Source organism: Aidingimonas halophila, from assembly GCF_900106955.1.
GTDB lineage: Bacteria > Pseudomonadota > Gammaproteobacteria > Pseudomonadales > Halomonadaceae > Aidingimonas > Aidingimonas halophila.
Window position 1 is genome coordinate 230,687 of record NZ_FNNI01000003.1, and the last position, 57,671, is coordinate 288,357.

Below are 57,671 nucleotides of genomic sequence, written 5' to 3' on the forward strand. Positions count from 1 at the left end.
GTAACAATGCCGGCAGCAGGGCCCGGGTCGCCTCTTTTCCTTCACGATGGCGAATCAGGAAGAAATTGGCCTGGCTCGGTACCACCTCGAGGCCCAGCGATTCGAGACCCGCATGCAGTCGTGGTCGTTCAGTCATCAGCCACTCATGGGTACGAGTCAGAAAGTCGTGGTCCTCCAATAGATCAGGGACCAATCCGGCCGCCAGGCTGTTCACGCTCCAGGCAGGCTGGAGCGTACTGGCGTGCTGTACGATCCGGGGATCAGCCAACAGATAGCCGATCCGCAGGCCCGGCAGGCTGTGGAGTTTGGTCAGGGAGCGTAGCAGGATCAGATGATCGAACCGTGCCAGTAGCGGGGTCAGCGCTTCATTCGGATCATCGACGAAATCGATGAAGGCTTCGTCCACGACCAGACGACAGCCGCGTTCTGCGGTCAGCGCCAGGAGACGCTCCATGGCCCGACGCGGTACCAACTTGCCGGTCGGGTTATGCGGACGGCACAGAAACAGCAGCCGACAACCGTCCGAGGCGCGAAACGCGCTCTCGGGCTCAAGGCAAAATTCAGGAGGTGCAAGAGGAATATCGAGCGTCGACAAGCCATGGGCCGCACAAGCCCGACGATATTCGGCAAACCCCGGCTGGACGATGGCAGCGGATTCTCCTGCGTGCAGGGCAGCGGCCAGAAAAATGGCTTCCGCCCCGCCGTTCGTCAACAGGACGTGATCGGTATCAACGCCTTCCTTGTCGGCGATGGCAGTCCTGGCCTCGGTATAATCGGGATCAGGATAACGGGAGAGCGTCGTCATGCGTTCCGCCAGCCAGTCGGCCAACCATGTCGGCGGCCCAAGCGGGTTGAGATTGGCGCTGACGTCCAGTACAGGCAATGTTTCCGGCAAGCCGAAACGGGCCAGCAATGGGTTGGCTTGACCGCCGTGAAGGGGCCAGTTGTCAGGTATCATGACACCTCCTTGAGCAGAATCACCACCGCCATGAGAATCAGGAAGCCTGTCCAGCCGACATGCATCAGGCGAATGGCGCCATCGATATGCCCAACCGTCAGCGTCTCCCGCGGTGTACCGAGCCTTGCTCGCTCGGAGATTTCTCCCCGATAGATATTCGTTCCACCGAGTTGCACACCCAGTAGATTCGCTACCATCGACTCCGGCCACCCCGCATTGGGACTGGGATGATGACCCGCCTCTCGACGGGTGGCGGCCCAGGCATCATGTGTGCGCATGCCACCCAGCAAACGGCTGCCCAACCAGAGCGTGATCGCTGTCAATCGTGCCGGTAGCCAGTTGGCGATATCGTCCAGGCGGGCCGATGCTCGACCGAAATCTCGATAGCGTTCGCTGCGGTAGCCGACCATGGAGTCCAGCGTGTTGATGGCCTTGTAAGCCAGGGCCAGGGGAGCACCGCCGATCAGCGCAAAGAAAAGCGGCGCAGTAATACCATCCACCGTATTCTCGGCCACCGTTTCCACCGTACCGCGGGCGATTTCCGCCTCATCCAGGAACTCGGTATCACGGCCCACGATCATCCCCAATTGCTCTCGCGCCAGCACCAGATTGCCCTCGCTCAAGGGCCTCGCCACGGCCAGGGCGGCGTCCTTGAGCCCCTTGATGGCCAGACAGCTGGCCAACAGCCATATCTCGACCATTACCCCCAGCCACGGGTTGAATCGCGCCATCAACCATAGTAATACCCAGGCCAGGCTATAGGTGCCCACCACGATCAAGGCAGTCATCAATGCCCCCTTGAGACGCCGTGCATGCGGCAAGCCATGATTACCTACCCGTTCCAGGCGGCCAATCAGCGACCCGATGCCGACCACCGGGTGCGGAATGCCCCTGGGATCGCCGAGGACCAGATCCAGCAACACGGCAACCGACACTAGAGCGAGTAGCCCCAGAGACAACGGCTCGATCATCGTCTCGTCCCCGGATACGGACAGTAATGCCACATTACCGACACCGTCATGAAGTGACGGCGCCGTCGATACCGGCGTCGGAGAAGGTCGCCATCTCGCTGAGCATTCGGCAGGCCGAGTCAAGTAACGGGAAGGCCAGGGCGGCACCGCTACCCTCACCCAGTCGCATTTCAAGATCCAGCAATGGATGAGCATTCAGCGCCGCCAGCGCTGCGCCATGGCCCGGCTCGCTGGAATGATGGCCGAATATCAGATAATCACGCAGCGACGGACACAACCGGCACGCCACCAACGCCGCCACCGTCGCAATGAACCCGTCCACCAGCAGCGGGAGACGGTGTGCAGCTCCCCCCAGAAAGGCGCCGACCATCGCCGCTATCTCCAGCCCACCCAGCGCCACCAGAGCGCCCAGCGGATCCGAGGAATCGACACATCGGGCATCGATAGCACGCCGGATCACCGACCGTTTGTGAGCCAGGCACGTGTCATCGATGCCCGTTCCAATCCCCACCACACTCTCTAGCGATACATCATGCAGTACCGCCAGCAGGGCACTGCTCGCCGTGGTATTGGCGATACCCATCTCACCGACGATGAGGCTGCGATAACCCGACGCGACCGCCTGTTCGGCAGCGCGGAAGCCGACGCCAATAGCCTGTTCGGTTTCCTCAGGGCTCATGGCATCAGTCTTCACCATATTGGCCGTACCGGGACGAACCTTGTCGTCCACCAGTTGTGGATGACCGATCAACTCGGGAGATAGTGGCGTGGCGACACCCACGTCAATCACCTCCAGACCGGCACCATGCTGACGGGCAAACACATTGACGGCGGCGCCGCCGGTAACGAAGTTGGCTACCATCTGGGCGGTCACTGACTGCGGAAAGGCCGACACCCCTTCCACTGCCACGCCGTGATCGGCAGCAAACACCAGTATCTTGGGAGGCGTTACTCGAGGCAGTGCCTCGCCCTGGATTGCCGCCAGGTCGATGGCCAGCCGCTCCAGGCGCCCCAGACTACCCGGCGGTTTGGTGAGGTTGTCGAGACGACGGGCGGCACGCTCGGCGGCAGCCCGGTCGAGAGAAGGAAGACGATCGGGGATGACGCTCACATGAACCTCTTCTGACAGGGTTCCAGAAAGACGTCATGGTAACGTCCCCCGCTCGTCACGGCTAATCCAATGCCTCACTCTCTCATTCGACGGTAACCGACTTGGCCAGGTTGCGGGGTTGGTCGACATCGGTGCCCTTGAGAACTGCCACATGGTAGGAAAGCAATTGCAGCGGCAAGGTATAAATGATCGGCGCCAGTGCTTCATCCACATGGGGCAGTCGCAGCACGCGTACCCCTTCCGTGGACTCAATGCCCACATTTTCGTCGGCGAAGACGAACAGTTCGCCGCCCCGAGCACGGACTTCCTGAAGATTGGATTTCAGCTTGTCGAGCAACTCATCATTGGGTGCAACCGAGATGACAGGCATTTCACTGTCGACCAGCGCCAGTGGTCCATGCTTGAGTTCACCCGCCGGGTACGCCTCGGCGTGGATATAGGAAATTTCCTTGAGCTTGAGCGCCCCTTCCAACGCAATGGGAAAGTGGGCGCCACGCCCCAGGAACAGGGCATGATGTTTCTCGGCAAAGGCCGTCGACAAGGCCTCGATATCCTTGTCCAGATCGAGAACGCGCCTGGCCACTTCCGGCAATGCACGCAATGCCGAGGCGATTTCGGCCTGTCGTTCGGGTTCCTCACCACGCACCTTGGCCAGCGATAGTGTCAGCAGCATCAACGCCACGAGCTGACTGGTGAAGGCCTTGGTCGATGCCACACCAATCTCCGGACCGGCATGCATCATCAGGGTGAGATCGGATTCGCGGACCAGCGAACTCCCTGGAACGTTACATATCGCCAGGCTTCCCATGTAACCCAGATCACGGGAAAAACGTAACGCCGCCAACGTATCAGCCGTCTCACCGGACTGAGACAATGTCACGAACAGGGTATTCTCGGGTACCACGACGCGACGATAACGATACTCCGAAGCGACCTCGACCTGAGTGGGAATCCCCGCCACTCTCTCGAGCCAATAGCGCGCCACCATACCGGCATGGTAACTGGTGCCGCAGGCCACGATATGTATCTGCTCGGCCTTGGCGAAAAGGGCTTCGGCATCGGTACCGAAACTCTCGATCAGAACACCTCGTTCGCTCAAACGACCTTCCATCGCTGCCGTCATGACTTGCGGCTGCTCGTGGATTTCCTTGAGCATGAAATGGCGATAATCGCCCTTGCTGGCCGCCCCATCACTATGTTCGAACGTCTGTATCGGCCGCTCGACGGCATCGCCATTGCGGTCGAATATCTCGATCCTGCCTCCCTTGGAGAGCCGAACCACATCCTCTTCCTGGAGGTAGATGAAACGATCGGTAACCTGCAGCAATGCCAGTGGATCGGAGGCCAGAAACGCTTCCTCGATACCGACACCGACGACCAATGGACTTCCCTTGCGGGCACCGATGATCACACCCGGTTCATCACGGTGTACGACACCCATGGCATACGCCCCGTCGAACACGAGCAGCGCGTCACGCACCGCGGAAAGCAGGTCACCGCCGCGGTCGAATTCACGCGCGATCAGATGGGCGACAACCTCGGTATCGGTTTCGGACGTGAAGGTATAGCCCTGCTGTTGTAACTCCGATCTCAAGCGCTCATGGTTCTCGATGATGCCATTGTGCACGACGGCAACATTGTCGCCCGACTGATGAGGATGGGCATTGTCCTCGCTAGGCTTGCCATGAGTGGCCCAACGGGTATGGGCAATACCGATGTTACCGGTCAATGGCGTCTGTTCCAGACGCGACTCGAGGGCACCCACTTTACCCAGTGCCCGTACCCGGTCGAGTCGATTGTCATCGGAGAGAATGGCCATGCCGGCAGAGTCATAACCGCGATACTCGAGCCGTTTCAACCCTTCCAGCAGGATTCCCTGAACATTACGCGTGACCACGGCACCCACGATTCCACACATGCCGTTCTCTCCTATTGATCCTCGGGTTGAGATTTTCCGGGACGCTGCCACTCGGCCTTGTTGACCTGGCGTCCGCGGGCTACCGCAAGTGTTCCATCGGCAATATCCTTGCTGATCGTCGAGCCAGCGCCGATGGTCGCACCATTACCGACAGTCACCGGTGCCACCAGAGCGGTATTGGAACCGATGAAGGCCTCGTTACCGATCTCCGTACGATGTTTATTGGTTCCGTCATAATTGCAGGTGATGGTACCGGCGCCGACATTGACATCATGCCCGAGGGTGGCATCGCCGATATAACTCAAGTGATTGATCTTGCTCGCTTCACCGACATTGACATTCTTGGTTTCGACGAAATTGCCCACTTTGGCACGTAAGGAGAGATGCGTACCGGGACGTAACCGGGCAAAGGGACCGATACGATTGAAACCGGACGCAACGGCCCCTTCGATGACGCTATGCGAGGCAATCTCACTCTCGGCACCGATATGACTGTCCCGAATCACGCAATATGGCCCGATGGAGACGCCCTCTCCCAGCACGACATCGCCTTCAAAAACACACCCCACATCGATTTCCACATCATGGCCGCAGGTCAGATTGCCGCGGACGTCGATGCGCTCGGGATCGCTCAGTGCCACCCCTTCAGCCATCAGTCGGCTCGCTGTACGGCGCTGATAGGCACGTTCCAACCTCGCCAGCTGGGAGCGATCATTGACCCCTGCGACTTCCAGGGGATCGCCAGGCTCGGCAGTGGCGATCTCCACTCCCTCGGCAGAGGCCAGGGCAATCACGTCGGTCAGGTAATATTCTCCCTGCGCATTGTCGGCCGATAGCTGCGGTAGCCAGCGCTTCAGCTGACGACGTGTCATGGCCATGATACCGGTGTTGCATTCACGGACACGGCGTTCCGTATCGGTCGCGTCCTTATGCTCGACGATGGCGGTAACACGCTCTTCCGCATTGCGCAGAATACGCCCGTAGCCGGTCGGGTCATCGAGTGTGACGGTCAATAGCCCCATGTGTTGTTCATCGACATGGCCGAGCAACGACGCCAGCGTTTCCGCACGTATCAAAGGGACATCACCGTACAGCACCAGCACTTTGTCATGGTGTATCTGGTCGATGACCTGAGCGACGGCATGGCCGGTCCCCTTCTGATCATGTTGGACGGTAAAGTGGACGGGGCAATCTCCCAGTGTCTGCCGCAATTGATCGCCACCATGACCAATCACGACATGGATCCGGTCACTGTCAAGGTTCGTTGCAGTATCGATGACATGGCGTACCATCGGCTTGCCGGCCAGGCGGTGCAACACCTTGGGATGCTTGGACCGCATTCGCGTGCCCTGTCCAGCGGCCAGAATCACAACATCGAGCGCCATCTCGTCTCCTTGATCGCCTGTTCACGAGCTAATTCATTCTAGTTCCGGGAGCCATCATCGTCAGGCGGTGCCAAGCCCATTTCTTCGATATGATCGATCCCCATATGATCGACGAATGCCTGACTCACATGGCTTTCCCATTCGTCGTCATCCTCACTACCTACCAGAGTGAGGACAGCCAGATCCTCCCGTTGAGCCAGGGCCAAAGCGTCTTCCGGTCCCAATACCATCAATGCGGTCGCCCAGGCATCGGCCCAGGCACTGGATTCGTGAAGAACGGTAACCGATGCCAAGTGATGGCGTACCGGTCTGCCATCACGGGGATCCAGTGTGTGGGAGTACCGCTTTCCGTCCGTTTCAAAATATTGCCGATAATCCCCGGAGGTGGCTACCGAAATATCATGGAGCGGCAGAATATGCTGAGCGACATCGCCCCCACCCTCGGGATCGGGTACTTCGACACCGATACGCCAGGGAGCGTCATTGCCATCACGATAGCCTTTGGCGGTCAATTCCCCGCCAATGTTGACCAGGTAATGATCGATACCCTGTTCATCGAGGTAAGTGGCCACCCGGTCGACCCCGTACCCTTTGGCGACGGCCGAAAGATCAATGAAATTGTCACTCAGGCGGCGGGCCCGACCGCGTTCACTATCCACTTCCAGGGTATCGGGCCCTGCCTCGGCGAGACGGGATTTCAGTTCCTGCTCGTCGGGTATCTCCTCGGGACGTGCCTCGGGCCCAAAACTCCATAGATTGACCAGATCGCCGATAGTAACATCGAAAGCGCCATCACTGGCCTTGGCTACTGTCTGACTGATCGTGAGTACATTGATCAATTCGTTCGAGAGAGATTGCCATTCGCCCGGCTCACTCCCGTTGAATTTCATGAGCTCGGCGTCATCCCGATAGGTCGACATGGAGGCATCGACGGCCTCGAGCTCATCCATGAACCCTGCCTGCAGTCGATCGACCTCATCCTCCTCCAGATCCTGAACAACCGTGACCTGATAGAACGTGCCGAAGATCTCTCCCTCCAACTGGACCCGTTCCTGCTCCGGGGCAGAATCGGTACACGCCGACGTCGCTACTACTGTGGCAACGAGAATACCTAGCCACAGGGAAGAGCTGTACACGCGTCCAAGCATCGTTGTTACCTCTAAGCGAAAAACCACAACAGCCAGATACCGAAAATGACCCGATAAATCACGAAGGGCTGCATACCGATCCGGCGGATGAATGCGAGAAAGTAGTGGATACATAGATAGGCACTCACACCCGACAACACAGTGCCACCGAGCAATGCCGGCCAATCAACGGATACTGGCGAGAGTATGAGTTCACGCGTTTCCAACCCCCCTGCCAGGATGATGACAGGGATCGACAGCAGGAAAGAGAAGCGAGCACCGCCTTCACGACTCAATCCGAGCAGCAAGGCAGCCGTCATGGTAATACCGGAACGCGAGGTCCCGGGAATCAGCGCCAGTGCCTGAGCGATACCGATCCAGGCAATATCCTGCCAGCGAAGTTGGTATTCACTTCGCTTTCCCGGCCTGCGCCAATCGGCATAGCCGAGCAGCAGCCCGAAGCCGATCAAACTGACTGCCAGCACGGTGGCCGAACGCATCTGGGTTTCGATGAGATCCTTGAAAGCCAGGCCAGCCAAACCAACCGGAATCGTCGCAAGAATTACCCCCCAGGCAAGACGCGCGTCCTCATCCATAGCACCGCGCCATGATCGCAACCAGGAGACAGTCATCCTTATCAGTTCAATACGAAAATAGATGATGACTGCCAGCAGGCTCCCCACATGGAGAGCGACATCAAATGCCAAGCCCTGATCGGACCAATCCGTCAGTTCCGGAACCAGAACCAGGTGGGCAGAGCTAGAGATGGGGAGGAATTCCGTGATGCCCTGCACCAGGGCCAGTACGATAACTTGAAACCAATCCATTCGGATGTCCTGTCAACCATCCCTGCTCAATGTTGGGTACACAATAAATCGCAGCCAAGCATACACGCCAAGCTACCGCTTGTCCTCCATGTCATCCCATGAGAATGGCGGTGGCGATCGTGAAGTAAATGACGACACCGCATGCGTCGATCATGGTGGTCACCAGGGGAGCGGATGCTGTCGCCGGATCCCATCCCAGTCGATCGAGTAGAAAAGGAAGACACATGCCCAACAGGCTGCCGAACAACACGATCGAGATCATGCTCGTGGCTACGACCAGCGCCAACATCTCGCCGCCACGGATGATACCGATCGGGGCTACCGCCAACGCCATGGTCAATCCCAGGGCACCGGCAACCAGGAGCTCTCGCCCCATGAGTTTTCCCCAATCCTTGACACCGATATCCCCCGTTGCCATACCGCGGACCGTCAATGTAGCGGCTTGAGCCCCTGCATTACCGCCACTGCCAATCAACAAGGGAAGGAAGAATACCAGCGCAACCTGGGCAGCGATCGTGTTCTCGAAGTAGGCAATACCCGCTCCGGAAAAGAGATTGCCGAATACCAGTAATACGAGCCAGACGATCCGCTTACGATACAGACTCCACAGGCGCACCCGACTGACACCTCCCTCGAGCTGCCCCACCGAGGCCCCCTTGTGGATATCTTCGGTCGCTTCCGCTTCGACCACATCCATGGCATCGTCGTGGGTCACGATGCCGACAAGATGTTCCTCTTCATCAACGACCGGTACCGCCAGCAGGTCGTAATGAGCGACCAACCTCGCCACCTCTTCCTGAGGCGCATCAACACCGAGCTGGATCACGTCCTTGATCATCAGATCCTCGACCTTGGCTCCTGGACGCGCCACGATCAGCTGACGCAAGGACATCGTTCCGGCGAGTCGGCCCTGTTCGTCGATCATATAGATCTGATAAACCGTCTCGGCATCCGGGGCGGTCTGTCGAACACGCATCAACGCTTGGGATACCGTCAAGTCACTGGGAATCGCCACATAATCCGAGGTCATTACCGCCCCGGCCGTTCCCTCTTCATAACTGGCCAGCCGCTTGAGATCCTCTCGCTCACGGTGTGCCATCCGGCGAAGCAACCCTTCGCGTCGATCCTCTCCCAGGACATTGAAAAGGTCAGCCCGTTCGTCACCACTCATCTCCTCAAGCAACAACAGCAGACGATCATCGGGCATCAACTCCGCCAACTCAGCCTGCAGATCACTCGAGAGATAGCCGAATACATTGGCACGTCGTTCCAGAGACAGGCTTTCAAGCAACGCAAATACCGTTGGCTGATCCTCGTCCTCCTCGGCGATATCGGACAATATCGCAGCAATGTCAGCGGATCGCAGTTCCGGGAGTAGTCCTTCCAGCATCCGGTTATCATCCTGGGCCAGGGCATCCAGGATCGATTCCTTGCTTTCCTGCAGCGCTTCTTCCAGTGACATTGCAAGCCTCCTTTACGCCTCACGGCGTGTCCTTGAACGACGACGCCCCCTGGCCATTACAACCAGAGGGCGCCAATATAACAAGGTCGATCGCCCTGTTATCCTTTACCTGCCTTCTTGCGCAACTGCTGAATGGTTCGCAGTTGAGCAACCGCTTCGGCCAACTCCGCGGCGGCACGCGTATAATCGATCTCGGCTGCCGTCTCGTTGAATTCCTTCAGCGCCTGCTGCCGTGCCTCTTCAGCTGCCGCTTCATCAAGGTCACTGGCACGCACGGCCGTATCGGCAAGAACCGACACAACTTCCGGCTGGACTTCGAGGAAACCACCGGTGATGTAGTAGTTTTCCTCTTCACCGCCATCGTGAATGACTCGAACCGGGCCGGGAGACAACTCGGTCAAGAGCGGCGCGTGGCCGGGGAGGATACCCAGATCCCCCATGACGCCGGTGGCGATGACCTGCTCGACATCGCCGGAGAAAATCGACGCTTCGGCACTGACGATCTCGCACTTTAGGCTTTTCGCCATAGTCTTGTCCTCCTGCTGGACGACCTTACTTCATGTCCTTGGCTTTATCGACCGCTTCATCGATCGTGCCAACCATGTAGAAGGCCTGCTCCGGCAGTTCGTCATATTCACCGTCAAGAATACCTTGGAAACCACGGATAGTCTCTTTCAGCGATACGTACTTGCCGGGGGAACCGGTAAAGACTTCGGCAACGAAGAACGGTTGTGACAGGAAACGCTGAATCTTGCGCGCCCGTGCCACGATCTGCTTGTCCTCATCGGAAAGTTCATCCATCCCCAGAATGGCAATGATATCCTGCAGTTCCTTGTAACGCTGCAAGACCCGCTGTACGCGACGTGCCGTATCGTAATGTTCCTCACCGATCACCTGAGGATCAAGTTGGCGGGACGTGGAATCGAGCGGGTCAATGGCCGGATAAATCCCTAGCTCGGCGATGGAACGTGCCAATACGACAGTGGCATCGAGGTGCGAGAACGTCGTGGCTGGTGAAGGGTCGGTCAGGTCATCCGCCGGTACGTAAACGGCCTGTACGGAGGTGATCGACCCTGTCTTGGTCGAGGTAATGCGTTCCTGAAGAACGCCCATCTCCTCAGCCAGGGTCGGCTGATAGCCTACCGCCGACGGCATCCGGCCCAGCAATGCCGATACTTCGGTTCCAGCAAGGGTATAACGATAAATGTTGTCGATGAACAACAGAACGTCACGGCCTTCGTCACGGAACTTCTCAGCGACAGTCAGACCCGTCAGTGCCACACGCAGACGGTTACCGGGGGGTTCGTTCATCTGACCGTAGACCAACGATACCTTGTCCAGAACGTTGGATTCGGTCATCTCATGATAGAAGTCGTTCCCCTCACGGGTACGCTCACCAACACCGGCGAACACCGAGTAACCACTATGCTCGGTCGCGATGTTGCGGATCAGTTCCATCATGTTGACCGTCTTGCCGACACCGGCACCACCGAACAAGCCGACCTTACCGCCTTTGGCGAAGGGACAGATGAGATCGATCACCTTGATACCGGTCTCGAGCAATTCACTGGATACCGACTGCTCTGCATAACTCGGTGCCTTGCGGTGAATCGGGAGACGTTCCTGTTCACCGATCTCTCCAGCTTCATCGATTGGTTGTCCAAGTACGTTCATGATCCGGCCGAGCGTTTCCTTTCCAACCGGAACAGAGATGGCAGCACCGGTGCCTTCGACCTCGATACCACGCTTGAGTCCTTCGGTGGAACCCATTGCGATGGTCCGAACGACACCATCACCCAGCTGTTGCTGCACTTCGAGAATGGTCTCACTATTGGAGACCGTCAGCGCGTCGTAGACCTTGGGAATACTGTCCCGCGGAAACTCTACGTCAATCACCGCGCCGATGATTTGTACGATACGTCCGCTCATCTTGATTCCTCTTAGATACCTGCAAATGAAATCTGCACAACCCGGGAAGGAGAACTGTCTCTTCCTCCCCTGGCGCTATACGGCAGCGGCGCCACCGACGATCTCGGAAATCTCCTGGGTGATGGCAGCTTGGCGGGCCTTGTTATACACCAACTCCAGTTCATCGATCAGGTTACCGGCATTGTCGGTAGCGCTCTTCATGGCAATCATTCGCGCCGCTTGTTCACAGGCCACGTTCTCGACAACGGCCTGATAGACTTGCGATTCAATGAAACGTACCAACAGCCGATCCAGCAGCACCTTGGCATCCGGTTCATACAGGTAATCCCAGCTTCCGGGACGGCTGTTTTCATTGTCACCCGTCTCTTCATCGCCCATCTCGGTCGACAGGGGTAACAACTGCCGTACCACCGGTTTCTGAGTCATGGTGTTGACGAACTCGTTATGCACCACAAAGAGACGATCCAGACGACCTTCGTCATACGCCTCCAACAGAATCTTGATACTACCGATCAGATCCTCGACTTCCGGTGCTTCGCCCAACCCGTTATGAGCCGCTACCAGTTGACCACCGTACTTCCGGAAGAATGCACTGGCCTTGCTCCCGAGAGCGCAGAACTCCAGTTCTGCTCCCTCATCACGCCAGGCTTGTGACTCTTTCAATACCTGTTTGAACAGGTTGGTGTTCAGACCACCGCACAATCCACGATCGGAAGACACCACGATGAATCCGACGCGTTTGGCCTCGCGTTCGATCATATAGTCGTGCTGATATTCCGGGTTGGCATCGGCGACATGAGCAACAACATTACGGATCTGGCGGGCATAAGGCTGGCTCGCTTTCATACGATCCTGAGCCTTGCGCATTTTCGACGCAGCCACCATCTCCATGGCGCTGGTGATCTTCTGCGTGTTCTTGATGCTCCCGATCTGAGAGCGTATTTCCTTAGCAGCTGCCATAGCGACCTACCTCTGGTTCATAGCCATCAGAGACTGTCCGTCCGGGACAGGATGTCTTCCTGTCCCGGACACCCCGATTACCAGCTCTGAGTGGCCTTGAACTTCTCGAGACCGGCCTTCAGGCCGCTCTGAATTTCATCGTCGAAATCACCGCTCTGATTGATCTTGTCGAGCAGTTCGCCGTGCTCTGCCTGCATGTAAGCATGCAGTGACTGCTCGAAATCCAGGACCTTGTCGACCTCGACATCGTCCAGGAATCCTTCATTGGCGGCATACAGAGATAGCGCCATTTCGGCCACGGACATTGGTGCATACTGATTCTGTTTCATCAGTTCGGTAACACGCTGGCCGTGCTCGAGTTGTTTGCGAGTCGCTTCATCCAGATCGGAAGCGAACTGGGAAAATGCCGCCAGTTCGCGGTACTGAGCCAATGCCAGTCGCACGGTACCGCCGAGCTTCTTGATGATCTTGGTCTGAGCCGAGCCCCCCACGCGAGATACCGATAGCCCCGCATTGATGGCCGGACGAACCCCGGAGTTGAACAGGTTGGTCTCCAGGAAGATCTGACCATCGGTGATCGAGATGACGTTGGTCGGTACGAAGGCCGATACGTCACCCCCTTGCGTTTCGATGATCGGCAAGGCCGTCAAGGAACCTGTCTTACCCTTGACTTTCCCATTGGTGAACTTTTCCACGTAGTCGGCATTGACGCGTGCAGCGCGCTCCAGGAGACGGGAGTGCAGATAGAAAACATCACCAGGGAATGCTTCACGACCCGGCGGGCGACGCAGCAGGAGCGACGTTTGACGATATGCGACGGCCTGCTTGGAGAGATCGTCATAGACGATCAGGGCATCCTCGCCGCGGTCACGAAAATACTCACCCATCGTGCAACCGGCATAGGCGGCCAGGAACTGCATCGGTGCCGGATCGGACGCTCCGGCAGATACAACGATGGTATGATCCATCGCGCCATGCTCTTCAAGCTTGTTCACCACCTGAGCAATGGTCGACTGCTTCTGGCCGATGGCCACATAGACACAGGTAATGTCCTTGCCTTTCTGGTTGATGATGGTGTCGACGGCAATAGCGGACTTGCCGATCTGACGGTCACCGATGATCAACTCACGCTGACCGCGGCCGATCGGCACCATGGAGTCGATCGACTTGAGACCGGTCTGAACCGGTTCATCGACGGATTGACGGGTGATGACACCGGGGGCGACCTTTTCTACGGCATCGGTCTCCTTGGTGTCGATATCGCCTTTCCCATCGATGGGATTTCCCAGCGCATCGACCACACGACCGATCAGTTCAGGACCGACCGGCACCTCGAGAACGCGACCGGTACACTGGGCGGTCATCCCCTCTTCGAGCTTCAGATAGTCACCCAGTACCACAGCACCCACGGAATCACGCTCCAGATTGAGCGTCATGCCGTAGATGCCACCGGGAAACTCGATCATTTCTCCGAACATGGCGTCTTCGAGGCCATGGATTCGTACGATACCATCGAAAACGCTGACGATAGTTCCCTGATTGCGGGCTTCGGATGCGACATCAAGCTTTTCGATACGCTGCTTGATCATGTCGCTGATCTCGGACGGATTCAGTTGCTGCATGCCATGTCCCTCATGGCTCAGACGGAAAGCGCTTCGCGGAGGCGGTTCAATCGACCACGAACCGACCCGTCAATGACGGTATCACCGGCCCGCAGGATCACTCCCCCCAACAAGGACTTATCCACCTGAGTAGTAATGGAGATTTCGCGATTGAGACGTTTCTTGAGAGCGGTACCAAGCTTGTCCTGCTGCTCAGCCTCCAACTCGAATGCCGATACGATGGTGACATCGGTACGCTGCTCGAAATCGGCACGGAAGTGTTCGAATTGCGTTGCAATCGCTCCTAATGCCAATAACCGATCTTTTTCTCCCAATATATCGAGAAAGCGTCGAGCCGATTCGTCGATCTCGATACCAGCAATCTCGACCAGCAGTTCCACCTTACGGGCAGAACTCAGCTTGGGATGAGCAATCACCTTCTGCATCTCGCGGTCGGCTACGACTCGGCCCAATGCATCAAGCCACTCTGACCACGCTAAAAGCGCATCGTTACCGCGTGCGTATTCGAAAGCCGCCTTGGCATAGGGTCGAGCGACGGTAGATGTTTCCGCCATGAGTCACCTCCTCACAATTCGGCGGCAAGCTTATCCAACATCTTGCGGTGAGCCTGCTCGTCGATGGAGGATTCCAGGATGCGTTCCGCCCCCGTGACGGCCAACGTGGCCACCTGAGTGCGCAACTCCTCCTTGGCGCGATTGACTTCCTGCTCGACCTCGGCCCTGGCGCCAGCGACGATGCGATCACTTTCGGCGCGCGCTTGTTCACGAGCCTCTTCGATCATCTGATTGGCACGCTTGTTGGCTTGCTCGAGAATTTCGGAAGCCTGCTCCTTGCTTTCCCGCAGCGTCTGATCCGCTCTTTCCTGGGCGAGCTCAAGGTCGCGTGTCGCACGGCTGGCCGCATCCAGGCCTTCGGCGATCTTCTTCTGACGCTCGTGGAGCGCTTGGCTGATCGGCGGCCACACATACTTTATGCAAAACCAGACAAAGATCGCGAAGGCGATCGACTGTCCGATAAGCGTCATGTTGATATTCACAGGACTGTACCTCTGACGGTTTCGTGGCGACCGGAAACTAACGAACCGAGCGCGAGGCGCCCGGTCAGTGAACTGTTACCCGGCTACGACGAAGATCAGATACATCGCGATACCGACACCGATCATCGGTACGGCATCCAGCAGACCTGCCATGATGAAAGTCTTGGTTTGCAACTGATCACCAAGCTCCGGTTGGCGAGCTGTAGATTCAAGCAACTTACCGCCCAGCAGAGCGAAGCCGATACCAGTAGCCAAAGCGCCCAGACCAATGATGATGGCAGCAGCAAGATAGACCATTTCCATGATAGAACTCCTGATTTCAATTTTAAGTTCAAGGGATTACGAAAGTTGCAAGCGTTGCTCGGACTCTCAGTGATGCTCGTGCGCGGCACTCAAGTACACGACGGACAGCACCGTAAAGATGAATGCCTGAAGGGTGACGACCAGGATATGGAATATCGCCCACGGAACATCCAGCAACCAGATGGCCCAGACAGGCAACAGGGCAATCAGGATGAATATCACCTCGCCGGCGAACATGTTGCCGAATAGACGCAGCCCCAGGCTGAGCGGTTTCACCAGCAGGCTGATCAGTTCCAATATGAGGTTGAAGGGAACCAGCAGCCAGGTGTTGAAGGGGGTGAACGAGAGCTCCTTGGCGAAGCCGCCGATCCCTTTGACCTTCAGGTTGTAATAGATGATCAGACAGAATACCCCGATCGCCATCCCCATGGTGGCATTGGGATCCGTGGTCGGGACGATCTTCATGTATTCGACGCCCAGGCGAGCGAACAGCTCGGGGAAGTAATCCACCGGAATGACCTTGAGACTGTTCATCAATAGAATCCAGACGAACAGTGTCAATGCCAGTGGCGGAATGATGGGATTCTTGCCGTGGAACGTCGAGCGCGTCAGATTCTCGATGAACTCGAACACCATCTCGACCATATTCTGCAGTGTGCCGGGGACGCCGGTAGTTGCCGCCTTGCCGGCCTTACGGAACAACCAGATGAAAATTGTCCCCATGGCAATCGACCACCCCATGGTATCGAGGTGGATGGCCCAGAACCCCATTTCGCGAGCTTCCTCGGCGGAATGTGCCAGCGACCAGCCATTTTCGGGGTGATGTCCCAGAGTCAGATTCTGTAGATGGTGTTGTATATACTCGGTCGGCGTCGGATTATCGGCAGCCATGAAGTCGCCTCGCGTTGTGTTGGGGTCATCCACGCATGAGCCAGGGAGCCAGCCAGTGCATGAGAAGAACCGCCAAATATGCGCTAAAGAAAAAAGCCAGGTTTGAGGGAGGCACTGCCGCAAATACCAGGGCGAACAGTGCCACCGTCAAACCGAGCTTTCCCGCCTCTGCCTGATAGAGGTTGGTTACGATCCGCTGTGCCTGGCTTCCTCCGCGCGTCAAGCGCCATCGCCAAATGAAATAGGCACTGGGCAACCAACCAACCACCCCACCCTTCAAGGTGGATAATGTGGTTTCCATCCCACCTGACAGAGTCGCGACGCCTGTCAGAAAACCAATGGCAACGGCTTGCCACCAGAGAATTCGTACGAAACGCGTTTGACGGCGAGATGCCGGTGATGGTTGTCGCATCAATCACCCATGCCGAGACGCGTCAAACGACCAAGTACCGCTATCATCAGACAAACACCCGCGGATTATAGGGAAGCGGTACAGAGCGTTCAACCGAAGGCAACGCAATTTTGCGCGATATTGCACTAGTTTACGACCAAAAGGCGAGGAAACGTCGATAAAAAGTTAGCTTGCTAAAAAAATAATACGTTTCACCGAATGTGCGCAAGAATCCCGTCAAGCTCATCCAGACTGCTGTAACGGATCGTCAAACGTCCCTTGCCACTTCGACCATGATGAATCTTGACCGGCGCACCCAGCAATTCGCCAAGTTGCGTTTCCAGACGATCCACATCGGCCGGGGGGGACTCCGAGGTCGTCGTCGCTTTCGTGGACGTATCCTCTTCGGAAAGACGCTTTACCAGAGCTTCGGTCGCGCGAACCGTCAGGTCCTTGTTGACGACTTCATGAGCTGCCTGACGCTGCTTGGCACCGGCGAGTGCCAACAATGCCCGCGCATGCCCCATATCGAGATCACCACGTTCCAGAAGTGTCTGAACTTCCGGATCGAGGGCCAACAAGCGAAGCAGATTGGCAACCTGAGCCCGCGAACGCCCCACTGTGTCGGCCACCTGCTTCTGTGTCAGGTCGAAATCATCCATCAATCGCTTGAGAGCCATGGATTCTTCAATCGGATTCAGGTTCTCGCGTTGAATATTTTCTATCAACGCAAGCGCCAGAGCGGCCTGATCGCTGACTTCGCGGATGACGGCCGGAATCACATCGAGTTCGGCAAGCTGCGCGGCCCGCCAGCGGCGTTCGCCGGCAATGATTTCATAGCGATCCCGGCCAACGGGACGCACCACGATGGGCTGCATGACCCCTTGCGAACGAATCGAATCCGCCAGTTCTTCCAGGGCTTCCGGCTGGATGTCCCGACGTGGCTGATACTGCCCTCGAGACAACTGTCCAAGCGGGAGACGCTCAAGACGATCACCGACCAGAGCGGGTGCCTCCGTAGTCAGATCAACCTCACCATCCTGCGTTTCGAGGGAATGTTCACTCTCTCCTTCCACGAATTCACGTTGGCGGGCACCAGAGCCGATCAGGGCATCCAGGCCACGACCCAGGGGGCGTTTACGCGTCATTGGTTTTCCCTCGACTCATGTTACCGAGACTCATAGTGACAAGCGACGAATCAATTCCTTGGCCAGTACACGGTGCGCCTGACTGCCACGCGAAAAGCGGGCGTACTTGGTCACCGGCAACCCATGACTAGGAGCTTCTGCGACCCTGACATTACGAGGAATCGTTGTCTTGAGCAGTGTATCCCCGAAGTAATCACGCAGTTGCTTGCTGACATCACGCGTCAAGCTGTTGCGTGAATCATACATCGTCCTGACGATGCCATGGATTGCCAGATTGGGATTCACGCTGTCGCGAATCTGATCGATCGTATCGAGTAGTGCAGACAACCCTTCCAGAGCGTAGAACTCGCATTGCAGGGGAATCAGGACGCCATGGGCGGCGGTCAGACCGTTGACAGTGAGCATGTTCAGCGACGGGGGGCAATCGATCAGCACGACATCATACTCACTGGCGACACTATTCAGTGCGTCCGCAAGAAAACGCTCACGTCCTTCATCACGATTCAGGAGATCGACTTCCGCCGCCGTCAGATCGCCATTGCTGGGTAACAAGGCATACCCGGTGTCCGGACAATCGAGTATCACCTCCGGGGCACGGCTATCTCCCATCAAGACATCCAGAATACTGCCATCGAGTTCGTGTTTATCGATGCCACTGCCCATGGTGGCATGCCCCTGGGGATCGAGGTCGACCAGCAATACGCGACGGTCAAGCGCTGACAGACTGGCAGCCAGGTTGACGGCGGTCGTGGTCTTGCCCACGCCGCCCTTTTGATTGGTCAAGGCGATGATCTTGGTCACAAGTGACTCCCTTGCAGGTTCCAGCCAATATTGAGCTTACGCCCCATAGTCTCCATGGCGGCTCAAGGTCATCAGGACGCGCTGACCCTGTTCACCTGGGATGTCGAGTTGTCTGACTTCCTCGACCTGCACACCAGAAGGCAATCCGTCGCACTCCGATTCTGCCGACGGTCCTTTCATCGCCATCCACTTGCCTCGAGGAGCCAGCAGATGGTCACTGAGTGTCACGAAATCACCCAGACTGGCAAACGCACGTGACACGATCTGTTCGAAAGGCTCGGACTGAAACGATTCGACCCTGGCCTGCACGGGCGTGACATTGGTCAACCCCAATTCCAGCATAACTTGGCGTTGAAAACGTACTTTCTTTCCGTTGCTGTCAAGCAGCGTGACTGCCACATCCGGCCTCAGAATCGCGATGACGAGGCCGGGAAATCCCGCACCGGAACCGACATCGAGGATCCGCGGCCCATACATGGTGTCAACGATAGCGGCACTATCGAGCAGATGTCTGGTGACCATGTCAGCCGACGATCGTATCGCGGTGAGGTTATAGGCACGATTCCACTTGTGCAACAGGGACACCGTCGTCAACAGTTGCCGGCGCTGACGATCATCCGGATGCCAGCCCAGCTCGGAGAGTCCCTCGTTCAACTGTCGTTCGATGGTTGTTTCCCTTGAGTCACTCATCCAGCGGCTACCTGACTGGTGTCCAGCAAACGACGCTTCTTGAGGTGAACCAATAGAATCGATACTGCCGCCGGCGTCACGCCGGAAATACGACTGGCCTGACCGAGTGTCTCTGGTTGAGCGGCCTGAAGTTTCTGGCGAATCTCGTTGGAAAGACCATCGACCCTGTCGTAATCCAGATCGGCAGGCAGGGGGGTCGCCTCATGTCGTTTTAGCTTGTCGATCTCCTCCTGCTGGCGATCGATGTAGCCCTTGTACTTGGCCTGGATCTGCACTTGCTCGGCAACCGTGGCATCCACATCCACTTCATCGTCCAGCGACGCCAGATCTCGATATTCGAGTTCAGGACGCTTGAGCAGATCGAGCAGATTGTACTCGCGACTCAACGCCTTTCCGGTTTTTTTCTCGATCACGCCTGCCGCCGCCGTTCCTGGCTGAATCCAGGTACGCTCGAGGCGAGCCTGTTCCCGTTCGATGGCCTCTCGCTTGCCATCGAACGCCATCCAGCGGGCATCGTCGACCAATCCCAGTTCACGTCCGGTCTCGGTCAGACGCAGATCGGCATTGTCCTCACGCAACAGCAGCCGGTACTCGGCGCGCGATGTAAACATCCTGTACGGCTCCTGGGTACCCAGGGTAATCAAGTCATCGACCAGAACTCCCAGATAGGCCTCGTCGCGCCGAGGTGTCCAGGCAGCTTCCCCCCGAGCCCGGCGAGCCGCGTTCACGCCGGCCAGCAACCCTTGTGCGCCGGCTTCTTCATACCCCGTCGTCCCATTGATCTGTCCGGCAAAATACAGGTTGTGGATAAATCTGGTTTCCAGAGAGTGATGAAGATCACGTGGATCAAAGAAATCGTATTCGATCGCGTACCCCGGGCGTGTGATATGCGCCTGCTCGAGACCATCGATCGACCGGACGACCTGTAACTGGATGTCGAAGGGCAGTGAGGTCGATATGCCATTGGGATATAGCTCATGAGTCTCGAGTCCCTCGGGTTCAACGAAAATCTGGTGACTCGACTTGTCGGCGAATCGATGCACCTTGTCCTCAATCGAGGGGCAGTAACGTGGACCGACGCCTTCAATGGTTCCCGAGTACATGGGGGAACGATCCAGATTGGCCAGGATGATCTCGTGAGTTGTCTCGTTGGTGTGTGCGATATGGCAGCTCACTTGGCGTGGATGCCACTCACGTTCGCCCATGTATGACATGACTGGTGTCGGCGTATCGCCGGGCTGCTCCTCCAGGCGGGAGAAGTCGATGCTCTTGGCGTCCAGCCGTGGTGGAGTTCCTGTCTTGAGCCTGTCGACACGGAATGGCAGTTCGCGTAGCCGAGATGACAGTGCATTCGAAGGGGGGTCACCGGCGCGTCCACCACGACTGTTGTCGAGCCCGATATGAATGACTCCGCCCAGGAAAGTTCCGGTACACAGGACCACAGTGTCGCTATGAAAACGGATGCCCGTTTCGGTAATGACGCCACGCACGGTATCGCCTTCAACGATCAGGTCGCCGGCGGCTTGCTGGAAGATCGTCAAATTCGGCTGGGTTTCGAGACGGCGTCGAATGGCAGCCTTGTAAAGAACACGATCAGCTTGTGCTCGAGTGGCACGAACTGCGGGTCCTTTGCGGGCATTGAGAATGCGGAACTGGATGCCGGCTTCATCCGTGGCTTCCGCCATGGCGCCTCCCAGGGCGTCGATCTCCTTGATCAGGTGACTCTTGCCGATTCCCCCCATGGCAGGATTACAGGACATCTGACCGAGTGTCTCGATGTTGTGTGTCAGCAACAGGGTTCGGCTGCCTGAACGGGCAGCGGCCAGCGCAGCCTCTGTTCCTGCATGGCCACCACCGATGACGATGACTTCATAACGGTCGGGATAATCCACGTTGCACCTCGAGGGATGCCAGGTCGGGCATCGTTGCTAAAGGATGTATAGCGAAATCAGCCAGCCAGTATAAACCTCTTGTGGGTAACCGTCAGGGGTTTTCCACACCTCGTTCGTTTCTGCCTGCCTGTCCATCCTTTCAGTAATCATTATTGGTTATTAAATAAAGAAGTTCTGTTGTGGTTGTTATTACTGGTGTGGATCATTTTTGTGGAAAAGAAGATTTTTCATTTTAAAAACAATAAGATATTGTGTTCATAAGAATAAGGAATCCACGGGTAAAAGCAGCGCACGAACGGCGATGAAGCTGTGGATGAAATTGCTGTCTATCCACAGCCCGGTCCATTCAGCAGCTATACACCGATCTGTACCGGATCTGTCACCGTAGCTGTGAACAAGTTGGTTCTTTATCAGAGAAGCCTCTGTGATAAGGGTTGTAAGCGGATAAGACTACTGGAAGGAGGAAAATTGTCCACAAGGACGAAAACGGGCCTGTGATGAATCACAGACCCGTCAATGGCAGCTATCGATGAAAATCCGTCAGGCAGGATTAGTGTTGGAGCACTCGAGAAAGAAAATTTTGGGTCCTTTCATTCCGGGGATTATCGAAGACCTCATGAGGCGGCCCCTGTTCGACGATTTCCCCTTGATGGATATAGATCACCCGATCGGCGACTTCGCGGGCAAAGCCCATCTCGTGGGTCACGACCATCATGGTCATGCCTTCGCGAGCCAGTTCCCGCATGACATCCAGTACTTCACCGATCATCTCCGGATCGAGAGCCGAGGTCGGTTCATCGAACAGCATCAGTCGTGGATCCATTGCCAGAGCCCGGGCAATGGCAACGCGCTGTTGCTGCCCCCCGGAGAGTTGTGTCGGGTATTTGTCGGCTTGATCAGCAATCCCGACTCGTTCGAGAAGCCGTTCGGCGGTCGTGTCCGCTTCCTGTGAGGTCATCCCCCTGACCTTGAGCGGTGCCAGTGTCACATTGGCCTTGACCGTCAAATGGGGGAACAGATTGAACTGTTGGAAAACCATACCCACTTCGGTTCGGATGGCCTGCAGGGATTGACCGCTTTTGCCATAGGGCAGGAGTTCCTTGCCGTCGACATGCAGCCGTCCTTTTTGATACTCCTCCAGACCATTGACGCAGCGTATCAAGGTGGATTTGCCTGAACCGCTTGCCCCGATGATCACCAGTACTTCGCCGGGCGTGACGTCCAGATCGATGTCCTTCAGGACGTGCAGGCTGCCGAAGTGTTTGTTCAGCTTCTCAAGAGAGACAATGGAATGCTCTGGCGAGGAAGGGGTCTGTGAATGTTCATCATTCATCGCAATGTTGTCCCTTATTGTCCGACCAGGCCCTTGCGCTCGAGCATGCGCAAGGCCAGAGAAAGGCTCAAGGTGATGACCAGATAGAGGATCGCTACCATGAAATAGACTTCAAGGGCGTTGAAGGTGGTCGCAATGTAGACCTGTCCCTGGCGAACCAACTCGCCGACACCAATGACCGAAAAGAGCGAGGTATCCTTGATACTGATGATGCCTTGGTTGCCAAGGGCCGGGATCATGCGTCGAAATGCTTGCGGCCAGATGACATAGCGGAAGGATTGTGTACGCGAAAGGCCAAGCGACAGGCTGGCCTCACGTTGTCCACGTTCGATCGATTGTACGCCGCCACGCACGATTTCCGAGATGTAGGCACCGGAATTGACGGCAATGGCAGCAATGCCGGCGACAACGGCATTGATTGGGCCTCCTAGCAGTTGGGGTAGGCCATAGAAAATGAACAGGACCTGGACCAGCACGGGTGTGCCGCGAAAGACTTCAATGTAGGTGGTTGCCAGCCAGCGCAGCCAACTGATGGGGCTGATACGCAACAGGCCGAAAATGATCCCGATGATGAAGCCGATGGCCAGGCCACCGAAGGAGATCAACAGGGTCCAGGGAATCCCTGTCAGCAGGTGGGGTATGGAGGCGAAGGCCGCCTGCCAATCGAATACGAATTCCACGTGGCTCCTCCTGCCAGTGAACCGCCTGGCACCAGAGGATTTCTGCCAGGCGGGGAATGGTTCTGGATGATGAAATACAACGGGGTCGAGCTTGGCCCGACCCCGCAAGGTTAGTGCATGGTACGATTACTCATCATCGTCCGGCGCACTTCCAAACCACTCTTCATAGATTTCATCATAAGTCCCGTCTTCCTTCATGGAAGCCAGTGCTTCGTTGACGGGTTCGACCCATTCACTGTCCTTGACCAGAGCGATGCCGTACTGCTGCCCTTCATAGAGCGGTCCAACCGCCTTGACCTGGCCTTCGCCCCGGGTGTTGGCGAAGTATTCGACATTGGGAGCATCGTAGAACACAGCATCGACGCTGCCTCCCATCAATGCCATGTACATGTCGGAACTGCCTGGATAGGGAGTGATATCGGCATCGTCGCCGAGATTCTCTTCCAGATAGTCATAGCTGGTGGAACCGACCTTGGTGCCGATCTTCATGCCTTCCAGATCATCGAATTCCTCGACGCTGTCGTTATCGGCACTGACGAGAATGCGGAGACCACTATCGTAATAGGGGTCGGAGAAGTCGACGATTTCAGCGCGTTCGTCAGTGATGGTGATACCGGCAATGGCGATATCCACGTTGCCGGTCTGAACGGCGGGAATGATACCGTTGAAATCCATGGTTTCGAGGTCGATTTCGAAACCGGCTCGCTCACCCACTTCACGGATGATGTCCATGTCGAAGCCGACCATTTCTCCGGAGTCCTCATCCATCATTTCGAAGGGGACGAAGCTGGGGTCGGTCACGACTTCCAGTGTGTCCTGAGCCAGGGCCGTGGAGGATGTTGCAAGGCCAAGCATCAGGCTGGAAAGTGCGGACACCTTATAGATTTGTCGTTTCATGGAGTTCCCCATTGGCTATGATTGTTGGCGGAATACGTCATCTACCATGGCGAGTTCCGGGGGAAGCGTCAAGCTGGGGGAGGAAACGCTATTTACACCATGAAGGAAGCACCACAGCCGCATGTGGTGGTGGCATTCGGATTCTGTACCAGGAACCTGGCACCGGCCAGCCCCTCTTCGTAATCCACGGTGGAGCCGACCAGGTACTGATACGAAAGCGGATCGACCACCAGGGCGACATCGTCATATTCGATCAAGGTGTCCTCGTCGCTGACGTCATCCGCGAAATCGAAACCATACTGGAACCCTGAACAGCCGCCGCCGGTGACGTAGACGCGTAACTTCAGCCCATTGTTGCCTTCTTCAGCGATTAATGTGCGCAGACGGTTCTGAGCCCCATCGGATAACAATAGAGGCTTGAAAGCGCTGGGATCGAAGGATTCAGTGTCGCTCATCGATGCGCTCTCCTCGTGCGAAAAATGAAGCGTGACTGCCCATTATCAGCAATCCTTAGCAAAAGGGTCAACTTTGGTTATTCAATATGCATTACGGCATCAGCGCCGGCGCATAGAGTCCCTCCATCTCGTCGAAGCCGAACATCAGGTTGAGATTCTGAATGGCCTGGCCTGAGGCGCCCTTGACCAGGTTGTCGATGACGGCCAATACGACGACGGTATCCCCACCGCCAGGCCGATGCACGGCAATACGACACATGTCGGTGCCCTTGACGCTGCGGGTTTCCGGATGACTGCCCGGTGGCATGACATCGACGGCCGGTTCATCCTTGAAACGTTGCTCGAACAAGGCCTGTAGATCGCCTGGTTCATGAGTCAGCCGACCGTATAGAGTGGCATGGATGCCCCGGATCATGGGGGTCAGATGAGGGACAAAGGTCAAGCCGACCGACTTGCCGGCAGCACGTGTCAGACCTTGGCGAATTTCCGGCAAATGGCGGTGACCGCTGGCACCGTAGGCTTTCATGGATTCGCTGGCCTCGGCCAGCAGCGAACCGATCTTGGCTCCCCGGCCGGCCCCGGTCACGCCGGACTTGCAGTCGGCGATGACATGATCGGTATCGATCAATGCCCGTTCCAGCAATGGCAGAGCGGCAAGTTGCACGGCCGTGGGATAACATCCGGGAACAGCGATCAATCGCGCCTGGCAGATGGCGTCACGATTGACTTCGGGGAGTCCGTATACTGCATCTTCGAGGAGATCCGGTGCCCCGTGCGACTGGCCGTACCAATGCGCCCATTCATCGGCATCGGCGAGACGAAAATCGGCGGATAAATCGATCACCCGGGCTCCACGGCCGATCAACTCACCGGCCATGGCATGCGCCACACCGTGTGGCGTGGCGAAGAACACGGCGTCACAATCGCCGAGCCGTTCGGGATCGGGTTCAGAAAAGGCCAGGCCGGGAAAATGACCGCGCAGATTGGGATAGAGTTCGTCAACCGCCAATCCCGCTTCGGAACGCGAGGTAATGGCGTCCACTTCGACATCGGGATGCTGCGATAACAACCGCAATAATTCGACTCCGGTATAGCCCGTGCCGCCGACGATACCCACCTTGATCACGAGTGCCTCCTCATCCTATCCGCCACAAGCGTAGCATGTCCGTTTATGATACACCTGATAGCGGATTCATGTGATCCATATCCATGTGAAAGTCATGCGATCCGTCAGGGAGTCCCGTGAAACCGTTTCCGCGGCTTGATTTCAGTTTAAGGCGATTCCGGCGTCAGCTGGCCAGTGTCGATGCCTTGCCTCAGCTCTGTCTGCTGGGGTTGGTGGCAGGCATCGTCACCGGTGGATTGATGGTAGCGTTTCGCCTGACTCTGGATCTGGGTGGGATGATGTTGATGCCGGATGGAGATTCCGAAGCCTTTGAAACATTGTCTCCCGTCTCGCGCTCCCTGTTGCCATTCATTGCGGTGTTGCTGATCGGTCTTGGTTTATGGCGACAGCCTGCAGGTGCCCGCAAGATGGGTGTGGCTCATGTTATCGAGCGGCTGGCATATCATCAGGGCCGTTTCCCGTTGCGTAATTGGATCAATCAGTGCTGGGTGGGTGTCGTTACAGTGATCGGAGGCTTGTCGGCCGGTCGCGAAGGACCGGCGATCCATCTCGGTGCCGCAGCTGCCAGTGGTCTCGGTGAGAAATTTCGGTTACCCCACAATAGTTTGCGGGTACTGGTGGCTTGTGGCACGGCAGCGGGTATCTCGGCATCGTTCAATACCCCTATCGCCGGGGTCATCTTTGCCATGGAAGTGGTCATGATGGAATACACGATCGCCGGTTTCATGCCGGTGATCCTGGCCTCGACGATAGGGGCTGTGGTGGCCCAGTTCGTTTATGGCAGTGAGCCGGCATTCCAGGTGCCGAGTGTCAGTCTGGGGTCGCTCTCCAATCTTCCCTGGATCGTGGTATCCGCTCTGTGCATCGGTATGCTGGCGGGTGTATTCGTGCATATCGCCAAAGGTGATTCGCGTTTATCGGCCTGGCCGGCTTGGTTGAAGCTTGGATTGGTCGGATTGGTGACGGGCGCCTTGGCTTGGTGGTATCCCGAGGTTCAGGGGATCGGTTATGACAGTCTGGCTCTTTCCCTGAATGGACAACAGGCCCTGGACGTTCTGGTGGCGCTGGCGATTGCCAAGCTGATGCTGTCGGCACTGACCGTGGCCTGTGGCGTCCCGATAGGAATCATTGGTCCGGTACTGGTGGCAGGAGCGGCGGCCGGTACGTTGAGCGGGCTGTTCGGTGGATGGCTCTGGCCAGCCATGGCTGCCGATCCCTCTCTATATGCCATGCTGGGAATGGCGGCGATGCTCGGTGCCGTACTTCAAGCGCCTCTGGCAGCCCTCATGGCGCTGCTGGAACTGACTCACAATCCCAATATCATTCTTCCGGGCATGCTGTCGGTTGTCATATCCGGACTGACAGCGCGACAACTGCATTGTCAGGGGTTCTACATGAGTATGCTTCAGCAGGGATTGCATCCCCTCCAGCAACCCCTCATGCAGGCATTGTCACGTGTTTCCGTTCCGGCAGTCATGGAACGTCGGCTGGTATGTACGCAACGCATGGTGGCGCTTGATGAAGCCAAGTCACTACTGGAGGACAAGCCGTCCTGGATCGTGATATTACGTTCCACCGATGACAAACCGACACTCGCACTCAAGGCTGCGGATCTGGCGAGGGCCTTGCTTGATCACACCCTGGAGCCTCATGCTAACGGGCGTCTGGATCTGCTGGAAGTGCCGGGGGTGCGGCTCGATATGGCACCTATTCATGCCGAAGCCACCTTGACTGAGGCCTTGGCCCGTCTCGACAAGGAGGCAGTGAACGCGCTTTATGTGGCTGACTGGCAGGCACCCAAGACGCAGCGTATTTCCGGTATCGTCACTCGTGACGCCATCGAGCATTACTATCGCGATACACTCTGATTCCCCCGCTGAAAGGAGCTTGCATGTATCTCTGGATCAAAGCCCTGCATCTCGTGAGTGTTGTGACCTGGTTTGCAGCCATGTTCTATCTTCCTCGGCTTTTCGTCTATCATGCCATGGCGCGTGACAATGACGACCGCGAAGCGATCGATTACTTCCAGATCATGGAGCGCAAGCTGTATCGGGGTATCATGGTACCGTCAATGCTGGCTGTGATCGGGCTGGGAATTTGGCTCATGTACCTGATACCGGGATACATGAGTCAGGGATGGCTCCATGCCAAGCTGGCACTGGTGGTACTTTTGGTTGGCTATCATCACATGTGTCTGGCTCATATGAAGAAGCTGGCTGCCGGAACCAATGCCAAGAACCATGTCTATTTTCGCTGGTTCAATGAAGTGCCTGTGATCTTCCTTCTGGCGATCGTCATTCTGGCCGTTGTCAAGCCGTTCTGAGAGGTGGTATGCCGCCTTCTACCCAACAGTTGCCCGTTGTACTTGTATTGGCGGGTCATGATCCTAGCGGTGGAGCGGGTCTGATCGCTGATAGTGAAACCATTGCCGCCAGCGGTGGTTGGGCCGTGACGGTTCCAACCGCTCTGACGGCGCAGAATACACGGGATGTCGAGCGTGTTTTTCCTTGCCGCGGCGAGGACATGCGGGCCATGGCGCTGGCACTGGATGAGTTTCCGGTGGCGGCGATCAAGATAGGTTTGATTGCCAGTCTCGATTCGCTGGATGCAGTAGTGGATATCGTGCGTCGCTATCCCGGGGTACCACTCGTCCTCGATCCGGTCCTCAAGAGTGGTGGAGGAACGGAGTTATACACAACCGAATTGATCGATGCCTGCCGTGAGCGCTTGCTACCGCTTGTGGATATCTTGACGCCCAATCGTTATGAATTGGCTCATCTTGCCGATGAGACACTGGATAACGACACCGACCGGGCGATCTCGTTATTATCTCTCGGCTGCCAGGCCGTTCTGGTGACGGGAACCGATGACCCGTTACCGGTGACCTCGACCGAAACCGTGATGCATACACTGCATACACCGGACAACGGTCGACAGTGGCACTGGCCGCGACTTCCCGATCACTACCATGGCTCCGGTTGTACTCTGGCTTCTTCGCTGGCTGCTCGCCTGGCGTGTGGTGAGAGCCTGATCCGGGCTTGCGAACAGGCTCAATCCTTTACCTGGCAAGCACTACGCCATGGCTGGAGTCCCGGTGACGGTCAGTGGTTACCGAGACGTTTCTGGAACGAGACAATTCGGTCGTTTTCCTCGGAGTAACGGTGATGGGATTTCGTTGGACGCAAGGGCTCTATGCGATCACCGATGAGACATTGCTACCGGACGACCCGACCTTGCTGTCGGCTTGTGAACAGGCATTGCAAGGCGGGTTGGCGTTACTGCAATACCGTGACAAATCAGCGGATGGCCCCAAGCGTTGGCGTCAGGCCCAGGCCTTGGCGGCACTGTGTCGCGGTTACGGTGTGCCATTGATCATCAACGATGATCTTGAGCTGACATGTCGGCTGCAGCAGAAAGGCCATCGCCATGTCGGTCTACATCTGGGGCAGGAGGATGGTGCCTTGAGTGATGCTCGCAAGCGACTTGGAGAGCAGGTCATCATCGGAGCCACTTGCCATGACCGGTTGGATCTGGCTGAACAGGCGGCTCGCGAGGGAGCCAGTTATCTGGCGTTTGGCCGCTTTTTCACCTCGTCCACCAAACCCGGGGCGCCACCGGCGGATCCGTGTTGTCTCCGGAAAGCGGCGCGTTTCGGATTGCCCCGGGTCGCGATCGGCGGAATCAACGGCGAGAATATGTCGGTCGTCAAGGAAGCGGGCGCTGATCTCATTGCCATGGTCAGTGGTATTTTTGGTCAGGAAAACCTGAAATCGTGCGTCGAGCGATTGAATCGACGGCTAGACAATCGAACATTCGCCAATGACCATGGATGACTTGACTGATGTCATCCGTGGTGGGGTTATCCATAAACTTATCCACAACCCGACATCCTTGTTGTTATCTTGACCCGAGAGGCTTTCATGACCACATCCGCTGAGTTGTTTGAGCAGGCATGTCGCTATATCCCCGGTGGCGTCAATTCGCCAGTACGTGCTTTCAAGGGTATGGATCGTGCCCCCCGTTTCATCGAGCGTGCTCAGGGCGCTTACCTGTTCGATGTGGAAGATAATCGCTATGTCGACTATGTCGGTTCCTGGGGGCCGATGATTACCGGTCATGCCGATCCCGAGGTCCTCGATGCCGTGCGCAAGCGTCTTGATGACGGCCTGTCATTCGGAACGCCAACTGCCATCGAAACCACCATGGCCGAACTCATCTGCGAATTGCTTCCTACTATCGAAATGGTTCGCATGGTCAATTCCGGTACGGAAGCCACCATGTCGGCCGTGCGACTGGCACGTGGATATACCGGTCGGGACAAGATCGTCAAGTTCGAGGGCAATTACCATGGTCATACCGATTCATTGTTGGTCAAGGCCGGCTCCGGGGCGCTGACTCATGGCGAGCCAAGTTCGCCCGGCATTCCGGCATCGCTGGCCGAACATACCGTAACGCTCTCGTATAATGATCTCGAGGCGGTGGAAGCCTGTTTCGAGGAAATCGGTGATCAGATTGCCGGGATCATTGTCGAACCGGTGGCGGGGAATATGAATTGTATTCCACCGGCGCCTGACTTCTTGAAGGGGCTACGTCGGATCTGCAATGAATACGGCAGCGTATTGATCTTTGATGAAGTGATGACCGGATTCCGGGTGGCGCTCGGTGGTGCACAGGCCCATTACGGCGTGATGCCGGATTTGACCTGCCTGGGCAAGATTGTCGGCGGTGGAATGCCGGTTGGCGCCTTTGGCGGAAGCCGGGAAATCATGTCGTGGATATCGCCACTGGGGCCGGTTTACCAGGCGGGTACCCTGGCCGGTAATCCGTTGGCCATGGCGGCAGGGGTGACGCTGCTGAACAAACTTCGTGAGCCCGGTTTTCATGATGCCCTGGCCCAGCGTGTGGATACTCTATGTGCAGGACTCGAAGCACGTGCCGAAGCGGCGGGTGTGGACATGATCACGCAGCGCGTCGGGGGAATGTTCGGGCTGTTCTTCACTCACCAGACTCGGGTGGACAATTTCGCCCAGGTGACAGCCTGTGATGCCGAGATGTTCCGTCGTTTCTTCTCGAGGATGCTCGATCAAGGAGTCTATCTTGCCCCATCACCCTTCGAGGCCGGTTTCATGTCCAGCGCGCATTCGCCGGAAGATATCCAGAAAACCCTCGATGGTGCCGAGAAGGCATTCGATACCCTTGGTCGAACCTGACAGAAGGGGTGATGGTCAACCGAGGGGGCAGGAGGGAAGCGGTGAGTGAGGCGTTGATTCGGTCAATGAGTCGACCGACAAGTTATGCACACCCGGTAGATGAGATTGAATGCCATGAAACGCCCATGGTCTGGATACTATTGACCGGGAACGCCGCCTATAAAGTGAGGAAACCCCTGGCTTTCGGCAATGTGCTCGATAGCACGACGCTGGAGCAGCGTCGTCGGCTTTGTGAAAATGAAGTTCGCTTCAATCGACGGTTGTCGCCTCATCACTGTTTGAGTGTCGTGCCTATCTCCGGGTCGCCGGAATCGCCGCGACTTGGCGACGCGGATGCACCGTTCGAGTATGCGGTCAAGATGCGCCGATTGAGTCATCGGCACTTGTCCAAACAGCCGGATGTCGAGGGTGGCCTCTCTCGGGAATGGGTCGATGATGTCATCATGCAAGTGGTCGCATGCCATGAGGACGCCCAATCCATGGGGTCATCAGGCGACTCGGAGGGTGTCTTGTCGCTTCGTGATGCCATCGAAGACGAATTCGAATGGCTCATGAAGCGACTGGATGAGTCTGGTGATCTACGTCGTTTGACATATTTGCGAACCTGGATGGCCGAGGCGTTCGTTCGATTACAGAAAGTGCTGTCGAAACGCCAACGGCAAGGATACGTTCGCGATCTCCATTCGTCGCTGCGCGTGGATGTTGTCAATCGACAGGGAGCATGCCAGTGGCAAGCAAACCGGGTTCCTTCCCACGATGCTACCTGTTATCAGGACGTCTGCAGTGATCTGGCGGGACTACTGGTGGATTTGGAGGTACGTAACGAGCGTCATATGGCGCGTCATGCGCTCAATCGATATCTTGAACTCTCCGGCGATCATGAGTTGGCTCGCGTACTTACCTTCTTCAAGGTTTATCGTGCCCTGGAACGCGCCAGGCACGCTTGTCAGCATGAACTCGAGAACGATGCAAATGAAACTTGTCGTGCCTTTCTCGAACTGGCGGAAGATGATTGTGAATTTCAATTTCCCTACCTGTTGATCGGTGTCGGTGTGTCAGGCAGTGGCAAAAGTCGTTTTACCGGCGAAACGATCCGTCGAGTGGGTGGCATTCGTCTGCGTTCGGCGGTGGAGCGTCAACGTTTGATCGAGGAAGAGCGACGAGGCGACCAAGAACGTTACATTCCTGAAGTTACCGAGCGTACATATCGGCGATTGGCAAGCCTGAGCGGGATCCTGCTCGAATCGGGGTTACCGGTCTGCATCGATGCCACTTGCCTGAAGCGCCGACAACGCGATTTGCTCGCTTGGCAGGCCGAGGGGAGGGGGTTGCCGGTTATACTTGTCAGCTTCGAAGCCGATACAACGACGTTACGGGCCCGAATCGCAAAACGTGTCGGCCCCGGAGATGATGCCCGGGTGGCAGGGCTATCGGTTCTGGACAGACAACTCGCTGATATGGATGCCTTCGATGACGATGAGCGTCGTCGTCTCATTCATCTGGATACGACCGCTGATGATGCCACCGATACCCTGGTGGGGTTGATCCAGGGACATATGCGGTTGGATTGATTTCCGCGCTCGAGTGACTTTATGTAACATAAAGGAAACCGGGAAAAATCCTGTACCTTCCTGTTAAATAAAGATAAACAACAATGGTGGTCTAAAGTCGCCAGCATTTATGTATCTTTATTGAAACATCGGCTCGGTACTTCCTGAAAAAGCGCTGTCAAACGGTCATTTCCTCTCACTTTTTCTATTCGCCAACCCATTGATGGAAAGGCCTTTTTTCTCCCTTACGTGCCTTATGGCACATAACCTGCCCCATACCTTTCGACCATGAAGATGGCACTGACTACCAACGGGGATCGTGTCCCGTTGGCAAGCATGGTTTCCCGACATTGTCAGGGAACTGCCGTTTTATCGGTCGTAAGAATGAATCAATCATGCATGATAAGGGAGATTCACCATGAAGAAGTACGTACTGGCGGGAACGACAATGTTGGCTTTGGTCATGGCGATTTCCACCGCCAGCGCCAACCCTTTCAACAAGCAGATCGGTACCGATGACAGTGGCGATCAATCGAATGAACTGACATCGAATGCGACAGCCACAGGCGGAGACAGTGGTTATTCCAGCGGTGGTAATGGCGGCAACGGCAGCAGCGATGCGTCCGCGAAAGCCAAGAACTACCTCGACGAAGTCGATGATGATGACAATTCCGGCACACAGGACGCCGCGAGTACGGCGGGCAGTGGAACCGGTACCGGTGGTGCGGGAGGGGCCGGCGGCGCGACCGGACGCGGTGGCGATGCCTGGGCCATGAGTGAATCCTACAACACCATTACTGAAGTTATTGCCTATCAGGATCTGGAGTCTCAAGTGACCGGCTCCAGGGTCTATATCAATGCCGGTGACGGTGCCACGGGCGGAGCAGGAGCCGATGGTGGCGATGCCGTTGCTGCTTCCGTGGGCGTGGGTGTTGGCGGTGAAGGCGGTACAGGCGAAGGCGGAGATGGTGGCAAGTCCTACGCCAAGGCAGGCGATGGCGATGATGGCGGTGATGGCGCTGGTCTGGGGCTAGGCCTTGGAGCCGGTGAAGGCGGAGACGCTGATGCCGAGAATGACGATACCTACGCCAGCAACGCAACTTTGGGTGGTCTGGCAGCCGTTGTCGAGGACGATGACAACGATGCGACCGGTGGCGATGCGACCGGTGGTGATGCGACTGCCTCGTCAGCTGCCGCCGGCGGTACCGGTGGTGCCGGCAGTGGTACCGGAAGTGGTAGTGGAACGGGTACGGCCGGAGATGGAGGTAATGGTGGTAATGCAACGGCCGGCACGGGTGGAAGTGCCAATGGTAACGGTGGTGGCGGTGGTGGTGGTACCGGCACCAGCGGTGATGCCATGGCGGCTGCCGGTAATGGAGGTAACGGTGGCAATGGCGGAAATGGCGGGAATGCCACTCTGGCAACCGGGGCCGCGACGATGTCAGCCGGTGCCGGTACCTTCGGTGGTATTGCCAACATGAACCTGTCCACGGGGATCTACAACTCCCAGTTGGCTGCCAGCAACGTCGCTGCACATAGCAACGTGAACATCGGCAACTGATGGACGTTGGTCAATGGTGGTAACGCGGTAATACGGGTTGGCGGCGTTCAGTCGCCAACCCTTGTGCGATCGGTTTTCACGCGTCGACGTTCAGGAGCAGGTCATCATGAGACGATTCAGCCGTATCTCGCTGCAATTGATAGGAAGTATCGTGCTTTCCACCCTGGTTGCGGCTTCCATGGCAGCGGAATCCGACTCATCCCGGGGGTTTGCCGCTGCCGAGAGACTGGAGGGCGCTGAACTCGATTCCTTACGTGGAAGAGAGGGATTCGCCGACATAACGAATGTCCAGAGCATTCAGAATCTCGATGCCTCTGTCAGTCACAGCAGCTTCCATGCCGACACCATCCGGAGCGGTGCAATCACCATCGAAGCTCAGGCATTGGAAAATTTCGGGGGAATCGGATTGTTCAATCTGGTGACCGGGAATAACAATGCCGTGAACAGTGGTGTTGGCGTCAGTATCTACATGGCCGAGTAATAGACGATGAAAAGGCTGATAACCGGTGCTGCGGCATCACTGCTTGCCATCACGATGCTGGTGGAAGGAACGCCGGCACAAGCCGGTCCAGTTAATATTGCCGGTTCATTCGGTTCGTTCAAGGTGCCCAGCAAGAGTCTGGTGGAAATGCGTTGGGATCGGGTCATTCCCCAGCAATACGACTATAGCTGTGGCTCGGCCGCCGTCGCTACCCTGCTGACCTATCACTATGATCGTCCCACCTCGGAAGCCGAGGTGTTCGACAGCATGTTCGCAAGTGGCGATCAGGAGAAGATCCAGCAGCATGGATTTTCCATGCTCGACATGAAGCGGTATCTGGATGAAGAGAACCTGGATTCGGATGGATTTCGTATCGAATTGGATGATTTCATCCGGGTCGGTGTTCCTGCCATCACGCTGATCAATACCGGTGGCTATAAGCACTTTGTCGTCATTAAAGGCATGGATGACGATCGTGTTCTGGTGGGGGATCCGGCGGTAGGTACGGTTGTCGTGCCGAAAGCCCATTTCCAAACATTGTGGGGCGGTACGGTGCTGGGAGCCAGGCGAGACATGGAAATTGCGCAACATAACTTCAATCATGGCGATGATTGGCGTATACGTCCGGATTCCCCGCTGAAGCAAGGCATGAGGCGTTCGGGGATCGGGACCACGGTCCTCAACTTGCCCGGTCCCAATGAAATGGGCAAATAGGGGTCTCTATGGGAGACAAGTGACAATGAACGATTCATCGAATGTCAGAAACGCAGAGATGGGTCATAAATCGAGGTCTCGCGCCCGTTTGGCTTGTTGGCCGCTGGCCGGATTGTGCCTGATCGTTTCTTCCATGACACCAGCCGGTTTCCTGGAAGAAGTGGTGGACAACGGTGACTATTATTCGCCGAGCGTGACCGCTTTCTCCGAACCCTTGGCGTTTGCGCGTCAATCGGTCATTGACGAATCGCAGCTCGAGGAGATGCGGGGAGGTTTCAGTATCGCCGGCCTGGATATCAATTTCGGTGCCACGCTGAAGACACAAATCGACAATATCCACTATGAAACGATCTTGAGCATTTCCCAGACCGGGACACGGGTCATCTCGGAAACCTTGCGTGATATGGGCTTGGCTTCCAACCAGCAGTTGACACAGGTAGGGCGCAATGGCCAGCCGCTGACGGATACACTGCCTGCCAACATCTCGCTGCCGGGGATGAAGGAGTTCAGTGGTGTCACCCTCAATGATCCGAAAGGGTTTTCTGCGGCACTGCATAGCGTGACTCGCGATGCAATCATGAGTTCGGTCGTCAGTCATGCCTCCAATCGGGACATCCGTCAGAACGTGAATCTCGATATCCAACTCAATAACGTGAAATCCATTCGGGAAGCCCAGCAGCGTTCGGTGATCATGAACTCGCTGTTCTGAACGTCAGTGGCCACAAGCAAGAAACAGGGCAAGCGGAAGCTTGCCCTGATGGTTAATAGCGGGATTTACCCTCAAAAGACATTCATTCCAAAGGGAATCCTGAGAGTCAACAAGGTATCGGGCGCATCGTCCGTGACCCCCAATTCCAGCCCCAGATTGACCGAGGTATCCGGTGACAGTTGATAGGACCAACCCAAGAGCAAAGACCCGATGTTCAGTGATGTGGATCGAGTACTGACACTATCCCCGTCGTCATCGGTAAAACGGGTTGTAGTCTTGTCGATGAAATCGTTCTTGTAGCCGAGCGTGAACGAGGATCGTTCGTTGATGGAATAGGCCATACCGAAACTGACACGTACGGCATCGCCTGGATCGACTTCATCGACGAAGACATCACCGACAGACTCATCGATATCATCCTCCATGTTGTAGAGATAACCGATGTTGGCAAAATAAACGGCGGGATCGGAAGGAAACAGCATGGTCAGGCTCGGTTCCAGGGAGTGAAAACCGGATCCCGTCGCCAATTCCTGCTCGATACCGTCACTGTCACGTCGGATATCGAAAGGGCCCTCGCCGGTCGTGGATTTGTAGCGCAGATTGCCGATGAAGTAGGGCCAGCCATCCTGCCCCCGGTTCAATTGATAGTGGGCGGCGACTTCGATATCGCCCAAGCCGTTACCGCTCAAGCCTCTGTCCGTACTGAAACCCTGGACATCGGGGACGGTGGCGTAGAGTGTGTCGTCACGGTAGACATACGGGACTTTCAGCTCCAGTTCCAGGCGATCGGTCACACCCAATCGGCCGGTTACAGCAGCCGTCCAGGTGTCGCGATCCGCATCTTCGGCCTCGAAGACACCGATCAGGAAGGTACTGAGTATCTCGACGCCACGAAAGGTGAGTCGATTGACGCTTGCATGGGAATATTGCAATTCCGGTTCAATGACCAGGCGTCCCTTGGGTGTCAGTACGCCGCCGATATCGGGAATCGCCTGGATCTCGGGTTGCTCCTGTTCAATATCGGGCGCCTGACCAACCGGTTGTTGGCCGACCGCCTCCTGATTGTTGATATCTTGAGCCGATACATGACTGGCGACAAACAGGAAAGCCAGGCCTGCTACGCGCGTTAGGGTTATTGGTATCATATCGTTATCTCCCGGAGATCCCTCGATACTTGTTTAATGTCATCGTTTATCACCAGATGGAAGTGGGATAACCGATAACAGTCTGTTTTTCTAGAATATTTTCGAGCCATTCACTGGTTTTCTGCATAAATCAACACGGTGCTTATCCAGCAACCTGTAGAGAGTGACTCGAGAAACATTCAGCTCCTTTGCCGTTGCTGATATATTACTTTTATTTCGTTCCAACGATTTTTTTATGACCTCGATTTCAGCTTGGTCCCGTACAGCATCTAGCGTCGTATTGGGAATTTCGTCGTTTATATTTTCATATGTCAGTCCTAAATCTTCAGGTTGAATGAGTTCACCTTCACACATCACCAGAGCACGACGGACTCGATTGATAAGTTCGCGGATATTTCCAGGCCAGTCATGCTGTAAAATAGAGAGTAAGGCTTCACTACTGAATCCTTTGACACATGGCGCCGCCTCTTTGGAGAAATCATTAAAAAAAGTGGTTACCAGAGTTTCAATATCGTCTTTTCTCTCTCTTAAAGGAGGTATATCAAGCTGAATGACATTGAGACGATGATAAAGATCTTCTCGGAATTTCTTGTCGTATATGGCATCCATCATATCGATGTGAGTGGCTGAAATAATTCTGACATCGACTCTTATTTCATTGACACCACCCAGACGGCAAATTTTTTGATCTTCCAGAAAGCGGAGTAAGTTGACTTGCAGGTTATGGGGAAGGTCACCGATTTCATCGAGAAACAAGGTTCCTTCATGTGCTGACTCGATACGTCCAGGCTTACTGGTGTGTGCGTCGGTGAAGGCACCCTTTTCATGCCCGAACAGTTCGTCCTGTATCAAATCCGAAGGAAGCGAACCGCAGTTGATGGCGATGAAAGGCCCATGACGTCGCGCTGACATGTCATGGATAGTCCGTGCTATCAGCTCCTTTCCGGTACCTGACTCGCCGAGCAGCATGATCGGGGCCTGAATCATCGCCACCTTACGTATACTGCGTACCAGGTGTTGCATTCTGGGTACCAGACTGTTGATCAGCAGTCTGTCAGAGGGTAAGCATTTCAGTGGCAAGTCCGATGTTTGAGGGTTTTGTACATATTTTATCGTGGCAGCATGCCTGAGTAGTATATGCAACTTATCAGATGAACCTGGCAATAAATGATATGCATAGAACAGTGATCTTATCGCCAATCGATTTATCTTTTTATCAAGATACTCTTGATTGGCTAATGCAATCCATTCGATATGGCTTTTATCAATCAGTGTTTCAAGAAAAGGATGAAATGATGGACGAAGTGATGTTAAATCAACGATGCCAATATCAAATTTATCAGGTTGAATGTTTTCAGAAGCTGGCACTAAATGACGGTGATGTATTACATCAAATGTATTCAGGATATTTTTACTCATTACAAGCCGATTCGACTCTGCGCTATCGCCAATATAAAGAAGCCTCTTCAATGCATACATTGGGCGTCTCCCTGAGCATTGAAAAAGTACCTTCTTCTCTGTGCCAAAATATTAATGACATGACTTGCGGCAAGAGTTAGGCACGGGTACGAGGTTAATATTGGTAATATGATACTGTTTTGTAAAGTTTTGTTTTTTACTGATCAGGTATGATTTATTCTTCGCTAAATCTTCCGATAAAAAAATACCGCCTAAAATAATTAAAAAGGTAGTGATAAAGATTGGTGACCTTGAAACCATGCATCATCATTGTTGCGTATTCCTCCTACGTCTTTACTGAGGTACAAGACAAGGCTCTACACATTGACAAAGCCATACGATTTTCTGTTTTTCCTTTTAAAATAGAGAATTAGCAATTTTCACCGCTTCTTGGCCCTCCTCCTGTAACAGCAATGTGTCACTCGGTATAGGGTGATGCTCGATGCCCGCCCTGGCGCGGGATTCGACCTCTTTTTGTCGTTTACATTTCATGACATTGATGTGTTTTGTTTCACTGAGTTAACACTCACTCACTCCGGGAATTGTGGGTTAATTATTTAAAATCAATAACTTATAAGTTGGCACAGAGATTGCTCAGTATTATGTGACGACACTGAGGATAGAGACCATGAACGGCGTGACATACTCCACATCGGTTTTACCACCCAGGCCAATCGCAACGCGCTGCCGGTATGTCGCGACGGTATTGATCCTGGCGTGTGGACCGGCTGTCAGCTGGGCAGGGGAGCTGCAGGGAGATAACGACACCATAGCCGTTGCCTATACCACGGTCTCTCATCAGTCATCGTCATATAGCAATAACGACCACCATGGTTTGGCCGATCGTGTCGCTTTCGATAGTGGCAATGACTTCGGGGGTAACAGCGGGGAAGAACGCTTGCCTGACACATTCAGGTCGCTGGAGATGAATACAAGCATTGATAGCGGCACCTTGAGCCAGGTTCGCGGCCGTTACACCCCATCTTCCGAACTCGAAAGTGGCTCGGCTGACGGTGTCATTCTCTGGGATGAAGGTCATACCGGACAACAGGGTGGATCGAGCAAGGGGTCCAATCACTCCATGGGTCAGGGAAATATCCAGAAAAACTCCATTACGACCCAGAGTCAAAGGTGAACGTCATGGCCGGAAACACGAGCTTTGATCGCGAAACATCGAAAAAAACTGGCCGTTTGCGGAGCATGTTACTGGCGATGTCACCGCTGGTGTTCATGACGTTCGTGATGAATGAAGCCGTTGGGGACGACGGGGTTTTCAGGCATCTACCTCAGGCGAACAGCAGTGTCATCAGTGGTGATGCGTTGAGCGGTGTGCGGGGCGTAGTCGCCACCAATAGCGCAGCGGGAACCAACAATCTTCAGAGTAATTCGGGTGCGATTGCCATCGGTGATACCGCTTCCGTGAATAACCATGTCATTCAGCAATCCACACTGGACAAAGGCTCCGTTCCTGGCCGAGACAACGTCTCGATCGAGGGTCGAGCATTCAGCCACGCCAAAGGCTGGATTTCGACCAACCAGGCGGCGGGGCGAGCGAATGTGCAGGGCAATGCAGTCAGCATGGCTCTGGGCATCAAGGGCAGTGCACTGAGCGAGAGCAGTATGGGTCAGGTGCTGTCCGATCAGCAGGGACTGACGGCCGATCTGGCTAGTTCCGATGCCTCGAAGCGCAAGGTCACGATCGACAAGACGGCCTTCTCGGGGGCAGCAGGAATTATCCAGACGAACCAGTCAGCCGGAAACGGCAATACCACCAGTAACAGCTTCAGTCTCCGTGTGGGGCCTGGGGGCGGTGAGTAGTCTGCCGGAATAAACAACGTTGAACCAAGGTTCATTCAGGAGAAAGATCATGAAAACATTGACGAAAACTCCGCTGGCACTGGCTATCGCTACCTTGATGATGGCTCCCTATGCGATGGCGGATGAGTATACCGGTGGTTTCGATACCGATAGCGAGATCGACTCTGAGTTCGAAAATGAAGTCGAAGTCGAAATCGAGCATGATGCCGAGACCAATAAGGATATCAAGGTCTGGGGCGGCGCCCTGATACTGGATCCCAACTATGCGGGTGCCACGGTCGATAGCAAGCAATTGTCGGAAGACAATTTCGTGCTCAACGATCTGGTGGAAAACGATGCGCGAGTAGGCGGTGATGCCGGTCGAAATGCCAGTGGCAATATCGGCATCAACAGTGCGGCCGGCGATAACAACCAACAGGCCAATGATGCGGCCTTGGCGGCATCCGACGCGAATACGGTCTTCGCACAGTCGGCCGCATTCTCGGTACAGTCCTCTGACGACAACACGGTGGTCAACAAGGGCACCGATAACGATGCCGGCGCAGGTGGCAATGCGCTGCGCGGCGCCACAGGCAATATCGGTCTCAATAGTGCGGCCGGTGTCGGTAATGCCCAGCAGAACAGCCTGTCGGCGTCCGTCAATACCAGCAATGGATCAGCCGATGCCACCTCGGCCGGCGTGCAATCGAACAGCGATAATGCCAGCTTCAATGGAACTGGGAAGACCAAGACAACAAAAACGTCCCAGGTTAATGGTGTAGCTGCGGTTTCGGGGGCATCTGCCGGTGCTGAAGCAGGCGCTAGCGCAGGCACTTACTACAAACACGCTAGTGCAGGTGCCGGTGCGGAAGCCAGCGCCGGTGCGCTTGCGGCTGCCTACTCCGGCAGTGAAACCGTGACGACGACCAAGAACCAGATGCAGACCAATGACGCCAACCTGAGCGGTAATGCACTCCGCGATGCGTCAGGCAATCTCGGGGTGAACGTTGCTGCGGGTAACAACAATCAGCAGCGTAACTCGCTCTCCATTGCCGCAGGGACGGGTGGTGGATCTGAGTAACCACGGCTAGTCAGTGATGTGAACCGGCCCCGGATGGGGCCGGTTTTCCACTCCAACGAGCCTGTGGGAGAGCACTGATGTTTCCTTCGATAATGACTCGCATGTTGTCTGTTCTGGTTGGCGCTGGCTGCCTGCTGGCAGCGGGAATATCCGATGTCCAGGCGGCCAACGTGCGTCTGGGCAATGTGGTATCGGGTACCGTGATCAACAAGGATGTGCAGTCGATGCGTGAGCGGAAGTTCGACACCCTGGTGGAACAGGAAACGGATTTTTCCTGCGGTGCCGCCTCGTTGGCAACGTTGCTGCGCTATGCCTACAACCAGCCGGAGATCACGGAAGAGGACGTGCTCGAAGGCATGCTCGAGGTCGCCGATCCTGACGTGGTGATGGAGCGCGGCTTTTCCCTGCTCGACCTCAAGAATTATGTCGATCGCCTGGGGTATCGCGGTCGAGGTTATGAAGTCGACACCGAGACACTGGACGAGGTGGCGATTCCCGTCATCGTGCTGCTCGATATCGATGGCTACAAGCACTTCGTTGTCATGAAAAAGGCCAGTGATGATCGGGTCTATGTCGGTGATCCAGCGTTGGGTAACCGGGTCATGGAGCGGGATGAATTTCTCGCCGCCTGGAACAACATCATCTTCGCCGTGGTAGGCGAAGGGTTCGATACGCAAACCCCATTACTCGATCCCGATCAACCGCTGACAGCGCGGCGGCTGACCGATGTGTTTGCACCGGTACCCGAACAGGATCTTCTCGATTTCGGATTTCGCCATGCTGACTTCTTCTGAGCGAGATGCCTACGGATAACGGCATCAGCAAGGGCGCATTCAAGGGGGTAAATATGATCAGGCACTGGGTGGATAAACGTTGGTACGGTGCACTGGGAGTCGTCGTTGTATTAGGGGGCATTGGACAGCCAACAGAAGGACGGGCCGCGACGACCGATGTATCGGCGTTGGCCGATTCCCGTCAACTCAGCGATGACGAATTGGCCGGTATGCGCGGCCGTTTCATCGATGGCAAAAGTGTCATGTTCTTCGGCGTCAGTATGGAGAGTGAATTTCGCACCGCTGGCGGTGATAGTCTGAAAGCGGGCGCCAATCTCCATGCCGATATGATCAAAGGCAAAGCCAGTTTCAAACCGCATATTACAGCCACGTCCATCGATAGCGACAAGATGCGGTCGAAAGGGAATGATAATGCGAATCTGAGCTATAACGACCTCGGTAGTGGCAATGCGCGTGGGGTCGTACAAACCATACAGGCGGCTGGTGATGGCAACGCTGCTGCCAACGAATTCGAACTCGATATCCAGACATTTGCGAATGCGTCGCGTGGCGCACGGGTTTCCGGCAATGGTGAAACGTCCTTGAATACCGGTACGGCCAATCTGAGCGTTCGACAGAATGGACGCGGTATGGAAGTCGGTATCGACGTGCCGGGCCAGGGCCGAATCAAGCAGCAGCTCCGATCGGGGCAGGGGTTGCATCAGTCGGTGCAACTCAACAGCGATCTGCAGCGGGTGCGAAACGTGACACGGCTACAGGTCGGGGTGAAACAGGCACTGGGTGACGCGTCAGGTTCCCAGCTCAAGCGTGCACTGGATTCGGCACGTGGCCTGCGGCGTTAACCGGACCGGCAATGGTTTCGCAATCAGGTCGCTATCTATTTCAGGGTGGTTGTCTCCGTAGGATACGCGAGATGGTCACCCTTTCTGCATTGTTGATGTTCCGTGATATTGACGTCAACGCGCCGAGATTTCCGTCGACTACACTGCCTAGTGCATCAGATGTTCATGAACAACAAAACGGTAATGCAGTGATCGGGAACGTGTCGGAATCCTGCTCGACAGGATTCAGTCGCAGCCCATCGAATACCATCAAAAACCCAGGGAATCGATAGTCAGGGGAGTGGATAATGCGAATGACCAAGGTTGCCGATCCTCAACTGAGTCTCAAGCCGTATATCACCGCTGTCACTTTGTGTGTGGGTAGTGTGTGGGCCACATCGGCCTGGGCTCAAGAGGATGTGTCGCCGGGGGGCGATGGAGACGGGGAGGTTGTCAGGGAGGCCGGCCCCACGCAAAGCGTCCAGAATGTGCTCCGCGAGGAACATGCGCTGTTCTCGGATCGACTGACGATCGAACCCGGGATCAGTTATGCCTATTCGGATCGTAGCCAGTTGGCTCTGAGTGGTTTCCTGGCGCTGGATGCCATCTTTCTCGGTGAAATCAATGTCGATACCGTCTCGAGCCATATCACCACGTTCGATCTCAACTTTCGTTACGGGGTGACGGAGCGTCTGGAATTCGAACTCAATTTCCCGTTCCTGTATCGCAGCAGTACCTATGAGAGCACCGGAGGGGGAGGTGCGGCCGAAGATGACCCCAATGTCGAGGATTCCGTGAGCGAGGCCGGATTGGGGGATATCAGTGCCTCACTCAATTACCGATTGTTGAATGAAACCGCGCAACGCCCCGATCTGGTCTGGAATGTTGGTGTCCGTGCGCCGACAGGCAACGATCCCTTCGGTATCCCGACACGTCGAGTGGAAGGCAGTGAAGGTAATGTGGAGATTCCGACCGAACTGCCGACGGGTAACGGCGTCTGGGCCGTTTCCACGGGGTTCTCGGTGCTCAAGACGGTCGATCCCGCCATTCTCTTCGCCAATGCCGGCTACACCTACAATTTCGAGGAGAGCTTCGGCGATATCGATGCCGCGGAAGGCAATCAGCCAGGAGATGTCAAGCTGGGCGACTCCTTCAATCTGGGATTCGGTACGGCATTTGCCTTGAATGAACGCTTGAGCTTGTCGATGTCCTACGCGCACCAGCACAGTTTCAAATCCGAGACGACCCAGAACGGGGTTACCGAAGAGGTCGTGGGCAGTGATGCCAATGTAGGGACCATGAATTTCGGCGCTACCTATGCGCTGAGTGACGATACGTCGCTGGTTACCAACGTGGCGGTTGGTCTGACCGACGATGCCTCGGATCTCACGGTCTCGTTCCGGATGCCGTTCCAGTTCTAGGCAGTGAACTCAACTCACTGAGCCGCTGGCTGGCAGCGGCTCGATCTCAATGATGCAACTCGGCGGATTCGGGGCGGACGATGTCATGTTTATCGATCAATCGATAGAGTGTCACCCGTGACACGCCGAGTTCCTTGGCGGCATTCTGGATCTTGTACTTGTTGCGGGCCAGGGCGGCCACCAGGGCATCGCGTTCGGCTGCGTCACGGGCTTGTTCCAGTGTCAATACTTCACGGCTGTTGTGTCGCCGTTCGAGTCCCATGTCAGCGGGACGAATGAGGCGTCGTTCGCACATCACCATGGCGCGGCGGACCCGGTTGATCAGTTCCCGTATGTTGCCTGGCCAGTCATATTGCCGCATCAAGGCCAGCGTTTCCTGGCTGAATCCCCGCAATTGAGCCGGTTTCTCATTGGCGAATTTGTCGAAGAAGAAACGCGCCAGCACCTCGATGTCTTCCTGCCGTTCGCGAAGCGGCGGCACATTGATCTGCAGGACATTGAGGCGGTGATAGAGATCTTCTCGAAAGCGCCCTTCACGCACGGCAGCCTCAAGATCAATGTGTGTCGCAGCCAGGACTCGCACATCAACGTTGATCTCCTTGAGTCCCCCGACACGCTGAATCTGGTGATCCTGGAGAAAGCGCAGGAGATTGACCTGCATATCCAGTGGCAAGTCACCGATCTCGTCGAGGAACAGGGTACCGCCGGATGCGGCTTCGATACGGCCAATCTTGCGTTGTGTCGCACCGGTGAAGGCGCCCTTCTCATGGCCGAACAATTCCGACTGAATCAGACTGGCCGGTAGGGCGCCGCAGTTGACGGCCACGAATGGTCCTTCGGCCCGTGTCGATCGCTCGTGGACAGCATGTGCAGCCAGTTCCTTACCCGTGCCGGATTCACCACTGATGAAGACCGGTGCATCGACGGCTGCTACACGACGAATCATGTTGAACAGCTTATGCATTTCCGGGGTGGTGCCCACCATTTCGTACTCGCTGGATCCCAACTGACAGTCCCGACCGGGAAGTGGCGCCAATCTGGCCATGGCCAGGGCATGGGTCAACAGACAATCGATCTCTGCGACATCGATCGGTAAGGTGTGGTAGGCGTAGAACAGTTGGCTCAGGATGCGGCAGCTGACGTGATCGTCGAGTGCTGCATTGTCGACCAGGGCGACCCACTCCATGGGATGGGACATGACCAGCTTTTCGGCCGCTTTCTGGTGATGCTTGTCAACATCGACATACATCAGACCGACATCGCAAGGGTGCGAATGAATCAACTCATCGGCGTGAAACGTGTCGGGCGCGCATTGGATGGACCATCCGCGCTGGGCCATATCCGCGATGACTGGCGGCGTGTGATGATGATCGGCACCGACAAACAGCAAACGCTTGGTGACTTCCATAGTGACTCTCGTTCCCGGCGTTGTTCTTTATAATCCCCTGGACGCTTTTTCCATCGTGATTCAATGGCGTAACGAGGAGCGATGCGGGTTGTCTTCGGTTCTCATACTGGCCAGGTTGATCGGCATGGCACCCAGGTTTTGCCGCGCCCAGTTCATGGCCTGGATACGGTTATGCACCTTGATCTTGCGAAAGACGTTATAGAGATGCGACTTTACCGTGTGCTCGCTGACGAAGAGCCGTTCGGCGATCTCCGAGTTCGAGGCGCCTGATCCTAGAAGACCAATGATCTCGAGTTCACGGTGCGTCAACCCACAGATGGGGCGGTAGGCATTGCGTTGCTGACGCCGATAGAAATCGATCAGGCGGGTCATCAATGCGCGTGATATCCACAGGTCGCCTTCCAGAAGTTTGCGGATGCCCTTGCAGATCAGCATCAGGCTGTCACTGCGATAGAAGACGCCCTGAAGGTGGAACTTGGCCAGTACATCAGCGGCGTGGTCCTCATCACGCAGGTTGAAGGCCGCCAGTAATATGTCGGACCCTTCCAACGTCTGGTAGTACCATTGTTGAAGTGTTTCGTCATCGACGTGGTCGGCATCCATCAGTATCAGCGTGGTCTCATTTGCTTGCAGGCTACAGCTCTCGGTGAGTCCCTTGACGGCAACGGGGCACTGCAGTTGTTGATGGATATAATCGATGAACAATTGTGATTGTGGGTTCGTATCGGTGACTAGAAGCACCGATCCCTTGGCTTGATCCATGACCCTGCTCCTTTCTTATGGGAAGCGCGATGCGTTGACAGTATGACGATATTAAGGAGGACCCTCTTCCTAACTGTAATCCAAACACCATGAATGTAAAGTTAAGTTACTGTAAAAAAGAATGATTTTAATAGTATTAGGTTAATCTAAACATAGGCAATAAAGTTTTTTATTTAAAATCAATCAGTTATTTATATAATTTGATGAATTTATAAAATACTAAAGCAAGCTAACGAAAGTATTCTAACTTTAATTTTTGTAACACTGTTTTCTTAGTCAATGAGTATGAAATAATTAATACTTGCCTTAACTTGTTGTAAAAGTTCGGGATGTGTAAGAGGAAATTCCCACTTCCCTATTGGATACGTAGAATGGAGGTAACACGGCGAGGATGAATGACATGTCTGCTATACATACGCTGGTGCTGGCCAGTGGTAATGAAGGAAAGCTTAGAGAATTCAATGAATTGCTATCACCCGTAGGCATTGAGGTGCGAGCTCAGAAAGATTTTTCGGTGCCTGAGGTGGAAGAGACGGGCGTCACCTTCGTTGAGAATGCCTTGCTCAAGGCCCGTGAAGCGAGCAGAGTCAGTGGGTTGCCGGCACTCGCCGACGATTCCGGTCTGGAAGTGGATGCATTGAACGGGGCGCCAGGGATCTACTCGGCCCGTTATGCCGGGGAACCACCCGATGACGGAGCCAATAATGACAAATTGTTGTCTGCCATGGCCGGGATCCCCGAGGGGCAGCGAAGCGGGCGTTACTGGTGTGTATTGGTCTATTTGCGTCATGCAGACGATCCCGTGCCCGTCATTGTCCAGCGGTGCTGGGAAGGAGAAATACTTGCGCATCCCCGTGGCGAGGGAGGCTTTGGCTACGATCCGTTGTTCTGGGTGACCGACATGGGCATGAGCGCTGCCGAACTCTCCGGGGAAGAGAAGAACCGCTTGAGCCATCGCGGTCGGGCGATGCAGGCCCTGGTCGACCAGTGGCATTATTGATGTCGATGATGGAACCGACCCGCAGCTTGCCCCCTCTTGCCTTGTACGTGCATGTGCCCTGGTGCGTACGCAAGTGTCCCTACTGTGATTTCAATTCGCACGGTGTGGGTCATCATTCAGAACTACCGGAAGAGACTTACCTGCAAGCTCTGTTGGCGGATCTTGAAGATGAGCTTCCTCTTGCCGCGTCGCGGGAGCTGACCAGCATTTTCATCGGTGGCGGGACGCCCAGCCTGATGTCGCCGGCGTTCTACCAGCATTTTCTGGAGGCCCTGGCCAGCCGACTGACACTGGCTGACGATATCGAGATTACTCTGGAGGCCAATCCCGGTACGATCGAACAGCAACGCTTTCATGGCTATCGTCAGGCAGGAATCAATCGGTTGTCATTGGGCGTTCAGAGTTTTCAGCCCGAACATCTCGCGGTCCTGGGCCGCATTCATGGGGCTGATGAGGCAAAGAGGGCAGTGTCGCTTGCCCGGCGGGCAGGATTTGACAATCTCAATATCGATCTCATGCACGGGTTACCGGGACAGGATGTCAACCAGGCATTGGCCGATCTGGATGCCGCCACGGTACTGGAGCCCGAACATCTCTCCTGGTATCAACTGACCCTCGAGCCCAATACCGAATTCTATACGCACCCTCCCGTATTGCCTCATGACGACCTGCTCTGGGACATTCAGGAAGCGGGCCACGAGCGACTGACCGGCGCCGGGTTTCAACAGTACGAGATATCGGCGTATTCACGTCCCGGCCTGTCATCACGACATAACCGTAACTACTGGGCGTTCGGCGATTATCTGGGAATCGGAGCCGGCGCCCATGGCAAGCTCACGGGATGCGGAGAAGGCGGCGACTGGCACATCGAAAGGCGCTGGAAAACCCGCCAGCCCGATGCCTATCTGCGTCGCCGGAAAGATCTACGCGGTTTTCTCGCTGGACGTGAATCCATTGGTGTCGATGAGTTGCCCCTGGAATTTGCCATGAATGCCTTGCGACTGGTCGATGGCGTCCCCATGGCGATCTGGGAAGCGCATACCGGGCGGCCGATCCACGAACTCGAGGCCCAACTGTCGCCACTTCGCAAAAAAGGACTTCTTGTGCAAGATACCATGTGGCTTCAAGCTACCCCTAGGGGTCTATTATTCTTGAATGACCTTCTGGCATCGATCAGCAATGAATGATGCCGGGAGTCATCCCGTTCGTTTCAAGGAGTGATTGTATGATGCCCAAGCTAGTCCGTTTCATGAGCCCGCTTGCCGCAGTGATTCTCGTGGCCGGTTGCGCAACGACGGATCCCAATACCGGGGAGACACGCCGGAACAAGACGGCAACAGGCGCCGGTATCGGTGCTGCCGTGGGTGCCGTGGCTGGTGCACTCAGCGGTGATGGCAGCAGCAGCCGTCGTGATCGCGCTCTGATCGGGGCAGCCGTTGGCGCCGCCGCCGGGGGAGGTATCGGCGCGTACATGGACCGGCAGGAGGAAGAGCTGCGTGAGCGTATGCAAGGTACCGGCATTGGTGTCGAACGTAGCGGTGATGACATCACTCTCAACATGCCCGATAGTGTCACCTTTGACTTCGATTCCAGTGATTTGACCAACGAGGCTCGGCGGGCCCTGGATGATGTCACTGAAGTGCTCAATGCCTATCCCGATACGCGTATCGATATTGCCGGCCATACTGACAGTACCGGCGCCGAGGACTATAACCAGCGGCTCTCCGAGCGCCGAGCCGAGTCGGTGGGTACTTATCTTCGACAGGGCGGCATTACATCGTCCCGCTTGAGCATGACGGGTTATGGCGAAAGCCGTCCGGTAGCCAGCAACGATACCGATTCGGGCCGGGCACAGAATCGCCGTGTCGAAATCACACTGTCTCCGATCGAAGAGCGGATCGAACAGCGTCAATCAACGCAGTAAACCGCTTGTCACTCACGGGGCCCGTCAGTGGACGGGCCTTCGGTTTTCGTCCTCAACCACGCCTTCTCTATGCTCTCCTATCAACACGCGTTTCATGTGGGCAATATGGCCGATGTGCACAAGCATCTGGCGCTTCATGCCGTAATCCAGCATATGCACCGGAAGGCATCAGCCGTGACTTACATCGATACCCATGCCGGTCGTGGCCTATACCCCCTCGACGCACCGGAAACCCGCAAGCTTGCAGAGTATCGTCAGGGAGTCGAACTGCTCTGGAAACAACAGGGGGAGGTTAGTAAGAACTCACTTCTGAAGACGTGGCTAGCGTCAATGGCGCCCTTGCAACAGATGGGAGGGGATGGGGGCATGACGCATTATCCGGGGTCCCCCTGGTGGTTGGTGCAAGGATTACGCGCCCAGGATCGTCTGCATCTTTACGAACTGCATCCTGGAGAGCATGCTCATCTTGGTGATCAACCATTACCCGATAATGCCCAGCGGCATCACGACGATGGCCTGAAAGGCATTCTCCGTCTGATGCCTGTTGATACGCCTCGGGTATGTGCCCTGATCGACCCCAGCTATGAACGAAAGGGGGAGTACGTCGAGGTTGCTGAGACGCTGCATCGGCTATCTCGGAAGGCGAGGCATGCCATTGCTCTGGTGTGGTATCCACTGCTGCCGGCAGGACACCACCATGAGCTGCTCGATCGGCTCCGTGACACCGGTATGCGAAAGTTGTGGCGTAGCCAACTATACTGGCGATCCCCCGAAACGGAAGCGCGCGGGATGTACGGCAGCGGTCTGTTGGTCTTCAATCCGCCTTGGGGGCTGGATGCCCGTCTGGATGAAAGCCTCGGTATCATGCTGTCATGCCTACCCGAGGAGGCGGGTTACCAGGCCGATTGGTGGGTTGGTGAATAGCGATGGCTAGCTCACTATTTCCCGATGCAGAAGCTGCCGAAGATCTCACCCAATAGATCGTCGGCACTGAATTCGCCGGTAATTTCACCGAGTGCCTGTTGGGCGTCGCGCAGGTCTTCGGCTAGCAATTCACCGGCTCCAAGCCCTGACAATTGTTCTTTCCCGTTAGTGAGTGCTCGCTTTGCTCGATCGAGAGCATCCAGATGGCGCCGCCGTGCCGAGAAGCGCCCCTCGGTAGTCGTGGAGAAGCCCATGACTGTCTTGAGGTGATCTCGCAGGCTTTCCATGCCAGCGCCTGTCTTGGCCGAGAGCCGTATTACCGGGGCGTTATCGGACATCTCCAGGCCTGGCGACTCCCCGGTTTCATCGACCTTGTTGCGTATCAATGTCAATTGTCCGGGATCGGCAAGGCGTGTGACGAATTCCGGCCAGATCGCCTTCGGGTCCGTTGCCATGGTCGTGGATGCATCGACCAGCAGTAGTACGCGGTCGGCCGTTTCGATCGCCTCCCAGGCTCTGGCTACACCGATTCGTTCAACGGCATCGGGAGTATCACGCAAGCCAGCGGTATCGATCACGTGCAATGGCATGCCATCGATATGGATATGCTCGCGAAGCACATCGCGAGTCGTTCCCTCGACCGATGTCACAATTGCCGTCTCCTGTTCGGTTAGTGCATTGAGCAGGCTGGATTTGCCGGCATTGGGGCGCCCGGCGATCACGACGTTCATTCCCTCGCGCATCAGGGCGCCCTGACCAGCCGCGCTGCGCACGCTTTCCAGTTGCGCTTGCACACTCTCCAGCATAGTGGCGACGTGGCCGTCGGCGAGGAAATCGATCTCTTCTTCCGGAAAGTCGATCGCCGCTTCGACATACATGCGTAATTCGATCAGCCGCTTGACCAGTGTCTCGATTCGTTGAGAGAACTCACCCTGGAGCGAACGTACGGCATTCTCGGCTGCGGTTCGGGAGCTGGCCTCTATCAGGTCAGCGATGGCCTCGGCCTGGGCCAGATCCAGCTTGTCGTTGAGAAAAGCGCGTTCGGAAAATTCGCCCGGACGGGCCATGCGGACGCCGAGCTGGATGCAGCGTTCCAGCAGCAGGTCCATGATGACCGGACCCCCGTGCCCTTGCAGTTCGAGTACATCCTCCCCCGTGAATGAGTTAGGCGCCTGGAAATAGAGAGCGATACCCTCGTCGATAATGCCTGCTTCCCCGCGAAAGGGAACATAATCCGCCCGACGCGGCGGGGGACAGTAACCCAGGATCGTATTGGCGACAGTGACGCAGTCGGGGCCGGAAACCCGAATGATGCCGACTCCCCCTCGTCCGGGGGGAGTGGCGAGCGCCCCAATGGTATCTTGAGTGTATAGAGCGGCGGACATAACGGCTCCGGTAACTGTAGATCCGATTATTCTCCCGTTGGCGGGCCATAAACACCAGACCCCCGCACTGAGGCGGGGGTCTGATAGTGGACGACAGACATGCTATTTTCGCGTCTTCATGCCTTTGCCGACACTGGGGTCGCTTTCAATGTTCCGTGTGATGATCCATTGCTGAAGGATCGAGACGGTATTGTTAACGATCCAGTAGATCACCAACCCGGCCGGGAACCACAGGAAGAAGAACGTGAAAATGACCGGGAGCATTTTCATGATCTTGGCCTGCATGGGGTCTGGTGGTGTCGGATTGAGCAGTTGCTGCAGGAACATCGAGGCGCCCATGAGGATCGGCAGAATGAAGAACGGATCCTTCACTGACAGGTCTTCGATCCAGAAGATGAACGGCGCGTGGCGCAATTCCACGGACTCCAGCAGCATCCAGTAGAGCGCGATGAAGACGGGCATTTGAACCAGAATCGGGAGACAGCCACCCAACGGGTTGATCTTCTCCTTCTGGTAGAACTTCATCATCTCCTGGGACATCTTCTGGCGATCGTCCCCATATTGCTCCTTGAGCCGTTGCATCTCCGGCCCGAGCTTGCGCATGCGGGCCATTGACTTGTAGGCCTTGGCAGACAGCGGGAACAACGCCAGCTTGACGAAGAGAGTCAGTACGACGATCGACCAGCCCCAGTTACCCAGGACGTCATGGATATGCTCAAGCAGCCAGAACAGCGGGTTCGCCAGGAACCATAGCCAGCCGAAGTCCACCGTCAATTCCAGATGAGGGGCGACAGCTTCGAGTTGATCCTGGATCTTCGGGCCCATGAATAGGGTCGCGTCGAGTGTGGCTTCTCCCCCTTCAGCCAGATTCTGTGTGGGACCGGCGAATGCGGCGACGTTGCGATCACGCGAATCCGTCGTGCCGTAATACAGATTCTGTTGATCCTGAGGAGGCGCCCAGGCCGAAGCGAAGTAGTGCTGGATAATGGCTACCCAGCCGCCTTCGACATCCCGGTTGTCGAAATTGCCGGCCTGTATGTCATCGAAATCGACCTTTTGATAGCGGTCATCCGGTGATGAATACGCGGCTCCCAGGAATGATTTCATCCCCAGCGCTGGACCGCTGGAGGGATCGGGGCTGTTGTCACGGGCCAGTTGGCCGATAAAACGAGCCGTGACCGGCTCATTGCCCTGATTGGCCAGATGATAACTGACATCGACGGCGTAATTGCCACGCTCGAAGGTATAGCGTTTGGTGATGTCGACGCCGTTGACTTCCGCATCCAGTTCGACGACCAACTCATCGTCACCGTCTTCAAGGCGATATTCGGTCGCCTCGGGCTCGTAGGCGATGCGCCCTTCATGCCCTTCCAACTGCAAACCGGACTTGGCGACATAGCTGCGTCGGTCATTGTCGCTGAGCAGTATGAAAGGCTGCTCCGAGTCGAGTTGTTGCTTATGCTTGGGGAGGGCGGCATAAACGATGTCGCCCCCTTGCGGGTCGATGCGGACATCCAGGACGTCCGTGATGGCGGCAATCAACTCGCGTCCGTTCTCTTCCTCGTCTGCGACGTCATCGGCCATCTCGGTGTCGACGTCATCTTCCGAGCTTGGGGCGGCCAGGCCTTCGTCATCTGCCGAGTCACCCTCGTTACCCGGTGCGTCCGAGTCAGTTCCAGCCTCTTCTGCACTGGAAATGGAAGGCGCATCTGTGTCCGGAGGCACTTGACCGTAATCCTGATTCCACTGCACCACCAAAAGGTAGGCAAGCACGGCTAATGGAATCAGTAGCAGGAGTCGTTTTACATCCATGAGAGTTCTGCCCGATGGAAGTGGAGGTCTGGCGACGTATCAGCCGACGCGATGTTATCAGAGAAGCTGGCGTAACGATCTGCCTCAGTGCAAGCCACCAATACTATCCGGGTGTCAGTGACATCTCGTCATGTATCGGAAACCGAGGCATGGTGTACCTGCTTTTCCAGACGTCGCCACAACCCATGAAGTTGGCGATACAAAGTGGCATTGTCCAGTTCGGTGATACCACGCCGGGCCAGGATGACGATATCAACAGCCGGAAGCCGATGTTGTCGCAGGCGAAAGGACTCGCGCGTCACACGTTTGACGCGGTTACGATCTACCGCACGGCGAGCGCTTTTCTTGCTGATCACGAGCCCAAGCCGAGGATGCCCCGAATCGTTATTGCATGCCAGGGCCAGTAATCCTTTGCCGTGTACCTTGTACGTCGCGTTGTCGAAAACGTGTCGATAGTCTCCGGCGCTGAGCAACCGCTGGCGCCGGGGAAATTCATATTGAGACACGTATTCGCCGTCAGGCGCTCAGCCGCTTGCGACCCTTGGCACGACGACGCGCCAGAACAGCACGACCATTTTTGGTTGCCATGCGTGCCCGGAAGCCGTGCATGCGCTTGCGCTTGATAACGCTGGGTTGGAAAGTGCGTTTCATAATGCGTGATTCCCACGTGGTTGAATGTGACTTGATGACGAATCAATGCGACCCCGTGTTCTATACAAGCGTCGGGGTCTTCGGACCAAGACGGGGATTTTAGTGAATTCGCCAGTCCGGTGCAATTTCCTCGACACGTTGTTTGCGCAAGAGGCGACGATAGCGGGGTGATGGGTGTGTGTCGTGTCGGTCCGCCTGTTAGAAGTATTTGTTATTAACCTTGGGGATGGTATTTGTGGATAACCTTTTAAATCCTTTATATTCAACTATTTAAAATGATTCCAAGGTTGTGGCTAACTTGGTGGAAAGAACGTGGGGCTCGTGGGGATCGCTAATGGAGCATCATGAGTTTTCCACAGTACTTGATAGTGGGTGACATGTGGATAACTTGGGCTCAGGACGATACAATGTCCGGTCTTCATTGGCCCATGAATGGATGAGGTGGCGGTGTCTGTCGCTCTTTGGCAACAGTGTCTTGAGTACCTGCAGGATGAATTGAGTTCACAGCAGTTCAATACGTGGATTCGTCCGTTGCAAGCAGAGGAAGGTGAATCCAACGAATTGCGCCTGCTGGCGCCCAATCGCTTTGTGCGTGACTGGGTCAGTGACAAGTATGCCAAGCGTATCAATGAATTGATACGTGAACTGTCCCCTTCCAAGCCTCCCAAGGTGTCATTGACTGTAGGCAGTCGCCGGGCGGGACCCGCCCCTCAGCCACGGCAATTGGGGAATCCGGTATCCGCCGATGCGTACAGTAATAGACCGGCGGCCCCGGCCGTGCAGGTTCCGCCTCGTGGGGATCTGCCCGATGAGGGAGAAATCGGTGACGCCGGGGCCGGTGAAAGCGAAGTTTCCCAACAGGCGGAATCAAACACCAGAGCCGGCGGCGAGCGCCAGGTGCAGGTGGAGGGAAGTCTCAAGCACCAGAGTGGACTCAATCCCAATTTCACTTTCGAAACGTTTGTGGAAGGTAAGTCCAACCAACTGGCCAGAGCCGCTTCACGTCAGGTGTCCGAAAACCCGGGTGGGGCTTACAATCCCCTGTTTCTTTATGGCGGTGTCGGGTTGGGTAAAACGCACTTGATGCATGCCGTCGGGAATCAATTAGCGATGAAAAGCGACAATGCCAAGGTGGTTTATCTGCATTCGGAACGCTTCGTCGCTGATATGGTCAAGGCACTCCAGCTGAACGCCATCAATGATTTCAAGCGTTTTTACCGTAGCGTCGATGCGCTGTTGATCGATGATATTCAGTTCTTTGCCGGTAAGGAGCGCTCGCAGGAGGAGTTCTTCCACACTTTCAATGCCCTGTTGGAAGGTGGACAGCAAATGATCTTGACTTCTGATCGCTATCCCAAGGAAATCAATGGAGTAGAAGAACGTCTGAAGTCCCGTTTTGGATGGGGTCTGACCGTTGCCATAGAGCCGCCTGAACTTGAAACGCGTGTAGCGATCCTGATGAAAAAGGCGGATCAGGCCAAGGTGGATCTGCCTCATGATGCTGCGTTTTTCATTGCACAGAAAATACGCTCCAATGTTCGTGAGCTGGAAGGGGCCCTGAAAAAGGTGATTGCCGACTCCCATTTCATGGGACGACCGATCACTCAGGATTTTATTCGTGAGTCACTCAAGGATTTGCTCGCGCTCCAGGATAAGCAGGTGGGCGTGGACAATATCCAACGCACCGTCGCCGAATATTACAAGATCAAGCTAGCGGATCTGTTGTCCAAACGTCGTTCACGTTCCGTGGCCAGGCCACGACAGGTTGCCATGGCGTTGGCGAAGGAATTGACCAATCACAGTCTGCCGGAAATCGGGGATGCCTTCGGAGGACGCGACCATACGACGGTTCTCCATGCTTGCCGTAAGGTCCAGTCGTTGCAGGAAGACAATGCCGATATCCGTGAGGATTACAAGAATCTGTTGCGATTGCTGACCAGCTGATGGCAGTAGTGCGATGCATATATACCGAAATTCAGGACAAGAAGTGGAGTCTCCATGAAATTTTCCATCTCCCGCGAAGCCTTGTTGCGCCCCTTGACGCTGGTGGCTGGTGTGGTGGAGCGGCGCCAGACCTTGCCAGTACTGTCCAATGTGCTGTTGCAGGTCCAGGATGACCAGTTGGCATTGACCGGCACGGATCTAGAGGTTGAGTTGATTGGTCGTGTGGCTCCCGATCAGGTGGATGAGCCGGGGTCGGCGACGGTGCCGGCACGCAAGTTGATGGACATTTGCAAATCATTGCCGGAACAGTCGGAGATCAATTTTGCAATAGAGGAAGGTCGCGCGGTCTTGCGCAGTGGGCGGTCACGCTTCACGCTCTCGACCTTGCCCGTCGCAGAATTCCCCAATATCGAGGATGGGCCTGGCAATATTGAGCTCAGCCTGCCTCGGGGAACGCTCAAGCATCTTATCGATGCCACCTCGTTTGCCATGGCACAACAGGATGTTCGTTATTATCTAAATGGCATGTTGCTGGAGTTGAATTCCAACCTCGTGCGAACGGTCGCGACGGATGGCCACCGGTTGGCAGTGTGTTCTCGCCCAGCGGACATCGATGTGGATCCACCCCAGAAGCTGATCGTCCCTCGAAAGGGGATACTCGAATTGACACGTTTGCTCGGTGACAGTGATGAGCCCGTCAATTTGACCGTTGGAGCGAGTCATGTGCGAGCCCATACGGGGGAATTCACGTTCACCTCGAAGCTGGTCGACGGTAAATTCCCTGATTATGAGCGCGTTGTTCCTCGTGGAGGTGACAAGGTATTGATTGCCGAGCGTGCCGAATTGCGTCAGGTATTGTCACGGACTTCGATTCTTTCCAATGAAAAATACCGTGGTGTTCGTTTGCAGCTAGAGGAGGGCAACCTTCGGGTCACTGCCAATAACCCCGAGCAGGAAGAAGCCGAAGAAAACGTGGCCATCGAATATAGTGGGGATGGGATGGAGATTGGTTTCAATGTCAGCTATCTGATCGATGTGTTGACCGTCCTGAATGAGGACCGAGTGCAGCTGACACTCTCGGATCCTAACAGCAGTGCACTGATGGAAGAGCCTGGTGGTGGTGATGCGATGTATGTCGTCATGCCAATGCGGCTCTAGTGATCCCTTCCATGCTTTGTATGTTGTCGGCATTGACATCTTCATTGT

At 55.8% G+C, this 57,671-nt stretch carries 56 protein-coding genes (1 of these 56 cut by a window edge); 22 read left to right on the top strand and 34 right to left on the bottom strand.

Annotation, left to right across the window (positions count from 1 at the left end):
• The 26 genes from cobD to argC all read right to left on the bottom strand — a co-directional run.
• Positions 1 to 958: the 5' portion of a threonine-phosphate decarboxylase CobD gene (gene cobD / locus BLW01_RS07025; protein WP_092568789.1), read on the bottom strand. The gene continues 152 nt to the left of window position 1, outside the view; only the first 958 of its 1,110 coding nucleotides appear in the window; the start codon lies at positions 956 to 958; its stop codon lies off the left edge, out of view.
• Positions 955 to 1,929 (bottom strand): adenosylcobinamide-phosphate synthase CbiB, encoded by a 975-nt coding sequence (gene cbiB, locus BLW01_RS07030; RefSeq protein ID WP_092568790.1) that lies wholly within the window; start codon positions 1,927 to 1,929, stop codon positions 955 to 957. The genes cobD and cbiB overlap by 4 nt, the downstream gene beginning before the upstream one ends.
• A gap of 46 nt (positions 1,930 to 1,975) precedes the next feature.
• Complete coding sequence (gene cobT / locus BLW01_RS07035; protein ID WP_092568791.1) at positions 1,976 to 3,040, bottom strand: nicotinate-nucleotide--dimethylbenzimidazole phosphoribosyltransferase; 1,065 nt, start codon at positions 3,038 to 3,040, stop codon at positions 1,976 to 1,978.
• Between the two features lie 82 nt (positions 3,041 to 3,122).
• On the bottom strand, positions 3,123 to 4,958 hold the full coding sequence (glmS, locus tag BLW01_RS07040; RefSeq protein ID WP_092568792.1) for a glutamine--fructose-6-phosphate transaminase (isomerizing): 1,836 nt from the start codon (positions 4,956 to 4,958) through the stop codon (positions 3,123 to 3,125).
• An 11-nt stretch (positions 4,959 to 4,969) separates the two neighbouring features.
• On the bottom strand, positions 4,970 to 6,343 hold the full coding sequence (gene glmU, locus BLW01_RS07045) for a bifunctional UDP-N-acetylglucosamine diphosphorylase/glucosamine-1-phosphate N-acetyltransferase GlmU (RefSeq protein WP_092568793.1): 1,374 nt from the start codon (positions 6,341 to 6,343) through the stop codon (positions 4,970 to 4,972).
• Positions 6,344 to 6,381: 38 nt separating this feature from the next.
• Positions 6,382 to 7,491, bottom strand: a complete 1,110-nt coding sequence (locus BLW01_RS07050) for an FAD:protein FMN transferase (RefSeq protein ID WP_092568794.1) — start codon at positions 7,489 to 7,491, stop codon at positions 6,382 to 6,384.
• An 11-nt stretch (positions 7,492 to 7,502) separates the two neighbouring features.
• Positions 7,503 to 8,297, bottom strand: a complete 795-nt coding sequence (locus BLW01_RS07055) for an undecaprenyl-diphosphate phosphatase (protein WP_092568795.1) — start codon at positions 8,295 to 8,297, stop codon at positions 7,503 to 7,505.
• 91 nt (positions 8,298 to 8,388) lie between these two features.
• Positions 8,389 to 9,759 carry a magnesium transporter gene (mgtE, locus tag BLW01_RS07060; protein WP_092568796.1) on the bottom strand — a complete coding sequence of 457 codons (1,371 nt, stop codon included), beginning with the start codon at positions 9,757 to 9,759 and terminating at the stop codon, positions 8,389 to 8,391.
• Positions 9,760 to 9,857: 98 nt separating this feature from the next.
• Entirely contained in the window at positions 9,858 to 10,286 is a 429-nt protein-coding gene (locus tag BLW01_RS07065) for a F0F1 ATP synthase subunit epsilon (protein WP_092568797.1), read from the bottom strand.
• Positions 10,287 to 10,311: 25 nt separating this feature from the next.
• Entirely contained in the window at positions 10,312 to 11,688 is a 1,377-nt protein-coding gene (gene atpD / locus BLW01_RS07070; protein ID WP_092568798.1) for a F0F1 ATP synthase subunit beta, read from the bottom strand.
• A gap of 75 nt (positions 11,689 to 11,763) precedes the next feature.
• Positions 11,764 to 12,648 (bottom strand): F0F1 ATP synthase subunit gamma, encoded by an 885-nt coding sequence (gene atpG / locus BLW01_RS07075; RefSeq protein ID WP_092568799.1) that lies wholly within the window; start codon positions 12,646 to 12,648, stop codon positions 11,764 to 11,766.
• 77 nt (positions 12,649 to 12,725) lie between these two features.
• A complete protein-coding gene (gene atpA, locus BLW01_RS07080) occupies positions 12,726 to 14,270 on the bottom strand; it encodes a F0F1 ATP synthase subunit alpha (RefSeq protein ID WP_092568800.1) in 1,545 nt (514 codons plus the stop codon).
• Between the two features lie 17 nt (positions 14,271 to 14,287).
• On the bottom strand, positions 14,288 to 14,824 hold the full coding sequence (locus tag BLW01_RS07085; RefSeq protein WP_092568801.1) for a F0F1 ATP synthase subunit delta: 537 nt from the start codon (positions 14,822 to 14,824) through the stop codon (positions 14,288 to 14,290).
• A gap of 11 nt (positions 14,825 to 14,835) precedes the next feature.
• Positions 14,836 to 15,306 carry a F0F1 ATP synthase subunit B gene (locus BLW01_RS07090; protein ID WP_092568802.1) on the bottom strand — a complete coding sequence of 157 codons (471 nt, stop codon included), beginning with the start codon at positions 15,304 to 15,306 and terminating at the stop codon, positions 14,836 to 14,838.
• A 75-nt stretch (positions 15,307 to 15,381) separates the two neighbouring features.
• Complete coding sequence (gene atpE / locus BLW01_RS07095; RefSeq protein WP_092568803.1) at positions 15,382 to 15,609, bottom strand: F0F1 ATP synthase subunit C; 228 nt, start codon at positions 15,607 to 15,609, stop codon at positions 15,382 to 15,384.
• A gap of 66 nt (positions 15,610 to 15,675) precedes the next feature.
• Complete coding sequence (gene atpB, locus BLW01_RS07100; protein ID WP_092568804.1) at positions 15,676 to 16,500, bottom strand: F0F1 ATP synthase subunit A; 825 nt, start codon at positions 16,498 to 16,500, stop codon at positions 15,676 to 15,678.
• A gap of 25 nt (positions 16,501 to 16,525) precedes the next feature.
• On the bottom strand, positions 16,526 to 16,912 hold the full coding sequence (locus BLW01_RS07105) for an ATP synthase subunit I (RefSeq protein WP_092568805.1): 387 nt from the start codon (positions 16,910 to 16,912) through the stop codon (positions 16,526 to 16,528).
• 191 nt (positions 16,913 to 17,103) lie between these two features.
• Entirely contained in the window at positions 17,104 to 18,039 is a 936-nt protein-coding gene (locus BLW01_RS07110; protein ID WP_092568806.1) for a ParB/RepB/Spo0J family partition protein, read from the bottom strand.
• A gap of 30 nt (positions 18,040 to 18,069) precedes the next feature.
• On the bottom strand, positions 18,070 to 18,840 hold the full coding sequence (locus BLW01_RS07115; protein WP_092568807.1) for a ParA family protein: 771 nt from the start codon (positions 18,838 to 18,840) through the stop codon (positions 18,070 to 18,072).
• A 36-nt stretch (positions 18,841 to 18,876) separates the two neighbouring features.
• A complete protein-coding gene (gene rsmG / locus BLW01_RS07120; RefSeq protein ID WP_092568808.1) occupies positions 18,877 to 19,530 on the bottom strand; it encodes a 16S rRNA (guanine(527)-N(7))-methyltransferase RsmG in 654 nt (217 codons plus the stop codon).
• Positions 19,527 to 21,422 carry a tRNA uridine-5-carboxymethylaminomethyl(34) synthesis enzyme MnmG gene (gene mnmG / locus BLW01_RS07125; RefSeq protein ID WP_092568809.1) on the bottom strand — a complete coding sequence of 632 codons (1,896 nt, stop codon included), beginning with the start codon at positions 21,420 to 21,422 and terminating at the stop codon, positions 19,527 to 19,529. The genes rsmG and mnmG overlap by 4 nt, the downstream gene beginning before the upstream one ends.
• A gap of 550 nt (positions 21,423 to 21,972) precedes the next feature.
• Positions 21,973 to 22,755 (bottom strand): amino acid ABC transporter ATP-binding protein, encoded by a 783-nt coding sequence (locus BLW01_RS07130; protein WP_092568810.1) that lies wholly within the window; start codon positions 22,753 to 22,755, stop codon positions 21,973 to 21,975.
• 14 nt (positions 22,756 to 22,769) lie between these two features.
• A complete protein-coding gene (locus BLW01_RS07135) occupies positions 22,770 to 23,435 on the bottom strand; it encodes an amino acid ABC transporter permease (RefSeq protein WP_092568811.1) in 666 nt (221 codons plus the stop codon).
• 126 nt (positions 23,436 to 23,561) lie between these two features.
• The gene (locus BLW01_RS07140) at positions 23,562 to 24,332 is read right to left on the bottom strand and encodes a transporter substrate-binding domain-containing protein (protein ID WP_092568812.1); all 771 of its coding nucleotides are present in this window, start codon (positions 24,330 to 24,332) and stop codon (positions 23,562 to 23,564) included.
• 92 nt (positions 24,333 to 24,424) lie between these two features.
• Positions 24,425 to 24,787 (bottom strand): iron-sulfur cluster insertion protein ErpA, encoded by a 363-nt coding sequence (gene erpA, locus BLW01_RS07145; RefSeq protein WP_092568813.1) that lies wholly within the window; start codon positions 24,785 to 24,787, stop codon positions 24,425 to 24,427.
• A gap of 91 nt (positions 24,788 to 24,878) precedes the next feature.
• Positions 24,879 to 25,913, bottom strand: coding sequence for an N-acetyl-gamma-glutamyl-phosphate reductase (gene argC / locus BLW01_RS07150; protein ID WP_092568814.1), 1,035 nt, complete (start codon positions 25,911 to 25,913; stop codon positions 24,879 to 24,881).
• Between the two features lie 116 nt (positions 25,914 to 26,029).
• On the opposite strand from argC, the gene BLW01_RS07155 reads away from it, so the two are divergent.
• The 10 genes from BLW01_RS07155 to BLW01_RS07200 all read left to right on the top strand — a co-directional run bounded on the left by BLW01_RS07155 (position 26,030) and on the right by BLW01_RS07200 (position 36,138).
• The gene (locus BLW01_RS07155; RefSeq protein WP_092568815.1) at positions 26,030 to 27,781 is read left to right on the top strand and encodes a chloride channel protein; all 1,752 of its coding nucleotides are present in this window, start codon (positions 26,030 to 26,032) and stop codon (positions 27,779 to 27,781) included.
• A 23-nt stretch (positions 27,782 to 27,804) separates the two neighbouring features.
• Positions 27,805 to 28,236: a protoporphyrinogen oxidase HemJ gene (gene hemJ, locus BLW01_RS07160; protein ID WP_092568816.1), complete on the top strand. Its 432-nt coding sequence runs from the start codon at positions 27,805 to 27,807 to the stop codon at positions 28,234 to 28,236.
• Positions 28,237 to 28,244: 8 nt separating this feature from the next.
• The gene (gene thiD, locus BLW01_RS07165) at positions 28,245 to 29,072 is read left to right on the top strand and encodes a bifunctional hydroxymethylpyrimidine kinase/phosphomethylpyrimidine kinase (RefSeq protein WP_092568817.1); all 828 of its coding nucleotides are present in this window, start codon (positions 28,245 to 28,247) and stop codon (positions 29,070 to 29,072) included.
• 5 nt (positions 29,073 to 29,077) lie between these two features.
• Positions 29,078 to 29,746 carry a thiamine phosphate synthase gene (gene thiE / locus BLW01_RS07170; protein WP_092568818.1) on the top strand — a complete coding sequence of 223 codons (669 nt, stop codon included), beginning with the start codon at positions 29,078 to 29,080 and terminating at the stop codon, positions 29,744 to 29,746.
• A gap of 87 nt (positions 29,747 to 29,833) precedes the next feature.
• The gene (gene hemL, locus BLW01_RS07175; protein ID WP_092568819.1) at positions 29,834 to 31,123 is read left to right on the top strand and encodes a glutamate-1-semialdehyde 2,1-aminomutase; all 1,290 of its coding nucleotides are present in this window, start codon (positions 29,834 to 29,836) and stop codon (positions 31,121 to 31,123) included.
• A gap of 65 nt (positions 31,124 to 31,188) precedes the next feature.
• Positions 31,189 to 32,694, top strand: a complete 1,506-nt coding sequence (locus BLW01_RS07180) for a bifunctional aminoglycoside phosphotransferase/ATP-binding protein (protein ID WP_244889965.1) — start codon at positions 31,189 to 31,191, stop codon at positions 32,692 to 32,694.
• A gap of 397 nt (positions 32,695 to 33,091) precedes the next feature.
• Entirely contained in the window at positions 33,092 to 34,234 is a 1,143-nt protein-coding gene (locus BLW01_RS18865) for a hypothetical protein (protein WP_175529793.1), read from the top strand.
• A 106-nt stretch (positions 34,235 to 34,340) separates the two neighbouring features.
• Complete coding sequence (locus BLW01_RS07190; RefSeq protein ID WP_092568821.1) at positions 34,341 to 34,715, top strand: hypothetical protein; 375 nt, start codon at positions 34,341 to 34,343, stop codon at positions 34,713 to 34,715.
• Between the two features lie 6 nt (positions 34,716 to 34,721).
• On the top strand, positions 34,722 to 35,429 hold the full coding sequence (locus BLW01_RS07195) for a C39 family peptidase (protein WP_189462096.1): 708 nt from the start codon (positions 34,722 to 34,724) through the stop codon (positions 35,427 to 35,429).
• A gap of 25 nt (positions 35,430 to 35,454) precedes the next feature.
• Positions 35,455 to 36,138, top strand: a complete 684-nt coding sequence (locus BLW01_RS07200; protein ID WP_139243921.1) for a hypothetical protein — start codon at positions 35,455 to 35,457, stop codon at positions 36,136 to 36,138.
• Positions 36,139 to 36,209: 71 nt separating this feature from the next.
• On the opposite strand, the gene BLW01_RS07205 is transcribed toward BLW01_RS07200, so the two are convergent.
• Both BLW01_RS07205 and BLW01_RS07210 read right to left on the bottom strand, forming a co-directional pair.
• Positions 36,210 to 37,283, bottom strand: coding sequence for a transporter (locus BLW01_RS07205; protein ID WP_092568823.1), 1,074 nt, complete (start codon positions 37,281 to 37,283; stop codon positions 36,210 to 36,212).
• 90 nt (positions 37,284 to 37,373) lie between these two features.
• The gene (locus tag BLW01_RS07210) at positions 37,374 to 38,762 is read right to left on the bottom strand and encodes a sigma-54 interaction domain-containing protein (protein WP_229806443.1); all 1,389 of its coding nucleotides are present in this window, start codon (positions 38,760 to 38,762) and stop codon (positions 37,374 to 37,376) included.
• A gap of 607 nt (positions 38,763 to 39,369) precedes the next feature.
• On the opposite strand from BLW01_RS07210, the gene BLW01_RS07215 reads away from it, so the two are divergent.
• The 6 genes from BLW01_RS07215 to BLW01_RS07240 all read left to right on the top strand — a co-directional run bounded on the left by BLW01_RS07215 (position 39,370) and on the right by BLW01_RS07240 (position 44,655).
• Positions 39,370 to 39,876 carry a hypothetical protein gene (locus BLW01_RS07215; protein WP_092568824.1) on the top strand — a complete coding sequence of 169 codons (507 nt, stop codon included), beginning with the start codon at positions 39,370 to 39,372 and terminating at the stop codon, positions 39,874 to 39,876.
• Positions 39,877 to 39,881: 5 nt separating this feature from the next.
• On the top strand, positions 39,882 to 40,559 hold the full coding sequence (locus tag BLW01_RS07220) for a hypothetical protein (RefSeq protein WP_092568825.1): 678 nt from the start codon (positions 39,882 to 39,884) through the stop codon (positions 40,557 to 40,559).
• Positions 40,560 to 40,608: 49 nt separating this feature from the next.
• Positions 40,609 to 41,619 carry a hypothetical protein gene (locus tag BLW01_RS07225; RefSeq protein WP_092568826.1) on the top strand — a complete coding sequence of 337 codons (1,011 nt, stop codon included), beginning with the start codon at positions 40,609 to 40,611 and terminating at the stop codon, positions 41,617 to 41,619.
• A 77-nt stretch (positions 41,620 to 41,696) separates the two neighbouring features.
• Positions 41,697 to 42,413, top strand: coding sequence for a C39 family peptidase (locus BLW01_RS07230; protein WP_229806444.1), 717 nt, complete (start codon positions 41,697 to 41,699; stop codon positions 42,411 to 42,413).
• 53 nt (positions 42,414 to 42,466) lie between these two features.
• The gene (locus BLW01_RS07235; protein ID WP_092568828.1) at positions 42,467 to 43,255 is read left to right on the top strand and encodes a hypothetical protein; all 789 of its coding nucleotides are present in this window, start codon (positions 42,467 to 42,469) and stop codon (positions 43,253 to 43,255) included.
• A 287-nt stretch (positions 43,256 to 43,542) separates the two neighbouring features.
• Entirely contained in the window at positions 43,543 to 44,655 is a 1,113-nt protein-coding gene (locus BLW01_RS07240) for a transporter (RefSeq protein WP_229806445.1), read from the top strand.
• A 46-nt stretch (positions 44,656 to 44,701) separates the two neighbouring features.
• Here the strand turns inward: BLW01_RS07240 and BLW01_RS07245 are convergent, their stop codons facing one another.
• Positions 44,702 to 46,063 carry a sigma-54 dependent transcriptional regulator gene (locus BLW01_RS07245; RefSeq protein ID WP_092568829.1) on the bottom strand — a complete coding sequence of 454 codons (1,362 nt, stop codon included), beginning with the start codon at positions 46,061 to 46,063 and terminating at the stop codon, positions 44,702 to 44,704.
• A gap of 60 nt (positions 46,064 to 46,123) precedes the next feature.
• Positions 46,124 to 46,825, bottom strand: coding sequence for a LuxR C-terminal-related transcriptional regulator (locus BLW01_RS07250; RefSeq protein ID WP_092568830.1), 702 nt, complete (start codon positions 46,823 to 46,825; stop codon positions 46,124 to 46,126).
• A 400-nt stretch (positions 46,826 to 47,225) separates the two neighbouring features.
• Between BLW01_RS07250 and rdgB the strand changes: the two genes are divergently transcribed.
• From rdgB to rlmJ, 4 genes are all read left to right on the top strand, one after another.
• Positions 47,226 to 47,825: an RdgB/HAM1 family non-canonical purine NTP pyrophosphatase gene (rdgB, locus tag BLW01_RS07255; RefSeq protein ID WP_092569025.1), complete on the top strand. Its 600-nt coding sequence runs from the start codon at positions 47,226 to 47,228 to the stop codon at positions 47,823 to 47,825.
• Positions 47,826 to 47,830: 5 nt separating this feature from the next.
• Positions 47,831 to 49,012 (top strand): radical SAM family heme chaperone HemW, encoded by a 1,182-nt coding sequence (gene hemW, locus BLW01_RS07260; protein WP_092568831.1) that lies wholly within the window; start codon positions 47,831 to 47,833, stop codon positions 49,010 to 49,012.
• A gap of 41 nt (positions 49,013 to 49,053) precedes the next feature.
• Positions 49,054 to 49,749 (top strand): YiaD family glycine zipper/OmpA-like lipoprotein, encoded by a 696-nt coding sequence (locus BLW01_RS07265; RefSeq protein ID WP_092569026.1) that lies wholly within the window; start codon positions 49,054 to 49,056, stop codon positions 49,747 to 49,749.
• Positions 49,750 to 49,854: 105 nt separating this feature from the next.
• On the top strand, positions 49,855 to 50,673 hold the full coding sequence (rlmJ, locus tag BLW01_RS07270) for a 23S rRNA (adenine(2030)-N(6))-methyltransferase RlmJ (protein WP_308428094.1): 819 nt from the start codon (positions 49,855 to 49,857) through the stop codon (positions 50,671 to 50,673).
• 14 nt (positions 50,674 to 50,687) lie between these two features.
• On the opposite strand, the gene mnmE is transcribed toward rlmJ, so the two are convergent.
• From mnmE to rpmH, 4 genes are all read right to left on the bottom strand, one after another.
• The gene (gene mnmE, locus BLW01_RS07275; protein WP_092568833.1) at positions 50,688 to 52,058 is read right to left on the bottom strand and encodes a tRNA uridine-5-carboxymethylaminomethyl(34) synthesis GTPase MnmE; all 1,371 of its coding nucleotides are present in this window, start codon (positions 52,056 to 52,058) and stop codon (positions 50,688 to 50,690) included.
• A gap of 102 nt (positions 52,059 to 52,160) precedes the next feature.
• A complete protein-coding gene (gene yidC / locus BLW01_RS07280) occupies positions 52,161 to 53,870 on the bottom strand; it encodes a membrane protein insertase YidC (RefSeq protein WP_092568834.1) in 1,710 nt (569 codons plus the stop codon).
• A gap of 128 nt (positions 53,871 to 53,998) precedes the next feature.
• Complete coding sequence (gene rnpA, locus BLW01_RS07285; RefSeq protein ID WP_092568835.1) at positions 53,999 to 54,376, bottom strand: ribonuclease P protein component; 378 nt, start codon at positions 54,374 to 54,376, stop codon at positions 53,999 to 54,001.
• 10 nt (positions 54,377 to 54,386) lie between these two features.
• Positions 54,387 to 54,521, bottom strand: a complete 135-nt coding sequence (gene rpmH / locus BLW01_RS07290) for a 50S ribosomal protein L34 (protein ID WP_092568836.1) — start codon at positions 54,519 to 54,521, stop codon at positions 54,387 to 54,389.
• A 447-nt stretch (positions 54,522 to 54,968) separates the two neighbouring features.
• Between rpmH and dnaA the strand changes: the two genes are divergently transcribed.
• Together dnaA and dnaN are read left to right on the top strand one after the other, a co-directional pair.
• Positions 54,969 to 56,465 (top strand): chromosomal replication initiator protein DnaA, encoded by a 1,497-nt coding sequence (gene dnaA / locus BLW01_RS07295; protein WP_092569027.1) that lies wholly within the window; start codon positions 54,969 to 54,971, stop codon positions 56,463 to 56,465.
• A gap of 54 nt (positions 56,466 to 56,519) precedes the next feature.
• Positions 56,520 to 57,623 carry a DNA polymerase III subunit beta gene (gene dnaN / locus BLW01_RS07300; RefSeq protein WP_092568837.1) on the top strand — a complete coding sequence of 368 codons (1,104 nt, stop codon included), beginning with the start codon at positions 56,520 to 56,522 and terminating at the stop codon, positions 57,621 to 57,623.
• Positions 57,624 to 57,671: the final 48 nt, after the last annotated feature.

Coding starts and splice junctions, on each gene's coding strand:
- cbiB (WP_092568790.1), bottom strand. CDS start 1,929: ATGATCGAGCCGTTGTCTCTGGGGCTACTCGCTCTAGTGTCGGTTGCC.
- glmS (WP_092568792.1), bottom strand. CDS start 4,958: ATGTGTGGAATCGTGGGTGCCGTGGTCACGCGTAATGTTCAGGGAATC.
- glmU (WP_092568793.1), bottom strand. CDS start 6,343: ATGGCGCTCGATGTTGTGATTCTGGCCGCTGGACAGGGCACGCGAATG.
- BLW01_RS07050 (WP_092568794.1), bottom strand. CDS start 7,491: ATGCTTGGACGCGTGTACAGCTCTTCCCTGTGGCTAGGTATTCTCGTT.
- BLW01_RS07055 (WP_092568795.1), bottom strand. CDS start 8,297: ATGGATTGGTTTCAAGTTATCGTACTGGCCCTGGTGCAGGGCATCACG.
- mgtE (WP_092568796.1), bottom strand. CDS start 9,759: ATGTCACTGGAAGAAGCGCTGCAGGAAAGCAAGGAATCGATCCTGGAT.
- BLW01_RS07065 (WP_092568797.1), bottom strand. CDS start 10,286: ATGGCGAAAAGCCTAAAGTGCGAGATCGTCAGTGCCGAAGCGTCGATT.
- atpD (WP_092568798.1), bottom strand. CDS start 11,688: ATGAGCGGACGTATCGTACAAATCATCGGCGCGGTGATTGACGTAGAG.
- atpG (WP_092568799.1), bottom strand. CDS start 12,648: ATGGCAGCTGCTAAGGAAATACGCTCTCAGATCGGGAGCATCAAGAAC.
- atpA (WP_092568800.1), bottom strand. CDS start 14,270: ATGCAGCAACTGAATCCGTCCGAGATCAGCGACATGATCAAGCAGCGT.
- BLW01_RS07085 (WP_092568801.1), bottom strand. CDS start 14,824: ATGGCGGAAACATCTACCGTCGCTCGACCCTATGCCAAGGCGGCTTTC.
- atpE (WP_092568803.1), bottom strand. CDS start 15,609: ATGGAAATGGTCTATCTTGCTGCTGCCATCATCATTGGTCTGGGCGCT.
- atpB (WP_092568804.1), bottom strand. CDS start 16,500: ATGGCTGCCGATAATCCGACGCCGACCGAGTATATACAACACCATCTA.
- BLW01_RS07105 (WP_092568805.1), bottom strand. CDS start 16,912: ATGCGACAACCATCACCGGCATCTCGCCGTCAAACGCGTTTCGTACGA.
- BLW01_RS07110 (WP_092568806.1), bottom strand. CDS start 18,039: ATGACGCGTAAACGCCCCCTGGGTCGTGGCCTGGATGCCCTGATCGGC.
- rsmG (WP_092568808.1), bottom strand. CDS start 19,530: ATGAGTGACTCAAGGGAAACAACCATCGAACGACAGTTGAACGAGGGA.
- BLW01_RS07130 (WP_092568810.1), bottom strand. CDS start 22,755: ATGAATGATGAACATTCACAGACCCCTTCCTCGCCAGAGCATTCCATT.
- BLW01_RS07140 (WP_092568812.1), bottom strand. CDS start 24,332: ATGAAACGACAAATCTATAAGGTGTCCGCACTTTCCAGCCTGATGCTT.
- erpA (WP_092568813.1), bottom strand. CDS start 24,787: ATGAGCGACACTGAATCCTTCGATCCCAGCGCTTTCAAGCCTCTATTG.
- hemJ (WP_092568816.1), top strand. CDS start 27,805: ATGTATCTCTGGATCAAAGCCCTGCATCTCGTGAGTGTTGTGACCTGG.
- thiD (WP_092568817.1), top strand. CDS start 28,245: ATGCCGCCTTCTACCCAACAGTTGCCCGTTGTACTTGTATTGGCGGGT.
- thiE (WP_092568818.1), top strand. CDS start 29,078: ATGGGATTTCGTTGGACGCAAGGGCTCTATGCGATCACCGATGAGACA.
- hemL (WP_092568819.1), top strand. CDS start 29,834: ATGACCACATCCGCTGAGTTGTTTGAGCAGGCATGTCGCTATATCCCC.
- BLW01_RS07180 (WP_244889965.1), top strand. CDS start 31,189: ATGAGTCGACCGACAAGTTATGCACACCCGGTAGATGAGATTGAATGC.
- BLW01_RS18865 (WP_175529793.1), top strand. CDS start 33,092: ATGAAGAAGTACGTACTGGCGGGAACGACAATGTTGGCTTTGGTCATG.
- BLW01_RS07190 (WP_092568821.1), top strand. CDS start 34,341: ATGAGACGATTCAGCCGTATCTCGCTGCAATTGATAGGAAGTATCGTG.
- BLW01_RS07195 (WP_189462096.1), top strand. CDS start 34,722: ATGAAAAGGCTGATAACCGGTGCTGCGGCATCACTGCTTGCCATCACG.
- BLW01_RS07200 (WP_139243921.1), top strand. CDS start 35,455: ATGAACGATTCATCGAATGTCAGAAACGCAGAGATGGGTCATAAATCG.
- BLW01_RS07205 (WP_092568823.1), bottom strand. CDS start 37,283: ATGATACCAATAACCCTAACGCGCGTAGCAGGCCTGGCTTTCCTGTTT.
- BLW01_RS07210 (WP_229806443.1), bottom strand. CDS start 38,762: ATGTATGCATTGAAGAGGCTTCTTTATATTGGCGATAGCGCAGAGTCG.
- BLW01_RS07215 (WP_092568824.1), top strand. CDS start 39,370: ATGAACGGCGTGACATACTCCACATCGGTTTTACCACCCAGGCCAATC.
- BLW01_RS07220 (WP_092568825.1), top strand. CDS start 39,882: ATGGCCGGAAACACGAGCTTTGATCGCGAAACATCGAAAAAAACTGGC.
- BLW01_RS07225 (WP_092568826.1), top strand. CDS start 40,609: ATGAAAACATTGACGAAAACTCCGCTGGCACTGGCTATCGCTACCTTG.
- BLW01_RS07230 (WP_229806444.1), top strand. CDS start 41,697: ATGTTTCCTTCGATAATGACTCGCATGTTGTCTGTTCTGGTTGGCGCT.
- BLW01_RS07235 (WP_092568828.1), top strand. CDS start 42,467: ATGATCAGGCACTGGGTGGATAAACGTTGGTACGGTGCACTGGGAGTC.
- BLW01_RS07240 (WP_229806445.1), top strand. CDS start 43,543: ATGCGAATGACCAAGGTTGCCGATCCTCAACTGAGTCTCAAGCCGTAT.
- BLW01_RS07245 (WP_092568829.1), bottom strand. CDS start 46,063: ATGGAAGTCACCAAGCGTTTGCTGTTTGTCGGTGCCGATCATCATCAC.
- BLW01_RS07250 (WP_092568830.1), bottom strand. CDS start 46,825: ATGGATCAAGCCAAGGGATCGGTGCTTCTAGTCACCGATACGAACCCA.
- rdgB (WP_092569025.1), top strand. CDS start 47,226: ATGTCTGCTATACATACGCTGGTGCTGGCCAGTGGTAATGAAGGAAAG.
- hemW (WP_092568831.1), top strand. CDS start 47,831: ATGATGGAACCGACCCGCAGCTTGCCCCCTCTTGCCTTGTACGTGCAT.
- BLW01_RS07265 (WP_092569026.1), top strand. CDS start 49,054: ATGCCCAAGCTAGTCCGTTTCATGAGCCCGCTTGCCGCAGTGATTCTC.
- rlmJ (WP_308428094.1), top strand. CDS start 49,855: ATGGCCGATGTGCACAAGCATCTGGCGCTTCATGCCGTAATCCAGCAT.
- mnmE (WP_092568833.1), bottom strand. CDS start 52,058: ATGTCCGCCGCTCTATACACTCAAGATACCATTGGGGCGCTCGCCACT.
- yidC (WP_092568834.1), bottom strand. CDS start 53,870: ATGGATGTAAAACGACTCCTGCTACTGATTCCATTAGCCGTGCTTGCC.
- rpmH (WP_092568836.1), bottom strand. CDS start 54,521: ATGAAACGCACTTTCCAACCCAGCGTTATCAAGCGCAAGCGCATGCAC.
- dnaN (WP_092568837.1), top strand. CDS start 56,520: ATGAAATTTTCCATCTCCCGCGAAGCCTTGTTGCGCCCCTTGACGCTG.